General features: G+C 52.9%; 46 protein-coding genes (1 of these 46 cut by a window edge). 17 read left to right on the top strand and 29 right to left on the bottom strand.

The genetic code is table 11. From position 1 onward, the window contains the following. Positions 1–2,849: the 5' portion of an NACHT domain-containing protein gene (locus J2I47_RS07565; RefSeq protein WP_207363969.1), read on the bottom strand. The gene continues 724 nt to the left of window position 1, outside the view; only the first 2,849 of its 3,573 coding nucleotides appear in the window; its start codon is at positions 2,847–2,849; its stop codon lies beyond the left edge, outside the window. 160 nt (positions 2,850–3,009) lie between these two features. On the opposite strand from J2I47_RS07565, the gene arr reads away from it, so the two are divergent. The 5 genes from arr (at position 3,010) to J2I47_RS07540 (ending at position 8,526) form a co-directional block, all read left to right on the top strand. Beyond that, on the top strand, positions 3,010–3,438 hold the full coding sequence (arr, locus tag J2I47_RS07560; protein ID WP_207363968.1) for an NAD(+)--rifampin ADP-ribosyltransferase: 429 nt from the start codon (positions 3,010–3,012) through the stop codon (positions 3,436–3,438). A 14-nt stretch (positions 3,439–3,452) separates the two neighbouring features. Next, the gene (gene nhaA, locus J2I47_RS07555; RefSeq protein WP_207363967.1) at positions 3,453–4,769 is read left to right on the top strand and encodes a Na+/H+ antiporter NhaA; all 1,317 of its coding nucleotides are present in this window, start codon (positions 3,453–3,455) and stop codon (positions 4,767–4,769) included. 85 nt (positions 4,770–4,854) lie between these two features. Then, on the top strand, positions 4,855–5,487 hold the full coding sequence (locus J2I47_RS07550; protein ID WP_207363966.1) for a DedA family protein: 633 nt from the start codon (positions 4,855–4,857) through the stop codon (positions 5,485–5,487). 70 nt (positions 5,488–5,557) lie between these two features. After that, a complete protein-coding gene (locus tag J2I47_RS07545) occupies positions 5,558–5,884 on the top strand; it encodes a DMT family transporter (protein ID WP_207363965.1) in 327 nt (108 codons plus the stop codon). Positions 5,885–6,087: 203 nt separating this feature from the next. Further along, complete coding sequence (locus J2I47_RS07540; protein ID WP_207363964.1) at positions 6,088–8,526, top strand: DUF4062 domain-containing protein; 2,439 nt, start codon at positions 6,088–6,090, stop codon at positions 8,524–8,526. Positions 8,527–9,023: 497 nt separating this feature from the next. On the opposite strand, the gene J2I47_RS07535 is transcribed toward J2I47_RS07540, so the two are convergent. The 7 genes from J2I47_RS07535 to J2I47_RS07505 form a co-directional block, all read right to left on the bottom strand. Next, positions 9,024–9,998, bottom strand: coding sequence for an NAD(P)H-quinone oxidoreductase (locus J2I47_RS07535; RefSeq protein ID WP_207363963.1), 975 nt, complete (start codon positions 9,996–9,998; stop codon positions 9,024–9,026). Positions 9,999–10,290: 292 nt separating this feature from the next. Beyond that, the gene (locus J2I47_RS07530) at positions 10,291–10,503 is read right to left on the bottom strand and encodes a hypothetical protein (protein ID WP_207363962.1); all 213 of its coding nucleotides are present in this window, start codon (positions 10,501–10,503) and stop codon (positions 10,291–10,293) included. Positions 10,504–10,570: 67 nt separating this feature from the next. Beyond that, entirely contained in the window at positions 10,571–10,873 is a 303-nt protein-coding gene (locus J2I47_RS07525) for a phosphoribosylpyrophosphate synthetase (protein WP_207363961.1), read from the bottom strand. Between the two features lie 68 nt (positions 10,874–10,941). Then, positions 10,942–12,771, bottom strand: a complete 1,830-nt coding sequence (locus J2I47_RS07520) for a hypothetical protein (protein WP_207363960.1) — start codon at positions 12,769–12,771, stop codon at positions 10,942–10,944. Between the two features lie 24 nt (positions 12,772–12,795). Next, positions 12,796–13,569, bottom strand: coding sequence for a glucose 1-dehydrogenase (locus J2I47_RS07515; RefSeq protein ID WP_207363959.1), 774 nt, complete (start codon positions 13,567–13,569; stop codon positions 12,796–12,798). Positions 13,570–13,590: 21 nt separating this feature from the next. After that, a complete protein-coding gene (locus J2I47_RS07510) occupies positions 13,591–13,953 on the bottom strand; it encodes an META domain-containing protein (protein ID WP_207363958.1) in 363 nt (120 codons plus the stop codon). 135 nt (positions 13,954–14,088) lie between these two features. Beyond that, positions 14,089–15,348 carry a serine hydrolase domain-containing protein gene (locus J2I47_RS07505; RefSeq protein ID WP_229374383.1) on the bottom strand — a complete coding sequence of 420 codons (1,260 nt, stop codon included), beginning with the start codon at positions 15,346–15,348 and terminating at the stop codon, positions 14,089–14,091. Positions 15,349–15,650: 302 nt separating this feature from the next. Here J2I47_RS07505 and J2I47_RS07500 point away from each other — a divergent pair, with 302 nt between their 5' ends. The 5 genes from J2I47_RS07500 to J2I47_RS07480 all read left to right on the top strand — a co-directional run bounded on the left by J2I47_RS07500 (position 15,651) and on the right by J2I47_RS07480 (position 19,604). Then, positions 15,651–16,184 (top strand): metal-dependent hydrolase, encoded by a 534-nt coding sequence (locus J2I47_RS07500; protein WP_207363956.1) that lies wholly within the window; start codon positions 15,651–15,653, stop codon positions 16,182–16,184. Further along, entirely contained in the window at positions 16,111–16,668 is a 558-nt protein-coding gene (locus J2I47_RS07495; protein WP_207363955.1) for a hypothetical protein, read from the top strand. The genes J2I47_RS07500 and J2I47_RS07495 overlap by 74 nt, the downstream gene beginning before the upstream one ends. 15 nt (positions 16,669–16,683) lie before the next feature. Continuing rightward, on the top strand, positions 16,684–18,243 hold the full coding sequence (locus tag J2I47_RS07490; protein ID WP_207363954.1) for a phospholipase D-like domain-containing protein: 1,560 nt from the start codon (positions 16,684–16,686) through the stop codon (positions 18,241–18,243). Positions 18,244–18,752: 509 nt separating this feature from the next. Beyond that, positions 18,753–19,058, top strand: a complete 306-nt coding sequence (locus tag J2I47_RS07485) for a hypothetical protein (protein WP_207363953.1) — start codon at positions 18,753–18,755, stop codon at positions 19,056–19,058. 33 nt (positions 19,059–19,091) lie between these two features. Next, positions 19,092–19,604 carry a hypothetical protein gene (locus J2I47_RS07480; protein WP_207363952.1) on the top strand — a complete coding sequence of 171 codons (513 nt, stop codon included), beginning with the start codon at positions 19,092–19,094 and terminating at the stop codon, positions 19,602–19,604. A gap of 40 nt (positions 19,605–19,644) precedes the next feature. Here the strand turns inward: J2I47_RS07480 and uraH are convergent, their stop codons facing one another. Then, a complete protein-coding gene (gene uraH, locus J2I47_RS07475; protein WP_207363951.1) occupies positions 19,645–20,055 on the bottom strand; it encodes a hydroxyisourate hydrolase in 411 nt (136 codons plus the stop codon). Between the two features lie 200 nt (positions 20,056–20,255). Here uraH and J2I47_RS07470 point away from each other — a divergent pair, with 200 nt between their 5' ends. Next, positions 20,256–20,654 (top strand): hypothetical protein, encoded by a 399-nt coding sequence (locus J2I47_RS07470; protein WP_207363950.1) that lies wholly within the window; start codon positions 20,256–20,258, stop codon positions 20,652–20,654. A 30-nt stretch (positions 20,655–20,684) separates the two neighbouring features. On the opposite strand, the gene J2I47_RS07465 is transcribed toward J2I47_RS07470, so the two are convergent. Continuing rightward, complete coding sequence (locus tag J2I47_RS07465) at positions 20,685–21,596, bottom strand: hypothetical protein (protein ID WP_207363949.1); 912 nt, start codon at positions 21,594–21,596, stop codon at positions 20,685–20,687. A 153-nt stretch (positions 21,597–21,749) separates the two neighbouring features. Between J2I47_RS07465 and J2I47_RS07460 the strand changes: the two genes are divergently transcribed. Then, the gene (locus tag J2I47_RS07460; protein WP_207363948.1) at positions 21,750–22,199 is read left to right on the top strand and encodes a PepSY-like domain-containing protein; all 450 of its coding nucleotides are present in this window, start codon (positions 21,750–21,752) and stop codon (positions 22,197–22,199) included. 77 nt (positions 22,200–22,276) lie between these two features. Here the strand turns inward: J2I47_RS07460 and J2I47_RS07455 are convergent, their stop codons facing one another. From J2I47_RS07455 to J2I47_RS07405, 11 genes are all read right to left on the bottom strand, one after another. After that, positions 22,277–24,559 carry a glycoside hydrolase family 20 protein gene (locus tag J2I47_RS07455; RefSeq protein ID WP_207363947.1) on the bottom strand — a complete coding sequence of 761 codons (2,283 nt, stop codon included), beginning with the start codon at positions 24,557–24,559 and terminating at the stop codon, positions 22,277–22,279. Positions 24,560–24,856: 297 nt separating this feature from the next. Then, positions 24,857–25,942, bottom strand: coding sequence for an AI-2E family transporter (locus J2I47_RS07450; RefSeq protein WP_207363946.1), 1,086 nt, complete (start codon positions 25,940–25,942; stop codon positions 24,857–24,859). 149 nt (positions 25,943–26,091) lie between these two features. After that, entirely contained in the window at positions 26,092–27,777 is a 1,686-nt protein-coding gene (locus J2I47_RS07445) for a beta-N-acetylhexosaminidase (protein ID WP_207363945.1), read from the bottom strand. 76 nt (positions 27,778–27,853) lie between these two features. Beyond that, entirely contained in the window at positions 27,854–29,794 is a 1,941-nt protein-coding gene (gene nagB / locus J2I47_RS07440) for a glucosamine-6-phosphate deaminase (RefSeq protein WP_207363944.1), read from the bottom strand. A gap of 39 nt (positions 29,795–29,833) precedes the next feature. Continuing rightward, positions 29,834–31,159 carry an MFS transporter gene (locus J2I47_RS07435; protein ID WP_207363943.1) on the bottom strand — a complete coding sequence of 442 codons (1,326 nt, stop codon included), beginning with the start codon at positions 31,157–31,159 and terminating at the stop codon, positions 29,834–29,836. Between the two features lie 15 nt (positions 31,160–31,174). Then, entirely contained in the window at positions 31,175–33,187 is a 2,013-nt protein-coding gene (locus J2I47_RS07430) for a family 20 glycosylhydrolase (protein ID WP_207363942.1), read from the bottom strand. Beyond that, the gene (locus J2I47_RS07425; RefSeq protein WP_207363941.1) at positions 33,184–34,716 is read right to left on the bottom strand and encodes a sialate O-acetylesterase; all 1,533 of its coding nucleotides are present in this window, start codon (positions 34,714–34,716) and stop codon (positions 33,184–33,186) included. The genes J2I47_RS07430 and J2I47_RS07425 overlap by 4 nt, the downstream gene beginning before the upstream one ends. A gap of 20 nt (positions 34,717–34,736) precedes the next feature. Then, positions 34,737–35,882, bottom strand: a complete 1,146-nt coding sequence (locus J2I47_RS07420; RefSeq protein ID WP_207363940.1) for a tRNA wybutosine-synthesizing protein 4 beta-propeller domain-containing protein — start codon at positions 35,880–35,882, stop codon at positions 34,737–34,739. Beyond that, positions 35,839–36,786 (bottom strand): dihydrodipicolinate synthase family protein, encoded by a 948-nt coding sequence (locus J2I47_RS07415; RefSeq protein WP_207363939.1) that lies wholly within the window; start codon positions 36,784–36,786, stop codon positions 35,839–35,841. The genes J2I47_RS07420 and J2I47_RS07415 overlap by 44 nt, the downstream gene beginning before the upstream one ends. A gap of 81 nt (positions 36,787–36,867) precedes the next feature. Next, on the bottom strand, positions 36,868–38,394 hold the full coding sequence (locus tag J2I47_RS07410) for a RagB/SusD family nutrient uptake outer membrane protein (protein ID WP_207363938.1): 1,527 nt from the start codon (positions 38,392–38,394) through the stop codon (positions 36,868–36,870). Between the two features lie 17 nt (positions 38,395–38,411). After that, positions 38,412–41,720: a SusC/RagA family TonB-linked outer membrane protein gene (locus J2I47_RS07405; RefSeq protein WP_207363937.1), complete on the bottom strand. Its 3,309-nt coding sequence runs from the start codon at positions 41,718–41,720 to the stop codon at positions 38,412–38,414. A 213-nt stretch (positions 41,721–41,933) separates the two neighbouring features. Here J2I47_RS07405 and J2I47_RS07400 point away from each other — a divergent pair, with 213 nt between their 5' ends. From J2I47_RS07400 to J2I47_RS07380, 5 genes are all read left to right on the top strand, one after another. After that, positions 41,934–42,638 (top strand): FadR/GntR family transcriptional regulator, encoded by a 705-nt coding sequence (locus tag J2I47_RS07400; protein ID WP_207363936.1) that lies wholly within the window; start codon positions 41,934–41,936, stop codon positions 42,636–42,638. 5 nt (positions 42,639–42,643) lie between these two features. Then, positions 42,644–43,840 carry a sialidase family protein gene (locus tag J2I47_RS07395; protein WP_207363935.1) on the top strand — a complete coding sequence of 399 codons (1,197 nt, stop codon included), beginning with the start codon at positions 42,644–42,646 and terminating at the stop codon, positions 43,838–43,840. Further along, positions 43,821–44,504: a GDSL-type esterase/lipase family protein gene (locus J2I47_RS07390; protein WP_207363934.1), complete on the top strand. Its 684-nt coding sequence runs from the start codon at positions 43,821–43,823 to the stop codon at positions 44,502–44,504. Before J2I47_RS07395 ends, J2I47_RS07390 begins: the two co-directional genes overlap by 20 nt. Further along, positions 44,501–45,718: a n-acyl-d-glucosamine 2-epimerase gene (locus J2I47_RS07385; RefSeq protein WP_207363933.1), complete on the top strand. Its 1,218-nt coding sequence runs from the start codon at positions 44,501–44,503 to the stop codon at positions 45,716–45,718. Before J2I47_RS07390 ends, J2I47_RS07385 begins: the two co-directional genes overlap by 4 nt. Positions 45,719–46,386: 668 nt before the next feature. After that, positions 46,387–47,148 (top strand): hypothetical protein, encoded by a 762-nt coding sequence (locus tag J2I47_RS07380; protein WP_207363932.1) that lies wholly within the window; start codon positions 46,387–46,389, stop codon positions 47,146–47,148. A 369-nt stretch (positions 47,149–47,517) separates the two neighbouring features. Here the strand turns inward: J2I47_RS07380 and J2I47_RS07375 are convergent, their stop codons facing one another. From J2I47_RS07375 to J2I47_RS07340, 8 genes are all read right to left on the bottom strand, one after another. Further along, positions 47,518–47,970 (bottom strand): hypothetical protein, encoded by a 453-nt coding sequence (locus J2I47_RS07375; protein WP_207363931.1) that lies wholly within the window; start codon positions 47,968–47,970, stop codon positions 47,518–47,520. 919 nt (positions 47,971–48,889) lie between these two features. Beyond that, the gene (locus tag J2I47_RS07370; RefSeq protein ID WP_207363930.1) at positions 48,890–49,309 is read right to left on the bottom strand and encodes a universal stress protein; all 420 of its coding nucleotides are present in this window, start codon (positions 49,307–49,309) and stop codon (positions 48,890–48,892) included. Between the two features lie 6 nt (positions 49,310–49,315). Next, entirely contained in the window at positions 49,316–49,498 is a 183-nt protein-coding gene (locus J2I47_RS07365; RefSeq protein ID WP_207363929.1) for a TSUP family transporter, read from the bottom strand. A 13-nt stretch (positions 49,499–49,511) separates the two neighbouring features. Continuing rightward, complete coding sequence (locus tag J2I47_RS07360; protein ID WP_207363928.1) at positions 49,512–50,648, bottom strand: efflux RND transporter periplasmic adaptor subunit; 1,137 nt, start codon at positions 50,646–50,648, stop codon at positions 49,512–49,514. Between the two features lie 95 nt (positions 50,649–50,743). Beyond that, complete coding sequence (locus tag J2I47_RS07355; protein ID WP_207363927.1) at positions 50,744–54,025, bottom strand: efflux RND transporter permease subunit; 3,282 nt, start codon at positions 54,023–54,025, stop codon at positions 50,744–50,746. An 11-nt stretch (positions 54,026–54,036) separates the two neighbouring features. Continuing rightward, a complete protein-coding gene (locus J2I47_RS07350; protein ID WP_229374381.1) occupies positions 54,037–55,485 on the bottom strand; it encodes a TolC family protein in 1,449 nt (482 codons plus the stop codon). A 138-nt stretch (positions 55,486–55,623) separates the two neighbouring features. Further along, positions 55,624–56,979 (bottom strand): ATP-binding protein, encoded by a 1,356-nt coding sequence (locus tag J2I47_RS07345; protein WP_207363926.1) that lies wholly within the window; start codon positions 56,977–56,979, stop codon positions 55,624–55,626. Between the two features lie 2 nt (positions 56,980–56,981). Further along, positions 56,982–57,659, bottom strand: a complete 678-nt coding sequence (locus tag J2I47_RS07340; RefSeq protein ID WP_207363925.1) for a response regulator transcription factor — start codon at positions 57,657–57,659, stop codon at positions 56,982–56,984. Between the last annotated feature and the right edge of the window lie 12 nt (positions 57,660–57,671).

Below are 57,671 nucleotides of genomic sequence, written 5' to 3'. Positions count from 1 at the left end.
AATACCAGCTCAACCTGCGCGATGAATAAGGCCTGATCGGCTAGCAGTTCGTAATCCCGTTCTTTTCGCTGTTGCCGCCTTATCTCTGGGTCAGGAGCCAGTGAAAAGTCATCACGGCCAACCGCATGGGCCGCTACTCGTAGGGTTTCAGCGAGGTCGTAGCGTTGGTTGACGTTGAGGCCATGAATCACGCATCGTACCTGCTGGTCGGTGAGCGTACCTTGTCGATACTGATTGACGCATTGGTCTAGGATAGCGTCGGTGACGACTTTACCTAAGAGCGAGTCGTGATACCAAGCGGTACGCCCTCTGAGTAATGACCAAAAAATTCGTTCCTGCGTCTGGGTCAGCTCAAAGAACAGGGCGAGGTCTTTGGCGAAATCTTCGGACCCTATCTTGGTGAACCGTTTGTATAGCCGGGCCACTTTACGGTAAACGCGTCGATCAGTCGCGTAGGCCTCAGCCAGACGGCGACCCAGTCGGGCAAAAAAATCATCATCGCCGTATGATTTGTAGCGAAACAAGCTGTCGTTATGATCTAATTCATTGGCGTGTCGGATGAGGTAGGTCAATAGCTGGAAGAGGGAGGCAGGTTCTTTGAGCTGCGTGAGCAGCCGCCGTAACGTCCAACCAACGCCCATGTACGACGTACCGTGATGTTTTCGGTATCGCTGATAGACATTGACCCCTTCCAACAGAAAATCAAGATACGCATCGGCTTGATTGGTCTGTTGGAGGTAGCTATAGATGTCGGAACGGATACGAACGGAATCCAGATTGGGCATGTCTCCCGTCATTAAGCGTGTCATGGTCGGGCTGCTCAGCCCTAAGTTGACGGCCACCTCGACGGCCAGTTCCTGTCGGTGCTCGTTATCGTTGAGCAATTCGGCTTCCACCAAATCAATGATTTCCGGTTCGAAACCAAACATGGCAGTCCGCTCGACTTTGGACATATAATACAGGCACTCATCGCTCCACGGCAAGTCGGGTTGCGCGCACTGTTCCAGTAGATACGCGATGACCTGACTATTCTCACTAATATGGGCGAAGTCAATTAAGCGTTGATCGTAATACAGGCGATGGCGCGGAATGCGATCCATTTGTTGCATCACGCGGACAAATGCTCCAAACCGTAGCTCATCCGTAAAATGCTGGTATTCAATGGTTAATAGCAGTTGCGGTTCCCGCTCGCTGACTACCGCCAATAATTGAGCGAGTTGGGGGGAGTTGGCGGGGAGTAGTTCCAGCCAGAGGCCAATGGTGTTGAACCACTTGGGTTTCAGTCGCTCGTAAGTTGGTCGAAAGGCTACTTCTTGAATCGCCCGCTCAAACGGTTGTTCCGCTAACAGCAAGGCCGAGAAATATTCCTGCACGATGGTGTGTTCAAAGCTGACCCGCTCGTCGATCAGGCGGAGCAGCGACAGCTCACGACAGTGCTGTTGGGCTTGAGAGTCAGTAACCAAGCGGCTCCAGTCAGGGAGTGAAAGCGACGTAACCCCTAACCGATTCATCACGAACGCAATGCGCTTGAGCAGCCGGTGATATGAAGCTGCCGCCTGCGTATTTCGATGATGCTGTAGATCACGAGTGATGCGTTGTTCGACCACCCTGGCCAACAACTCGACCCTAGTCTTGGGTAGGCTATTGGGGTCTAGTTGATAGAAGATGACAAATTGAATAAGACTGAAGGGGTTCGTCAACCATTGCAATAGCCCTTCATCGGCCAACAATTCCTGAAAGCCCGGAAGCTCGTCGGGCCGTAACACCTGCCGGACGTATGCCTCAATATCGGCTTGATCGAACTCGTGCAACGAATAGGCCAGAAACTCGTCAAACTGAAGCTTTTCGTTGGCGAAATTAGTGCGGCAGGACAGCACCACATGACAGGTTGGGTATTCGGCCAGCAAGGCATGTACCTGACGAATGAACCGCTCCCGCTCGCCGGCTTTGACCTCGTCGAGGCCGTCTACCAACAGCAGCAGCCGGTCTGCCGGTATCTGTTGCCAGTTCGGTTGCCAACGATCCAACCAATCTCGAAGCGGTTCATCGCCGTAATGCTTCAGCGACAGCAAGATCGGAAAAAGGATGGTACCCTGTTGTTGAGCGAAAAAGTGAGCCGCATACTGGAGTTCAGTGGATTTGCCGATACCAGCGTCGCTACGCAGGAACAAGCGAACAGGCTCAGCTCCAGCCCCTTCTAAGAGCAGGGTCGTTAGTGGTTGAGCCAGGCGTGAGGTGCCCGCAGGGTAAACGGGTTCGGGTCGTAACGCTCGCTCAACGAAGGCGGGTGGGCAGGTGTACTCCCGAAGTTGTACAGGCCTGGCAAGGCTGGAAACCTTGTCTGGTCCGCAGAACGCTTCGACCCACCAGTGGCCTCTGCAACCATCGAAGAACTCCCAAACGAGTTGGGGTTGCTGTTTTAGCCGCGCATCTAAACCAGGCTGATCCCATGAAACGAACTCAATGTCGAGTGCTCGCAATCGGTCTCGCTGCTTAGTCAGTTCCTTCTCATACGGTTCGTCAATGTGAGCTGATACGCACAAAATGAATTTCTTCGAGCACTCAGCCCAAGTTTTGGTCAAAAAGAGGTCAACTGCTTTGCGGATCTGGCTTGCCGTGAAGGCGACATGGCGTTTGCATTGAAAAGCGATATACTTCCCGTCTGTCGGATCGTAGGCATAACCATCAATTCCTTCCTGATCATGTCCTTCGCTTAGATACAGGCGGATTTCTGTCGCTTGCGGCTCTGTTGCGGCCACTAACCGCCGACATAAATGCTCAAAGAGGCCCCAGCTAAGTTCATCATAAGGTAGTTGTTGGCGAAGCGGGGTGACGGGAGGGGGAATCATAATCGTACTGGGCACTGTGGATGGGCTACTTTTCTTGGCTGTTATTAACCCCTTAAGTTAAACAACAGTCGTCTACAAGCTAGTTACTATTTTACCGCATTACCCCGACCTAGCTACGTTCTTGCCGATATTGGTAGGGCTAGATAACTGACAGACAAGCATGCAACTCAACAACCAACCGGCTCCAAGTCCTTTTGCCCAAACCTACTTTCACGGCACGAAAGCCAACCTAAAGCCGGGTAGTCTGATTGAAGCGGGCTACAACTCCAACTTCGGGCAGCGAAAAAACGCCGCGTACATCTTCCTTACGGCAACGTTGGATGCGGCAATCTGGGGGGCTGAACTGGCTTTGGGTGAAGGACCAGAACGCATTTATCTAGTCGAACCCACCGGCCCTATCGAAAATGACCCGGATCTGACTGATAGGAAATTCCCCGGCAACCCGACCCAATCGTATCGCTCTAAGCATCCCTTCCGAGTGGTGGGCGAGGTGACGAACTGGCAAAGCCATCCGAAAGAGCAGGTTGCGGCCATGAAAGAAGGACTTGACCGATTGAAAGCACAGGACATCAACTCATTGAATGACTAAGTTTGACCAACCTTATGACTATAAGCAGCACCTTCAGGCAATTAACTAAGCCGCTGATTCAACCCTTTTCCGAGTTTTTCAGACTCGAAGCGGCCAGTGGTATCGTCTTGCTGCTTAGCAGCTTGTTAGCACTGGTCTTAGCCAATACTTCGGTTGGCATCGCCCGGTATTTTCCACAGATATGGGACAGCGTTTTGGCCGTTTCCGTGGGTGGCATACAGCTTACCAAAAGCCTGTCGCACTGGGTCAACGACGGGCTAATGGTCTTGTTCTTTCTGATTGTTGGCCTGGAGATTAAGCGAGAAATTTTGGAGGGTGAGCTGGCATCCGTCAAGCAGGCTACGTTGCCCCTGGTGGCCGCATTGGGTGGGATGCTACTACCAGCGGCCCTGTTTTGGGTGATTAACCGCAACGCCTCTACGGCCAATGGGTGGGGCATTCCGATGGCCACCGACATTGCCTTTGCCCTGGCCATCGTCACGCTCTTGGGCGACCGGGTACCGTTGGCCCTCAAGGTATTCTTAACGGCCCTCGCTATTGTGGATGACTTGGGCGCGGTCCTGGTCATTGCTTTCTTTTATACGCCGGTGATCGACAGCCGCTATCTGCTCAGTGCGGGTGGGTTATGGCTGTTGCTGCTCCTGCTGAACCGGCTGGGGGTACGTGCGCTGGGCCTCTACCTAGTGCTAGGTGTCGTGCTCTGGTATCTGACGCTGAAGTCGGGCGTACATGCCACGCTGGCGGGTGTGTTGCTAGCCATCGCTGTCCCTTTCCGCACCCGCCTGACTGACTCGGATACGGTGCAAGCGCAACTGGGTGTGATGCAGCAGCGGATTCAAGACAAAACCGTAGTGCCCCGTGATCTGAGTGAGGAATTGGAGGAGCTTACCGAACAGATCAGCTCACCCGCTCAACGGCTTGAACATCGCCTGCATGAAGCCGTCGCTTTTTTGATTATTCCGCTGTTTGCCTTTTGCAATACCAGTCTGCTCATTGATTTGAGCTTGCTAGGTCAACTCACCGATCCGTTGGCAGTTGGCATCATGGTGGGGCTGTTACTGGGCAAACCCATCGGCATTGTGCTGCTGAGCTATGTAGCGGTGCGGTTAGGGTGGGCTAGCTTACCGACGGGGGTTAGCTGGCGACAACTGATTGGCGTGGGTACGTTGGCCGGAATAGGCTTTACCATGTCAATTTTTGTTACCCTTCTGGCCTTCGAGGGGCAACCTATCCTACAGAACGAAGCGAAGATCGCGATCTTGGTCTCCTCCTTGCTGGCAGGTGTGTTAGGTTACGCCTTGTTGCGTAAGAGCGCCCCCCAAACGGTCTGACGGCTGATCTGGGAACGACGGACGGAGGCTACTATGCAGTGCAGACCGGATGCTCGTCTGCCTGTTGTTTTTTGAACTCAACGCTATGAACACAGACTTGATTCTTATTATTCTGGGCCTAAACACGGCTTGGATTGAGTGGGGAGGCACGACCTTGATTGCTGCCTTAGTTTTTATCGAGACAGGCTTTCTGCTGGGGCTGATTGTGCCGGGTGGCGAAACCCTGCTGTTTACGGCGGGGTTGCTGACGGGCGTAGGTACGTTGCATGTACCGGTTTTGGCACTCATTGGTATGCTGATCGTAGCCGCAATAGCCGGGGATTTGACGGGATTCTGGATTGGCCGACGAGTGGGTAACCGGCTCCGCCACCAGCCCGATACGTTCCTCTTTAAACGACGTGATCTGGAACAGTCCGACACGTACTACCGGAAACACCCGAAGCAGGCCTTGTTGATTGGTCGCTTCCTGCCCATCATTCGTACCTTCAACCCCCTATTAGCTGCTAGCAGTGGTATGCCGTGGCCTCGTTTTTTGCTATTGACCGCTACGGGCTGCGTTGCCTACATCACCACCTTAGTGTTAGCCGGTTATTGGCTTGGGCAGCAGTTTCCACAAGTCGGTCAGTACGTAGAATACATCTTCTTGGGCGTTGTGCTACTGGTGATGGGTACGTTGGTGTATAAGCGATTTCGCCGGACCGATGCTACACGCCAATAAGCAAGTTATCTGCGTTTCGCTTAGGACTTGAAGCGATCACACACCTTACAAACACCGATTTTCCTTACGTATGAACTGGCTTTTGGTCCTTATTGCAGGTCTTTTTGAGGTGGGTTTTGCCGCCTGTCTAGGCAAGATGAAAGAGAGTAGTGGATCAGCCGCAATAGGTTGGTTGCTCGGCTTCTTTGGCTGTCTTAGTATCAGTATGTACTTGCTCTACCGGGCCACTCAAACGTTGCCTATTGGTACAGCCTACGCCGTCTGGACAGGCGTGGGGGTAGTTGGTACGGTCTTGGTTGGTATTCTGTTTTTTCGCGAACCGGCTGACTTCTGGCGTATCTTTTTTATTGTAACACTGATTGGTTCAATCATTGGTCTCAAAATGGTCTCGCATTAACGAATAGTAATTGAATTGAGCAGTAAGACATAGCAGTGTGGCGTTCTCATCATCGCGTTCTTTTCATGCTTGACAGATTCACATTTGTGTCCCAAATCTGACTTATTGATCCGTGCTGTTGATTTTTGGACAAGTTGTACCTTACGTGGTACCTTGCCTCTATAAATATATTACAAACAGTATAGGCGTTTGCCCTTCATTGCGTGGAAGATAGACATCAATTCAGACAACGAGCCGTGTTAAGCATATTTATTGCATCACCCGGTGACCTACAAGAAGAGCGAAGACAAACCCGACAAGTGGTTGATCGGCTAAATCGTCATTTAGCCCGTAATCTCGGTGTAACTATTGAGCTGATAGGTTGGGAAGATACGTTACCCGGTACCGGTCGGCCTCAAGAAATAATCAATAAAGATCTGGTTGGCTGCGACTTGCTAATTGGATTGTTATGGAAACGGTGGGGAACCCAGAGTGGTAAATATTCATCAGGTTTTGAAGAGGAGTTCGAGCTTGCTTTAGATCTTAAAGCAAAAGGTCAAATGAAGGACATATGGTTGTTTTTCAAAAATATGCCTATCGAAACTTTAGCCGATCCTGGTGAGCAAGCTAGACAAGTCCTCGAATTCAGAAAACAGGTTGAAACAAAGCGTGAGGTCTTATATCAGACATTTGAGAATGAAATGACTTGGGAGCGTCAATTAACAGATGCGTTAACTGATTATTTGAGCATTCATTTTGTACATAATGTCATCACTCCAGAATTAGGTGCTGAAACAATGGTTGTTGATGACGCGCCTGATGGAATTTTAGAAGCTGAAACCTCTGTCCAAACTGTACTAAATGGTCTTTCCACAAACACACACGAAAAGCTTTCTAAACTGAGTATCGCCCGCGCTCATTTAGCGGTTCAATCTCTTTATTACGATTCTGAACCCGGTTACAAAACGCAGCTATTCCAAAGCCACGATCTTCAATATATTTACCAAAATAGGTCTCGTATTAGCCTAAAGCTGTTTGAAAAACTGGCTGTCTTTCGTGCGCTTCTTACCGATACAGATGACACTAAAGCAGGTTGGTTCTGGCAAGCCATAGCACCCGATAAGCTTCCTGATTTGTTGGTTAACCTTATCCAAAACGATACGCTCGATGAAGTAAAACTGGTGTCCTTACAGATACTAAACTTAGTCGACTCTTCTCTCTTTGATGAACAGGCTAGAGCCTTAATCATTAATGAAGCAGCTACAATAAAGCAAGAGGTTTTTGAGTTGCTATCAGATCAATTTACGCAGGCTGATATTGATTTGTTATACTCGCTTCTCTCGATTGAAGACATACGAAAAAGAGAGGTTCAAGCAACACTAATTCGGACACTGACTAAAGCTGACCCCGATGCAGCTATAAACTTTTATTTAACCTTGACTCCGTCTGAACGTAGGTATTCAGAAGATGAATTAGATGGAGCTATTAGCAGGGCTTCTATTGAAAAAGTACAAACCCTAATCGAAGAAGGAGAAGACGCAATTCGGTTTAAAGCACTTGAGGTTCGCCGAAAGTCTTTGAAAATGGATTTTCTACTAAATCTTCTCAGAAGAAACGATTATGAGTTATCTATCCTTGCCACATTCGAACTGGTTAGCAGAGGCTACCCCATCCAGAACGATGATTTGGAAAAACTACTAATTCGGCCAGCCAAACCATCTGTAGGTACCCGTCCAAGCTATTTATATGGGTATTTCACCCCTTCCAACGTTTCTTTACCAAGTTGGCAGATGTTACATTCGTCAATAGACGAAGATGCACTTCGGTTGGCTGTTTATCAAGGAATGAGCCAAGAAGAGCTTGAAAAAGGGGTTGATTGGCAAACAAACGGAGCACTTTATTATTTAGCTTTAATAAAAAAATACTACGCAGACTATAGAGATATCTTGCGAGATGACCTAACTAGTCGTTTCGCTCGTCTACGGGGAGTAGAAGTAGAGCGACTTACCACTCTGTTTGGACCAGAAAGCGACTTTGTTAATAAAGCAAAGAAAGATACGTTCGTTTTAGGCAGCTTTATGAGAAGTGCTGTGAATCTATTAGTAGCTCATTATCAACCTGATGATCTTCCCCTAGTTCGGAATCTATTGGCAAGTCCTGATGGTGGTATTTATACAAATGAAATAAGCACTAGCCTTCTATCTTTAATCAAGCAAGATGGAACGCTGGCCGACGTGGAGTTAGTTAATCGGTTTATTACTGATTCAACTAGTGACACTCGTTGGGCTGCTGTTGATACATTATTAAAAATTGATCCAGCTCATCAAGTAGATTATATCCTCAAATTCATCACCTCAGAACACACTGATTTGAGACGAAACGTATTAGCATTCGCTTTGAACCACTCAATTAATTTGCCACGTGAAGCAGTCGTCAACCTGTTGTATAACAGTGAAGATTCCGTTCGACAAAGTGCCCTATACTACGTATCCCAACGGTATACACCTCAAGAACAAGAGCAAATCCTCGATCAATATCCTCAGTCGCCGGGATTCAATTTTTACTACTATAATGTAATTACCTGGCTGGACCGTTTGCTGTATGCACCACAGCCCATTAAACAGTACTACTCTCAAGCACTGAAGCATAGGGTTGTCGCTTAGTCAAGTGGGTACGCTCGCATTATGTGAGGCACTGGGGTAACATGGAGCCTGAGCCACAACTCCCAATCCGAAGGTGACAGATGTTCATGCAAGTAATTATCCAGAGATGGTTTTTTCACACACGTTCCCTCATCTGTTTGATTCTGTCGGTATGTTTTGATCTGGATGATGATGCGACCAAGTGAAGTTAACTCACAATCACGCTGTTCTAAAATCATGGCTTTTGTGGTGAAAAGGTTGTAGGATCAATACTTACCAAGATCCGAACGATGAGCAATTTTGGCAACGAATGCATTTATAATCAACCAGTTAAGCTTTGCCTTATCCATAACTCACGTTAATCTTAGTTCACTGACACCGTTTAACAGGAATTAGACTCTTATCCTTAAAGTACTCAATTTATGAAATCTCTTTCCCTTACATTAACCTTATTGGTCGCGCTGATTTTTATGAATCCGAACTTTTGTTGGATATTATTAAATTCCTATAGTAGTAACCTATTCCATTGTTAAAAGAATCTTTCCAATATGATCACTGCTTTCCATTAACCGGTGCGCATCGGCAGCTTCTGCTAGCGGAAATGTTTTAAAAATTATCGGATAAATTTTTTTGGAATCGAACATGGGCCAAATGTTTTTTTCTACTTCCTGTGCGATCTGGGTTTTCACTTCAGCAGGTTGGGGTTTTAGGAAACTTCCTGTGATGGTGAGGCTCTTGCCCATGACCGTTAAGATGTTAATAGTAGACTCAACATTTTGCATTCCATTAATAAAAATGAGACGTCCATTCTTATTGAATATAGCGAGATTCTTTAGGGTGTAATCACCACCGATCATATCGAGAATTACGTCGATTTTTTTGTTTTTCCACACTTCTTCGAAAGCCTGATCTTTGTAGTTGATGACATGATCAACACTCATCTTTCTTGAGAATTCGGCCTTTTCTGCTGATCCCACAGTCGTATAGGTTTCACAACCCCAAGCTTTTGCCATTTGCAGTCCCATTGTTCCGATGCCGCTGGTTCCGCCATGAATGAGCAATTTTTCGCCGGGTTGCAGTTTACCCAGTATAAAAACATTAAACCAAACTGTAAAAACGGTTTCCACAATGCCGGCTGCATCTTCCAGACTCATTCCATCCGGGATGCGAAGACAGTGCGAACTATCCACCGCAACATACTCTGCATAACCGCCGTCGGGGATGAGGGAACAAACCTTGTCGCCGACTTTTTTTTCTTCGACCTCCAAACCAATTTCTTCGATGACGCCTGAAACTTCCAGCCCGGGAATTAAAGTTTGTAACGAACCTTTACCATAAGTTTCAATATTTTCACGGGTAATCACATCGCTGCGATTGATGCCTGCCGCTACTACTTTGATAAGAACCTGGTTTTTCTGTAGAATGGGTTTTGGCGTTTCCTGAAGTTCTAATACTTCCGGCCCGCCGGACCTGGTGATATGTATTGCTTTCATTTTATATTTTGTTCGTTAATATCCGATGAAAAATAAAAGAGGTTGGAGCAAGCGCAATCGTCGTTTTTTTAAAGTTAAGAAATAAACAAAGTAATGAGGCGTAAGATTACAAATTTCATCGGACAGCTATTGTCAGGTCAACTGACAATCAGGGCAAACGCCTTCGACTTCTACTACCACAATGTAATTACTTGGTTGGACCGCTTACTGTATGCACCACAGCCCATTAGGCAATATTACACCCAGGCATTGAAGCGAAGGGTTATTGTTTAGTCAACTAGGTACGCTCGCTTTACATGTTGTAAGCGTCGGGAGTAACATGGAGCTTGAGCCATAACTTCCAGTCCGAAGCCGACAGGTGTTCATGCAGGTAGTTATCCAAAGCTGGTTCTTTGACACACGCTTCCTTGCCTATGTGAGTCTGTCGGTACGTCTTGATCTGGATAATGATGCGACCGAGAGAAGTTAACTCACAATCCCGCTGATTTAAAATCATGGCTTTCATGGTCAAGAGGTTACAGGTTCGATACGTACTAAGGTCCGAACGCTGAGCAACTTTCGCAACGAAAGTCTTATCTAACTGTGAGCTTTTGTAGCATCTCGTCGGTTACGGCCTCGCTGGAGATGCCGTATCCGTTTACCAGCAACCCTTTTAACCCATAACGCTCCGAAGAGATGGCATATAGAATAGCCATATCCGCCGGGTCGCTTGGCCCTTCAAAGCGGTAAAAGCTATCCACCGCAAAATCATCCGCCAACAGTTTGTACTGACCGTGGCGGCATTCAAGGCATTGTTGCAATAGATTGAAATCGTCTACGTAGCCTTGCTTACGTAGGTCGTTCATCGTGCCGGATAGTGTGATCGAAGAATCCATAGAGGTACGGGGCTATTTAGAGTGAATTTTGCTACTTATTAGTTTGACGAACAGTAAGTTAATCGCCTTTAAAAGGTTAGGTCAATCTCTACGGTAGCCATGCTGCTGTTGTTTCGATTTGGCGTAAACTGGCGTGAGTACGTAAAACTTAACGGCCTCAAAATCATGTAGGGGATGCTCAACCACTTCGACATGTTCTTGCGGGCTGAAAGCAGTAAGGGAAACAACTCCACCCGGGCCGTTGGGCTAAAAACCGCTTGCAGCTTGCCATCGTACCAGATGCCGCCACCTTCCACGTACACGTTCAGGCCCATGTAGCGGTCGTTGGTAACCCAGATATCCGCTTTATGGTAAACGCCTACCTGCCACTGCGTCAACCGCTCAGACACCGTGAGCTTCTCATCCGGCGCGTTCCTGACCAAACGATAGCCGCGCGCTAACGAAGTTGTCATACCGAACCAGCGATCAACGCTTCCCCGCTTGCGGTAATAATCTCGGTACGTGTAGGTGAACGGGCTAAAAAAGTACCGTGCACCGAGCATCACATAAGGATTGGTATCAGCTTGCCTGGTAGGGCTGAGGGCACCCACATATACCTTAGCGGAATTAGCAACCCGCCGAATGATGTGCTGCCGAAAATACGGCAATTGATTCAATTGCTTCAGACTATCCGGCAAGACGTACCGACTCAGGTCCGAGCCAAACGGAACGGGTATGAGCGTCAACGCTGCGAAGCGGGTCACGTAAAACTGCTCGATCTGCCGGGCTTCGTCGGATTCACGCCCATGAAAGGTGGCCAGGTCAGGGGGGAGCGACTGTAGCAGCGTAACCTGCCCATCCGCTTTCGATTGGGCAAAGGCGGTCCATACCTCATATACCGACTGTGTAACGGCCCGAATCACGTGGTCATACTTAAGCGTGATCGTCGGGTCAGTGATGCGGGAATAAGCTTGGTCTTCCCGCCAGTTTTGGTCGGATGCGTTCAGGTGGTCATCGCCGTGGGCTGTCCACGTTTCTCCCGCCAGATTCATCACCTTTAGGCCCGTTCGGTTAAAGAAATCGTGCATAGCCTTATTGTTCGTGGCACTGCTGATGAAGGAACGCCGAACCATCAAGTGCCCCGCAGCGCAGGCGTCCTCAATAAAATGATCGGCATAGGCATTGAACAGCAACGCGTAATAGAACAGGCTACGGGCTTCCGCTACGTTGTTGAGCCGCGCCGATGCCCCGGCCTGCTGAGCCAGATGAATGGCCAGAGCGTGCAGGGTAACATACGCTTCGAGTGCATTCGATTTGTTGAGGTGCGCAAACACGCGTTCCACTTCAGACGGGTGCTGAAGGGACTCAACCAGCGATTTTTTGACCCCACTCAGGTGATACGTTAAGCCACGACCGTAGGCGTAGAAATGCAAAAAATGGATAATGGCGAAGAACCCATACGTGTGATCGAGCTGGAAGAGTTGCTTGTTCGGGGCATTGGTATAAAAGCGGTTGCCGTACTCGTTTTGAAGCTGAACGGCCCGGTTTGTAGCGGAGTATCTGTACCGCAGCCCGTCTTGAAGCTGCAACGGATTCTCTGAGTGATCGCCCGACAGTGCATTCAGTTCACCGTAGCTGATTTGGTTTGGTGAGTGAGACAGGTCCGGGAAGTACCAGTTTCCCGACTTGGAGTCGAAGGCCATTTGGCCGTATTGAGTCAGCCAGCTACTCAACGTAAGCGAGTCTGCTACGCCGTTAGCGATGGCCCGACGGAACGCCGCGGTGAACGCCGCATTGCCGATGTCTTTATGCTCCTGGTAATTATAGGCGTGTAATGCTTCGCCGTTCAACAGCACCGCGAACCAAGCCAACGCCCAACGGTAGCGCAACTGACCAGTTAATGGGGTGCCTGACCGCATGAGCTTTGGAGGTTGATGGGTACGTTAATCCAGCGTTTGCTCGCCCCCGCCATTGACAAACAGCACCTGCCCGCTGACCCAAGCCGAAACCGGAGCGGCGAAGTAAAGCACAGCTCCGGCGATGTCGTTGGCTTCACCCAGTCGGGCTAAGGGCGTGTGGGCTAGCATCCGCTTCTCAATGTCCGGGGTCAACACGGTTTCCAGCGCGTGGGTACGAATGGCACCCGGCCCGATGGCATTAATACGGATGTCAGGGCCATAATCAAAGGCAAGGTTGCGGGTCATATGATTGATGGCCGCCTTAGACGACGCGTAGGCACTGATAGCCGGGCTTGTGTTGACGGAAGCCATCGACGACATGTTGATGATGCTACCGTACTCCGCCGCCTTCATGTGGGGAGCCACCAACTGGCATAACCGCCACATACTGAAGACGTTCATCTCGAAGACGCGAGCAAACTGCGCCACGTCAATCTGAGAGGGGCTTTCCTTACCGGCACCACCACCACCTACATTGTTGACCAGGATATGAAGCTGACCAAACTCAGCTAACGTCTTCTCAACAAGCTCAACCAGGGCTTCGTCTTTTGTTACGTCGCAACGCAAGGCAATTGCTTTTTTCCCGCCCTGGTTGATTTCGTCGGCCACAGCCTGTGCATCGTCCAGTTTATAGTCGGAGACAACCACTTTGGCTCCAAATGCCGCCAGCATGAGGCAGCTTGCCTTACCAATCCCATTGCCACCGCCCGTAATAATGGCCGTCTTGCCGGTTAGGTCAAATAGTTTCGACGCATCCATACGCTATATCCCTGGTTTAGATTAAAAATAGACCGCCTTAAACATGGCCAGCGGGGCGCGGCGGCCAACGTTGAGTTGCAACGTGTCGCCGTTGATCGTGTAATTATTGGCCAGATTGAATACCTCCAAGACCTCCTGCTCGTTGACCGCTACGTCAGGGCAGGCTTTCATCGTGGTGGCTAAGCCCAGGAAACGGATGCGATTGCCCGTTGCGAGCTGGTATTTACCGCTAAACTGGTTGCAGCCTGAAAAGCCCGTTACCAAGCTGTCGGCGGTTTTCAGGATGAAATGAATTTCCCGATCCTGGTTTTTGGCCATCGTAACCTCTTTGCCTTCCAACCGGATCATCTTCCAGTACTTTTCGGTGATCGTGTTACTGTCCATCGTCGGTGTGGTTTGGCCAGTCTGGTTCGTTGCGCCATCTCTTTTAGCTTTCACCTTGCTAGAATGACAACCCAACATGGTACATGCAATCAGAAGAGGGATTATGCTTTTGGAATTTATCATAACGTGGTCACTCTATTTGTTACTCGTCTTCATTAAGTAGTTGGCCACCGCTTCGTAGGCGGGTAGTGAATACGGATCGTTAGCACCGTTGGCCGCTACAGGGTGCGAAGCCAGCCGCACAATGACCATCTCGGCCACGGGGTCGATGTAGATAGTCTGCCCGTGAACGCCTCGCGCGGCAAACGCTCCGTGTGCATTATGGGTGATCCACCACATATTCCGGTAAGACCATCCCTTGAGGTCAGGGTAACCCGATTTGGCAAAGTCCTCCCGGCTACCGCCCTTTTGAATGTCGTCAATAGCCGCAGCCGGAATTAGTTGTTGACCTTGGTAGTTACCCCGATTACGAATCAACTCGCCAAAACGGGCCAGATCGCGCAGCCCGGCGTTGAAGCCGCCCCCGGCAAAGGGCGTACCCAGCGCATCGACCTGACAATAGCCCGCTTGTTCCATACCGAGCTTGCTCCAGATTCGGTCCGATAACAAATCGACTACTGACTTGCCCGACGTGCGGGCCACCAGCCAGCCCAATGCGTCGGCGTTGACGGTTTTGTACCCGAAAGCCTCGCCATGTTTCCCTTGCTTCTTTACCGTTTGCAAATAGGCGTAGTAGCCGACAGGTTCTTTATAGCCGTCCGGCTTAAATGGGTTGCCAGCCGAAGAGAATTGCCACACTTCAGCCTTCGGATCTGCGTAGTCTTCGCTGAACTTCAGAGCTGTGGTCATGTCCATCACCTGCCGAACGGTGGCGTCGCCGAAGGCCGAGTTCTTTAATTCTGGCAAATAGTCAGTAACACGCTTGGTCTCATCCAACTTACCTTCAGCAACCAGCATGGCGGCCAACGTACCCGTCAGGGATTTAGTCACCGACATCACCGCGTGCTGTCGAGTGGAGGTTAGTGCCCCGAAATACCGTTCATATACCACCCGCCCCCGGTGCAGGATCAGCATACCGTCGGTGTAGTTTTTCTCTAGCGAGGCGGCCCAGCTCATCGGTTTGCTGACGTTCAAAGGCTGGAACGTTACCTTGTCGATGGCGGGGTCAAGGGCGGTTTGCAAGGTGGAGGGTGCTCCCAGTCCCGGCGATACGTCAACGGTGGGTAGAAATTCGCGCATATGCACGACGCTGTAGCGCAGGGCCGGAAACTGGATAAACGAACCGTCGGCTACGCTGAGCACTTTGTCTTTGGGGGGCGGAAAACCCTGCATCCAGCCCATCTTTACTGGATCACTCGCTTGAGCGGACAGGTAGTTGTCAGTTGTTTGTGCCATCGTATGAGTAGGCAATAGGCTTACGCCTAACACGGCCAAGCTGATAACGCTGGTCGGTAGCTTTTGGAGGTTGGTCATCGCTTTAGGAGCTAATCTGGCTAACCGATAGGATTTAAAAACTAAACTCTTTTCATATGGAAAAGTTAGAACTTGCAGGAAATCAGCAACATCTGTTGATGCTTACTAATGTTGTTGCTTCGTAAAAGCGGTTTGGTTTTAGCATTATGAGTCTGTTTCATCCTAGACAAATTGCTCTTAATTAATTCACCGCATCGAGTCTAATCCGGCAACACCTTTATACGATGGACTCATTGACGCACGCCACCTTGGGTGCTTGCCTGGGTAGCCTGATGCTGGGCAAACCGCTGGGCAAGCAAGCACTGCTATGGGGAGCCGTCGCCCAAAACCTGCCCGACATTGACGGTGTGGCCAATCTGTGGCTCCCTACGGCAGAAGGGCTGCTGGCTCACCGGGGGCTGACGCATTCGCTACCGCTTGGCCTGGTAGCCGCTACGGGTTTGGCATCGCTTGCCCGTCGTTGGTTTCGTGGGACCGGCGTTCCCTATTGGCAGTGGCTTCTCTTCTTGGGGGTACAGATCGGCGTTCACGACCTGCTCGATACGACCAATGCGTATGGGACCGGGTTACTGGAACCCTTTTGTCACAAGCGATTCTCCATGCATCTGTTGTACGTGATTGACCCCCTGTTCACGCTCCCTCTACTAATTAGTACGTTGGTTATGGTGGTACGTAGTCGCCGGTATGTTCAGGGTCGAACGTGGGCCATCGGGGGGGGTAGGCTGTGCTGTCTTATATGTGGCGGGGGCTTTTGTTAGCAAGGTCATTGCCAGTCAGGGTATTCAGCGATCTTTGGTAGCCGCCCGCATTGCCGAAACGCAAGCGTTCTGTACCCCCACGCCCTTCAATAGCCTGCTATGGTACGTTGTAGCTAAAGATGGATTGGGGTACCACGTGGGGTATCGGTCCGTTTTTGAAAAGCCGCATCAACGCACGGAGTTTACCTTCTTTTCACAACGGAAGTCGCTATTGACAAGAGGTATTCCATCGGCAGAGGTAGATCGGCTGGTTCAGTTTGCGGATGGTTATTATGTCGTCGAGCCTACTGGGCACGGACTAGCCATCGACGTGCTCCGGTTTGGGCAGGTAGGGGGCTGGCAACAGCCCCGTGCCCCGTTTGTCTTCCGCTACCAGTTGAATGACGAAACAGCTAACCGCTTAGTTGTGCAGCGGGGGCGTTTCGAGGGTTGGACCCGCCCAACCACCATCGCGTACATCAAACGTATTGTTAACCAACCATAAACCCAATAACCAGCCATGCGGTACTTGTCTGAACTCAATTGGCTGTTGATTGGCGAGAGTCTGTACGTCCTGCTGATTATTGCCGTTTGCCTGCGTATCGTGTACGACACGCGTACCACAACCAAGACGCTGGCGTATGTGCTGCTCACCATTTTTCTACCCGTGGTGGGTATGCTTGTTTACTTCACCGTGGGCACAAACTTTCGGCTAAAAAGTCTGTATAGCAAAAAGCTCACCGACGATGCAGCCTTGTCGGCCCGGATCAGAGAGCAGGTCATTACAAACAGTCGCGAACAGATGGAGCAGGCCACTACCGACGTGCAGCGAAACCGCAAGCTGGCCCGGTTGATGGTGCGGGATTCAATGAGTCCGCTGGTAGGCAACAATCGGGTAACGCTATTGCTCAATGGTGAAGTCAAGTTTCCCGACTTACTACAGTCACTGCGTGAGGCCCGCCACCATATTCATATCGAATATTACATCTATGATGACGACCAAATTGGCAATACCATCAAAGATATCCTGATTCAGAAAGCGCAGGAGGGGGTACAGGTACGTTTCATCTACGACGATTTTGGCAGTTGGTTCATTAGCCGAAAGCTGGTGCCGCAACTGCGGGCCGCCGGGGTACAGGCTTATCCGTTTTACAAGTTGACCCTACCTACGTTTGCCCAGCGACTCAATTACCGCAACCACCGCAAGATCGTTGTGATCGACGGATGCACGGCCTACGTAGGGGGTATCAACGTATCGGATCGCTACATCAACCGGCCTAATCAGCACGGTATCCGCGTGGATTCTCCGGAAGGGGGCAGCGGACCAATTGGTTCGCGGGGTAAAACGCCGACCGACAAAGACAACCAGATGTTTTGGCGGGACACGCATCTGCGGATTGACGGAGCCGGCACCTACTACCTTCAACACCTGTTTTTGTGCGACTGGAACTTCTGCGCCAATGAGTCTCTGTCACTCGACGCCTCTTTTTTTTGCACCAACCCTGCCGACCTCAACGACGAGTCTTCGCCGGGTGCTAAGGTGCAGATTGGGGCGAGTGGTCCCGATTCACGCATTCCGGGTCTACTGTTCGCTTTCTTGCAGGCGATCAACTCTGCTGAGCAAGAGATTCTCCTAACTACGCCTTATTTCATTCCAGGCGATAGTCTGCTAGATGCGCTCATCGTAGCGGCGCTGAGTGGGGTGCGGGTAAAGCTACTGGTGCCTGACAAGTCTGACTCCCGATTGGTCAACGCTGCCGCCAGCTCTTACTATGGGGAGTTAATGAGTGTGGGCGTGGAGATCTACCAATACCAGAAAGGGTTTGTGCACGCTAAAACGATGGTTGTCGATGGCTCGCTGGCAATCGTTGGCACGGCCAATCTAGATTACCGGAGTTTCGATCTCAATTTTGAGGTGGCCGCGTTTGTGTACGACTCCGGTGTGGCTAACGAGCTTGGGCGGGCCTTCGCAGATGACTTGACCCAAGCTAAACGCATCGACTACGGACAGTGGCAACAAGGATCGCCGGTTCGACGCTTGGCGCGAAAGATGGCTCGTATGGTGGCACCGTTACTTTAACTACAGAAAAACTAAATAGTATCAAGGTAGTTACCGTTTCTAGGATTATGTAAAATATTGATTACGCGTCTCGAATGCTAGTTGTTGGCAGTCACCTTTCTCAAGCTCACGTTATGAAACTCAATAAACTACGTTGGATTTGGTGCTGCTTTGGCCTGACAGCCACACTAGTAATGGCCCTACCAGCCTAACTGATGGCTCAGGTAACGTATCCCAATAGTGGCCGATAAGCAGGCTTTGCCTCCCCCGACCCGCTGTGGCGGGTTGATGTATCGGGAGGCTACCAATTTGGAGGAGCAATTAACGTTAACGGCGGGCGGCTACGCATTACCGATGGTTTTAGCTGGTCAGGAGCAGTTTCCTATGAGTGGACAGATCATAATCGATTTACCCTCACTTACGTAACACAAGCCACCGAACTGCGGTCGAACGCCTACAACTCTTTCGACGGCACTACCGGCGACCGTCGGCTGACGGACATGCGGGTACAATATATCTTGCTTGGCAGTTTGCAAGAATTTTCAATACCTGGACCAGTACAACCCTTCGCGGGTGGGCAGGCCGGTATCGTCATTTTTGACCCGCAAAATCCGCGTTTCCGTGATGAGACCAAATTCGCTGTCAGCCTGACGGGTGGTGTGCGGGGAGCCATCGCGGGACCCATAGGCTGGAAGGCGCAGGCGACGCTACTGATGCCAATCTTGTGGGTTGGTGGAGGGCTATTCTGTAGTACGGGCGGATGCAACATTGGCATTACCAGTCGCACAGTTATTCCCCAGCTAAATGCCAATGCCGGATTGACTGTCAGTTTTTAAGCAGGAGAAAATACGCCTCTACAAGCAGAAACAATGGATGCAGCAAAGCAAAAAGAGATTATCAAAGGCTCCCTCATTAGCGGAGTAATTAGCGGGATTATCAATGGTGTATCTCAGTACTTTTCGCTGAAAGACAAAGCCTATATCGCCATTACAGTTGATTCGATAACCAATAATGAAAATACGGTTTTAGGGGCGGCAGTCGGGCTGGCTATCTCTTTAGCCATAATATCCACGGTAATAACTTACGTTAGGATCAAGGATATTAAAGTCAAGTTTTTCCCCACAGGCTTCTGGTCGGTCATTAAACACGGCTTTTTCTCGTTCGGCGTGATCACCTCGTTGGCTGTCTTGTGGCAACGCTACATGGGCACTGTAGAAGTGCCATTATTTACCGCGCTGATTATCATTGGTGTGATAGCAGGAATTGTTGCTGGAACGGTGAATTACCTAACCCTGAGAGCTTGTACTATTTATGAAGCAGCGGAAAAACAACCCGATTTCGCTTCGGAGGGGCAGCATGGCGATGCGGCTGGCCATGATTGAGGCGGACCGTATCCAAATCGACCTGTTTCAAAGTTTTAGCTTAATTGCCCCGGTACGTTGAATAGCCGTAGGCCGACAGTGTAATCGGTACGTGGTAGTGACTGGTACCCTTCAGCCGAAAGACGACTTCGACGAACGGATAAAAGCTTTCTACTTTACTCTTTTTAAAGTAAGGTTCGACTAGGTACGTTAGCCGGTAGATACCGGGGTTAGCGGCATTGGCTGGCAGGAAGTCAGTAATGCGCCCGTTTTTGTCCGTTACTTTTTGATCGACTAACGACCACGTCTGCGTCTGCTCATTCATTTTTTCCAGCTTGATGGAAACGCCACTCGCAGGTTCACCTTTGGCTACATCCAAGATGTGGCTCGATAGCTGATAGTCAGTCTTTTGGGCATAGGAGAATGTGTAGGCTGCAATAGTGAACAGCAATGCGTTTAGCAACGTTTTCATAGGTTGAGTCTGGTTGACGTTTGTGATGACCGGATAGGCCGAAAGCGATACGGCTTCTTGTATACCGTCTCTTAGCTAACACGTCCTCTTCAACGATGTTACAGACTGCTGAATATATATTGATGAAGTTAAGTTGATGGTTCGAGTAGCCCATTTGCCTTTTCGTTTGTTTACCCTATAGTTACCATATTCAACTAGTTATGAACACGATAAAAAATGCGCTCGCCGTAATCGGCTTGGCGGCTTACTTCAGTGCCTGTGCCCCGTCGATGAATTTTAAGCCCTCATCGATTACCCCGGCAGCGACGGGTAAGGTTCAAATAAAGCGCGACAAGAATGATAACCATGTTGTTCATGTTAACGTGCGCAATTTGGCACCGGCTGATCGGCTCTCGACGCCTCAGCAGGCATATATCGTTTGGGCTGATATGGGGCGCAACGACATCCGGAAGTTAGGGCAGATCACGCCCCGCAATAAACTGTTGGAAGCCTCACTAACGGCCACAACAGTCTCAAACCCAGACCGAATATTTATTACAGCAGAGAGCACACCCCAGGTCCAATACCCCAGCAGCATGGAGGTGCTGACAACTCGCTGATCGGCATCCATGGCCATCAGCAGCATGGTATTATCGTGTTGTCGGTGGATTTGCATCAAGGGTCGTTGCCAACTCACTGATTGATTTTTGAATCTGTTTGACGTAGGCTTCTGCCTGGTCCAGCATAGCCGCTCTGGTAGCAAGCTGATCCGCCGTGTAACGACCTCCTTCACTAAAATAGAGGGGATTGGCTCGGTCCGATTCCTTCCATTGGTTTACCAGTTCATCCCGTAAGGTGGCCACGTCAGCTCCTGGGCGGTCGTGCATAAATCGCCAGACTGTTGGGGCAATCAAATCGGTATCGTTTTGATCCAGCCACAGCGAAGCCAGGGCATTGCGCTTGTGCTCATACCATTTCCCTTTGGGCTGTAATAAGTTGGGTAAGCTGAGACCCACGCCGGCAACGCCGCCTACTACCCCGATTACGTCCAACGACGACGTACCTCGGTTGCGCGACAGAATAACACCCGAAACGACCGACGTGAGCGCGCTGACCACAATGGAGGCCACGGTGAAGCGATGTTCGCGTCGGCCTTGCCGCTCACGCACCGCATCGCCAACCCGTTCTGCCTGTTCTTCTTCGTTATCCAGTTCGGCGGCGGTAGCCGATACCTGGAGCTGAGTGACCCATAGCCGATGCCGCATACGGTCGTGCAACAACTGGTATTGCCGGTACTGATCGGGGGTCTGTTGTGCGAGTTGGTGAAGCATCAGCCACTCGCGCGCTATACCCTCTAAATCCGCCGCCCGTAGCACCTGCCGACCGCTGGGTGAAAAAAAGGTGGCATAGACTGCCGAGTCAGAAGCAGGAGTTGACCGTCGCGCTAAGGTGTCGGTTACCAACCAAAGGTTGAGCCAGCAAAATAGAATGACCCGCAGCCCAACGAAGCCAAAGAATGCTGTAGTTGAACATGCCCTTGTGGTGCTTGTGAATCGAATCATGGGTGTAGGAACGGACGTACTTGGTTGATGACCAGCTTTCCCCGGAGAAACATAAAGCAGTGCGACAGGTTTACGGGTAAGTAGGTAACTTTCTGAATGGCCGCATCCACTAAGCTGTTTTAGTCAACTCAAACCCATTAAACTCAACTCGTCATGAAAATGTACCAGTCTGCGATGCTAAGTTGCTTCTTTCTCGTGAGCGGCTATTCGGTAACCGCTCAGAAACTCAAGGCTAACCAGGTGCCTGCGCCAGTTCAGCAGGCGTTTAAAGGAAAATTTGCTAGGGCCACGGACATTGACTGGAAAAAGGAGGGCAATCAGTACAAAGCTTCTTTCGATATGGGCGACGTTGACCACGACGTTTTCTATAACGCAGCCGGTAAGCTGGTGTCTCACAGCTATGAGATCAAGGTAGCCGAACTTCCGGCAGCGGTTCAAGCAGCAGCCAAAACGAACTTCCCCAAACATAAGCTGGATGACCCAGAGCGGGTTGAAACCAACGGAACGGTCACCTACAAAGTAGAGTTGGACGGTCGCCCGGATATGAAAGCTGTGTTCGCTGCCGATGGTAAGTTGATATCAAAGAAGGAAGACATTGATTAAGCGCGAAAACAAACGCGTATAGGCATTTGCCAATAATCAATTAAACACTGGTGGTGACTGATAACCCGGCTACTGGCTTAATGCACCCGGATTTCATCAACGAACATGTAGCCCTTGTTTTTACGGGCAAACACACGCACATAGCGTGCCGACTGCCCACCCAGCGGCACCGCCAAGTCCTGAATAACTAACGTCGCCTGGGACTCCGGCACTGTGTTGTCCACTCGCACCGGGGGTAAAAATGTCTTGCCGTCCGTAGAGAGCGACACATCTACGTAGCGGGGCATATACACGCCCGGCCCCGTAAGCTGCATTAGCCCCACTGTTACGTCGTTCAGTGGCTGCACCTGTCCTAGATCAATCGTTACGTCCATATCGATGCCCTCGAAGCCCAGCCACTGTTTATCGCTATAGGTGAACGATCCACGATTACCATCAACGAGCGTGGCGTCGCCCTGAGCGGGATAGCTGTTGGTGTACCTTATGGCGTAGGTAATGGGCTTACCCAAGGCTTTATGAAAGTCAACCGCTTGGGTCACGACCGGGCCAATTCGGGTCGAGTCGCGAAAGTGAGCCGCCTGAATGGTTGTTGATTCGCTCACGCTGAACGACTCGACGTACTCTGCAGACTGCGTAGTGGGCGGGCTGCCGTCGAGGGTGTAGCGAAGCTGCGGCTGGTAGGTCTCCGTTCCAAACTCAACCCGTGCCGTTCGCCCATTGGGTTGGAAAAGAATCGTGAGCTGTGGGGTCAGGCCGGGCCGGTAATAATTGACCGCATGGCGTTGTAGCAGCCGGTAATGGTCCTGGAGCCGCCGTTGAAAATCGGGCCACGACCGCGCCGATGAATCTGACCAAGCTATTTCAGCAAGAGCCAGCAACCGGGGAAATACCATGTATTCGGCCTGCTCAGTAGTGGATACGTACTCAGCCCAAAGGTTCGCCTGAACGCCTAGAATGCGCCGGGTCTGGGCTGCGGTTAGCTCGCGGGGAATGGGTTCGTAACCATATACGCGCTCGATGGGCAGAAATCCGCCGATGGCTTCGGGCTGCGTAGTCGGGTTAGCCTGGTAGCTATCGAAGTACACGTAATTGCCCGGCGTCATGATGACGTCATGCCCCCTACGAGCGGCAGCGATCCCCCCACTTTCACCCCGCCAGCTCATCACCGTTGCGCCCTCGGCGAGCGGTGCCTCCGGCGTATCGCCCTGCAATATTTCGTCCCACCCCACCATTCGCCGCCCGTGCTTTTCCAGAAACTGACCCACCCGACGCACTGCGTAGCTCTGGAGCGCGTGTTCGTCGGTTAAGTGGTGTTCACGGATACGGGCTTGGCATTTAGGGCATGTTTTCCAAGATGCTGTACTGGCTTCGTCACCCCCGATGTGGATATATCTGGAAGGGAAGATCGCCATCACTTCCTTTAATACGTCTTCCAGAAACGTGAACGTACTATCGTTACCGAGACAAAACTCGCTGCTGACGTGGGGCTTGTCCGAACATGATAGCTGTGGGTAAACGGCCAACACTTCTTCCGAGTGGCCCGGCATCTCGATTTCCGGGATGACCGTAATGCCTCGGCGGGCGGCGTAGGCCACGATGTCGCGGGCCTGCTCCTGCGTGTAATAGCCCCCGTAGGCGTTAGCGTCACCCTCCCGGCTGTATTGGCGCGGGCTAGCCCACCACTCTTTCCAAGTCCGGTGCGTGCGCCATGCGGCCTGCCGGACCAGTTTGGGGTATTTTTTGATATCAAGGCGCCAACCGGGACCGTCGGTCAGGTGCCAGTGGAACGTATTGAGTTTATAGAGAGCCATCAAATCAAGGTATTTTTTGATAAAGACGACCGGGAAGAAATGACGGCTCACGTCCAAATGCATACCCCGGTAGCCGAAACGGGGCCGGTCTACGATAGCCAAGGCGGGTAACTGCCGGTTGTTGGGTTGAAGGGCCGCTAGTTGTATCAGTGTCTGAACGCCCCGGAGTGCCCCCAACGTGGTAGCCGCCTGAAGATGAATCTCCGTCGGACTAATGCGCAATCGGTACGTTTCCCGACCTGTATCAGCAGGAGCGGGTTTGGTAAGCTGTTGGAAGATCACTCGACCAGTCACTGAACGGGACGTGCGGGTGGTCAGTACGTGGATGGGCAACGCCCGGCCAAACGTTTGCTCGGCCCACAACCTGGCCACGTCTTGAAACGCGGGCGAACTGCTTAGTTGAAGCGAAGGCGTCAGGGTAAACAGGCCGGGCCGGGCGGTTAGGGTAGTTGGCTGTGGAATTAGCGACCGTACAGTTTGTCCCCAGCCAAAAACCGGATAAAGCAGCACGGTTATAAGTGTCAGCCGAAGCGGCCAGTAGCTTTTCATTGTGGGTGAGTGGAGAAACCAGATGTCGTTTAAAAAAGGCTTCGGCTAGCACCGCCATTGGTTGAGCCGTGTTGCAGTTTATGACCTTCGTAGCTGGATTTTCAGGTCAACCGATGCCTTCAACCCCGCGCTTTTCACAGTAAGTTCAGCGGTACCGGGGCGAACCGCAGCCCCCGCTTATGACCTACCGTGGTGCCACCCGTAACATGCTGTCAGCGTTACCCATTCCGATGTTCGGGGTGAAGGTTTGTTTAATCGACGAAGAAAGAAACTGTGTAATCCGCCAGACGGACGTTCTCACACGTCTCGCTTCAGCACGACGTCTACCTGCTCAGCAACGTTTTCTGATGACGTGGACGCTAGATAGAACTCTTCGTAGTAAGCCTTGATGAACGCGGTAAGCGGAGTGGCAATCAATGCACCGACTAGTCCAAAGGCACTGACCATAGCCAGCATGACTAGCAAGGAAGAGACCGGATGCAAATTCATGGTAGAAGCACGGACGTGGGGCGTGATAAAATCACCGGCAAGTTCATTCAGTGCGAGAAAGAAGACCAACACCCACAACGCCGTTACGGGGTCTATGGACAAGGCGACCAACGTGGGTGGGATGGCCATGATGTACAGCCCCAGCTTGGGTACCATTTCGGCAAAGAGGGCCAAACCGGCCCACACCCACACACCCGGTATACCCATGTAAGATAAGAAAGCAAAGGTGGCAACGGCTTCTATGGAGCCCACAACGACATTCGACCACATCCAGCCGACAACCATTTTTGACGCTCGTGCCAGCGCACGTCCGGCTTTGGGGCGGTTCTTCGGCGAGAAGAATAACAGGTACGTCTCAATCAGCGGGGCGGGGCTGATCAGCATGTAAACGACTACGCTGAAGAACATAATCAGGAAGAAAAGGCCGCTGACGATGGACAGAGAAAAATTGCCTAACCGGGTAACAATGTTCACCACAGAGGGCAGTTCATTTTGCAGGCTCTTGCCTGTCAACAGCTTCTTTTGTAGCGAAGGATAGTCTGCCAGCAAGCCGGAAAGCTCCGTTTTCAGATTCTGATAGTAGAGCGGCACATTGGTAACCAGTTGGGTTAGCTGTTCAAGCATTCTGGGAATCACCAGCCACCCAATCAACACCAGGAAGATGAGCAACGCCGCGAAAACCAGCAACGCGGCTACTGTGCGCGGTACTTTCTTAGAAACCAGCCACATCGTAGGGGCATTTAGAATCAGCGTGAGTACAACGGCGAAAAAGAAGAAGAAAACAATGTTGATAACCTCGTAGGTAAACCAAAGGCCCATCAAGACGAGGGCAGCGATGAGTATCAGTCGCACCGCGTTGCTATATCTGCTCTCGGATAAATCAGTCGTAGCCATTTGGTTCGTTGAGTTAGGGGTAACAATCATTTCATATAAACGATTGAAACGCCATTTAGGGTAGGCCTTAAAATCGGTAAGCACGCTCGGCCAGAATGGTCGAGGTCACGCTTACCGATTCCAGGTAGGTTACGTACCAGAGTATTCCTCTACTTTTTGTCAGCCGTTGCTGTGGGCATCTGGTACGTAAACTTGCCATTGATGGGTGCACCGAAGTAGTTGACGTTCATATAGTCAAGCCGCTTCTTATGTACGTCGAGCCGTTTCTTAAAATCCTCAACATCTTTACGGTTCTTAGATGTCCAACCTACTTCAGCTAAGGCAATGGCCCGCGGCCAGACCATGTATTCGGCATATTCAGGCGAGATGATGTATTCACTCCAGAGGTTCCCCTGTACACCTAGAATGTGCTTAGCTTGCTCCGCTTTTAGCGAGTCGGAAGTAGGCTCGTAACCATACGATTTTTCCAGCGTCGTAAAGCCACCGATAGCGATGGGCTGCGTTTTAGGATCGGCCTGGTAGTGGTCGAGGTAGCAAAAACCACCCGGTGTCATGATAGCGTCGTGTCCCTGCCGGGCGGCGGCAACACCCCCTTCGGTACCGCGCCAACTCATCACCGTTGCGTTAGGCGAGAGTCCCCCTTCCAGAATCTCGTCCCAGCCGATCATCCTGCGACCTTTCGAGGTGATAAACTTGTCCATGTGCCGGATAAAATAGCTTTGCAGCTCATGCTCGTCTTTCAGCCCTTCCTTGCGCATCAGTTCCTGGCAAAACCGGCTCTCACGCCACTGCGTCTTGGGGCATTCGTCCCCACCGATGTGGATGTATTGGCTCGGAAACAGGGTCATCACCTCGGTTAGTACGTCCTCCAGGACGCGGAAGGTCTCTTTACGGGGAAACATCACGTCCTCGAAGACCCCCCATTTCGTACCGACCGGTACGATCTTGTCGGGGTTGCTGCCCAGCTCCGGGTACGCTGCCAGCAAGGCCATTGCGTGGCCCGGCATTTCAATTTCGGGGATGACCGTCACGAAGCGTTCCTGCGCGTACCGAACCACGTCTCGGATCTGCTCCTGCGTATAGAAGCCACCGTAAGGCGTTTTGTCGTATTTGTTGTCGCCGTAGCGGCCAATCATTGTCTGTTTACGTACGGAACCCAACTCTGTCAGTTTGGGATGCTTTTTAATCTCGATCCGCCAACCCTGATCGTCGGTCAGGTGCCAGTGAAACACATTCTGTTTGTGGAGGGCTATCAGATCAATGTACTTTTTAATAAACTCGATGGGGAAGAAATGGCGGCTCACATCTAAGTGTAACCCCCGGTAGCTGTAGCGGGGTTGGTCGTCGATCTGGCAGCACGGCACGGTCCAACGTACACTGGTGATTGGTTTTGGACTAAATACCTCGACCGGCATCAGTTGCAGCAGTGACTGCATCCCGTAGAAGAACCCTTCCGGCTGACTGGCCGTAACCAGAATGCGGTCCGGGCTAACCGCGAGGGTATACCCCTCTTTAGCTAGACTACCATTCCTGTCCATCGCGAAGTGAATGCCCTGTCGCTTGGGGGTCGAACTCACCGTTACCGTCGGACGCTGCCCGGTGGCCTTGGCCAATTGGTCGGCTAATTGCCCCGCTACTAATCGCAGCCCGGCATCCCCCTTTTCAATGGTAATACTTGCCTTTTTTGGCAACGTGAACGTACCGGTTCGCTCCTCCAATTTTGCGGGCCGGGGCATAATGGCATAGCGGGCCGTTTGGGCAAAAAGGCCAGTCGATGCCAATAGGCAGCAGATGACTAAAAAGACCCTGGAGAAATTTATTCGTTGGTAAATCATACGCGTTGGTTTTGTTGGAGCTTGGTAAAGAATGAGTTAGCTATCGGTACTCGATAAGCTGTTACTGAGCGACCATTCACTGTGGTTGATAGCGTACGAAGGCCTCAATGGCGGCATATTGAGCCATGCCCAACTGACTGTACCGCTTCGCGGTGTGGTGATTACGATCTTCGGCTCGTTGCCAGAATTCACGGGCATCGTCACCTTGAAAAACAACCCCGTCCTTTTGCGACTGGTGTTTGAAGATGCCCTGCCGTTTCTGAAGAACCTGATCCGGCGACATGGGCACCGCCATATCAATTTCGTAGATGTCCCACTCCGCCCACGCGCCCCGGTACAGCCAAACCCAGCAGTCTGCCATGAACGGCTCATCGCGAAGGCGATCTATAGCGGCCAATACACCGTCTAAACATACTTTGTGCGTTCCGTGCGGGTCGGCCAGATCACCGGCGGCATAAATTTGGTGTGGCCTGATGGTTTGAATTAGATCGGCTATAATCTGGATATCGCCGTCTCCGATGGGGTTCTTCTCGACCCGACCGGTCTCATAGAACGGCATTTCCAGGAAGTGCGCCCGGTCGGCGGGTACGCCTACGTACCGACAGGTGTTTCGGGCTTCACCCCGGCGAATCAATCCCTTTACCCGTCGGATTTCGGGGGTGTCAATTTCCGTTGGTTTTCGCTCGGTTAAAAAGCGATTCGCTTGTTCGACCAGCCGACTAACCTCCGTTCGGTTCGTGCCAAACGCGTCAGTAAAATCAGCGGCAAACTCCATAAAGCGCAGGGCTTCGTCGTCGGCCACGGCAATGTTACCGGAGGTTTGGTAGGCCACGTGTACCTCGTGGCCCTGATCAACGAGTCGCTGGAACGTACCGCCCATCGAAATAATATCGTCGTCGGGGTGCGGGCTAAAGATCAGGACACGCTTCTGAGCCGGAGTAGCCCGCTCCGGTCGGTTGGTGTCGTCGGCGTTCGGCTTCCCACCCGGCCAGCCCGTGATGGTATGCTGTAGGGCGTTGAACACCGAGATATTAATGTCGTAGGCTTTACCATACTGAGCCAGCAACTCGCTCAAGCCGTGTTCGTTATAGTCACTATTGGTGAGTTGCAGAATGGGCTTTCCCACTTGTAGAGCTAAATGCGTCACCGCCTTCTGGATCAACTTCGGTGTCCATTGAATGCTGTCTACGAGCCAGGGGGCTTTGCGGATGGTCAGTTCAGACGCGCAGGCTTCATCGACGACAAATGTGGCATTGGGATGATTCTGAAGATACGAAGCGGGCAGCGATTCGGTGACCAATCCTTCTACGGCTCGTTGTACAATAGCGGCTTTATGTTCGCCCCAGGCCAACAGCACCACGCGTCGGGCTTCTAGGATGGTTTGTACGCCCATCGTTATGGCCCGCCGGGGTACGTGTACCAGCCCGTTGAAATCGGCTGACGCGTCGGCGCGGGTCAGACCGTCGAGGGTAATCAGGCGCGTTCTCGATTGCAAGGGAGATCCTGGCTCGTTGAACCCGATGTGGCCGTTACGACCGATACCCAGTAGCTGAAAATCGAGTCCGCCTTGCTGTGCAATCGCCGATTCGTAGGCGTGGCAATAGGCCCTGACGTTTTCAATAGCCAGCGTTCCATCCGGTATATGGACGTTTTCGGGTTTGATATCCACCTGGCTGAACAGATGCTCGTGCATAAAGCGGTGGTAGCTCTGCCGAGCGTCCGGTTCAATCCAGTAGTATTCGTCGAGGTTAAATGTAACGACGTTGCTGAAGCTAAGCCCGTTCTGCCGATGCATCCTGACCAATTCAGCGTATACTTTTTTAGGGGTGGAGCCAGTGGCCAAACCCAGCACCGCCAGATCGCCGGTGGCTTGCTTCAGGCGAATCAACTCCGCTAGTTCGCGGGCTACTGCCGCCGATGCCTGGTTGGCATCGGAGAAAATTTGCACAGGTACGCGTTCAAACGAGGTGAAAGACGGAGCGATGTCAAGTTGAGCAAGTAATAACGAGTTGAACATGATACTGAAATGAGGAGGCGTATGCCAGTGTGAGTTTAACTAAGAGGCGTTGGGGCGAATGGGCTGGTCGGTGGTCCGCTCCGAGTGAGTCACGGTGAAGTCGATGGCGGTCGGTTTGAGCAGGGTCAGTTGAACAATGAGTACCAGCACGACAATGCCCGCCAGCAGCGCGAAATCCTGTCCCAGATGCCCGGCATCCTGCGATTTGCCCAGCCAGTTTGTGACAAAGGCACCGGCGAATACACCTGTCATGTTCATGATCCCGTAGGCGGTAGCCCGGCTTTGGGGTGCCACAAACTGGCACAGAATCGGCATGTTGTTCGCGTCGAACATGCCGTAGCCAACGCCGAAACAAAGAGCGGCTCCGACCAATGGAACCAACGAATGACCAAAGCCCATCAGCACCAGTGCTGGAATCGTCAGAGACAAGCCGATGGCACTGGTGTAGATTCGTCCCCGAACGTTGTGCTGCACCCACCGGTCCGACAAAATGCCGCCGACTAACACGCCTATAAAGGAGGCGAATGCAATGGCGATGGTCGCCAACGGTCCCGCCTGCGCCATGTCGATGCCCAGGTTCGTAGACACCAACGTCGGTAGCCAATTCTTGGTAGCCCAACCCGGTAAACTCGGGATGGCATAGTAGAGCAGGATTACCCAAAACGATACGTTTGTCAGCAATACACGAAGGCCCGCCAGCACCGTCGTCTGGTTTGGCTGACTGGCTTTATCCGGTGTTGATGAAGACGTTACAGGACGTTCGTGGCCCGTTCTTAGAAAAACGGCCAGGATTAGGGCGTAGACCAGCCCAACCAGCCCGAATCCCTGAAAGGCCGATGTCCACGAATAAGATTTGGCAATAGTGGCTCCGAACCCGCCCAGGGCCTGACCCATATAGAGGCCGGTCATATGCAGGCCTACTGCCAGCGACCGGGTTTTGGATGAATGTACATCGGCGATAAGTGACAGGCCTGCCGGAATGTAGAGAGCTTCGCTAATGCCCATGATGCCCCGAAGCCAGCACAGTTGACCAAACGTAGTCGCGTAGCCCATCGCCAGCGTAACACCCGACCAGATGGCCAGACTACCGACAATAATCCATTTGCGGGAATACCGATCTGCAATCAGACCTGACAGGGGACTCGTGAAGCCATAAATCCAGAGAAAAATGGCCATCAGATAGCCGAAATTAGTAGCTGATTCCAACTCCTGAATATCGCCTTGCATGGCGGGCCTCATAGTCGCCAGCATTTGCCGGTCCAGGTAGTTCAGCAAAGCCACAACCCATAGCAAGCCCACAATCACCCAAGCAGATCGGGTGTTGACGGGGTTCGTGGTTGATTCGGTAACGGCGTTGGTTTGCATAAATAAGACGTCGGGTTAGCGGATCGGCTTGACTGGTTTTATTCTACGATCCGGCGCGAAAATTAGGTCATCGGCAGTTTCCCAATGCCACCCATGCCGACGCACGAACACACACGTAAACAACCACTTGACCAATCGGTATTCTGGTGTGCTGAACGCGCCGACGGGCAGCTTGACCAGCACTTTGTTCCAGCCTTTTCGGAGCAGAACGGGCATGGGCTGCCGGACTTCGTAGGATTCATTCCGGTAGGGTTGTTCCAGGCTGGTGGGTCGAAAACCGGGTTGCTGCCAGTCGGGCGGTGTTACCTGCACGTCGTTCAGCCAGAGGGCACTGCCTTTATAATCCCAGGCTCCGGCTGGGGGCGATGCATCCTTCTCGGAGCGGCCATAGTTATGAAAATCAGCCCACATCCCTACGTGCTGTTGCTTGGGCGAATACACATACGTATAGGCATAGGCCGTGTGGTTCGGTTGCGGATCACGCAAGTACGCCCGCACGACCGACGGCCCCCACGTATGCCGCAGGTAGACGGTCGCGCCGGTAGCCGGAATGGTCGGGTAGTCCAGCTTGCCTTCTTCGGGCGGAAACTGAACCGCCAGATTACCGCCGTTCGGAAACGGAGCCAGAATGCGCCAATGAAGGCGGCTCTGCCGAACATAAGGAAAATGGCGTTCGCTAAAGTGCTGCCGTTTATGAATCAGTAAACGCGCTTCAAATTCGGCAAAAGCTGACTGGTTGGTCAGTACGACTCCCGCGTCGGTTTCGGGTTGCCCGCCCCCGCGCCAGGTACGTTCGGCCAGAGTGAGCAGTACCGGATACAGGCCGTTGAGTTGTTCAAGCTGCGCCACGTCAGCCGGTCGGCGGTCGTTCCAGATGCAGGCAATCGCGCCCAGGTGCCTGGGTGTTGCTTCGGGTACGTCGCAGACGTTGCGCTGAAACAAACTGATCAGATCGGCTTGGGTAGCAAAGTGATTTAGATAAAGGTTACGCGACTCGATGACCCGCATCGATGGCAGCGGCTTTTTCGCGCTCATCCAGAGTTGGCGTATGGCCAGCGTGTCCATCGCTCCGCCTGGATACCAGCCAATGGCCTGTTTGCCGCATTCGCGCACGACGGCCACCATCGTCGGCACAAACGTGGAATCGCGAAAACCAACCTCATCGGTGCCAATGTGGATGTACGGGACATCGAACAGGGCGCAAACTTCCCGAAGTAGCCGCTTCACCACCTGTTTGCCCTCCTCTGACTGCATATCAAATCCAGTCGCACGTCGGAATGCTGCGCTGTGCCCCGGCATGTCCAGTTCGGGAATGACCTGAATATGTCGCTGTCGGCAGAAGGTCAACAGTTCCCGAACCTGCTGCTTGGTATAAAATCGACCGGGGTCACGTTCCATCGTGCGGGCATCGGTAAGCTGGGGCAGGCTGTCACTGGCCAACCGCCAGGCAAGGTCTTCGGTTAGGTGCCAGTGGAACGTATTGAGTTTGTAGCGCGACAACACATCGAGATGCTGACGGAGCGTGTCGAGCGGAATGAAACTTCGGCCTGTGTCGTGCATCAGGCCCCGAACAGGGAAGGCCGGATAATCCATGATGCGGCAACCCGCCAGCGAGTGAACTTCCCCGGTCAGCACCAATTGCTGAAGGGTTCGGTAAGCCCAGAAAAGTCCTTGTTCAGTCGCCGCCGTCAGTACGATTCGCCGGTTGGAGACAGTCAGAGAGTACCCCTCCGGCTTGTTACTAAACGCACCGATTGGTTCGAGCCGAAGCTCTGCTATTGCCTCGCTGTCTGGTGTATCGAGCTGCTTCCGCACCGCTCGTGCGCCATGCTGGTTTAGAAAAGCCGTGACTGAGTCGGTTACGGCAACCCCCTGATTATCACGGGCCCATACCCGAACGGCCCTCCGTAAGGAAAAGGCTTCCCCCGTCCACGTTACCTGCCGGGGAGCCGGGAGTAAGGCGGGCCGTGCTGCCAAAACCGGAGTCAGCGCGAGCAGCCATAAACTGATGGTGAAGGCCGTTCTCATGGTAAGGGCAGTTGAAAGGTGGTCAAGGGCAAACCTGCGCTATTGACCACGTTGGCTGTGCTGAAGGGCTGCCAGCCGTAGTACAGATACCGCCCCGTGCGTGGCCCCGTCAGCACGATCTGCTTGCCATCGAGCCGGGCGGATAGGTCGGTTTGTGGACCCGTAGCGTCGCCCGCCGCAAAACCGCGAACAGCCTGACCGTCGGCGGTTTGGAGACCAGTACCGGTGTCTTTAAACCGAAGTACCCACTCCCCCGCCCGCCGACGTACCCGAAGAGGTAAAGGTGCGGCCAGTAAGGGTTGCCGGTACGTCTGGCGGAGAATGACGCGGGCCAGTCGTTCACCTACAGTTTTTTTGTCGGTCGGATGCACGTCAGTTCGGTGGCCCACGTCGCTCGTAACGGCCATGCCTACATAGGGTAGTTGGGCAGTCAGCCGCCGTTGTCCGTCGCGAAATAGCGGCCAGTATTCAGAGCGGTATCCTTTCTCGGTGCTGATCGACGACAACTGGCAAACGTAGAACGGCAGATCCGGTTGTTTCCAGGCCTGACGCCACCCCGCTACCAGCCGGGGAAACAGGTGCTCGTGCTGCCGGGCGCGGGCCAGGCTAAGCGCGTTACTCTCGCCCTGATACCATAAAACGCCTTTGATGGGCAGCCGCGTCATGGGGGCGATGGCCGCTTGGTATAAAAAGCCGGGCTGGTAGGGATGATTAAACCCCAACGGTCCACGCGGTACGGGATACCCGGCCTGAATAAGCGAATCTAAATTTTCGTGACCACGCTGCACACACCAGGGTTCGAGAGCCGGATTGGCCCACCAGTCGCGACCAAAAACGGCGCGGAGCAGCGTGTCGGGCGTGTCAAGTTCTGGCTGCATCCACGCTTCCGCCGGACAGCCGCCGACTGCCACGTGCAAAAGACCAATTGGTACGCCTGTCGTTTGCTGCACCTGTCGGCCTGCGTAATAGCACACCGCCGAGAAGGGCCGCACCGATGCGGAATCGGCCATCTGCCACTTTCCTGGTTTATAATATCGGTCGGGAACAAGGTGAGCGGCATCACTGGCTTTGAAAGGTTCGTTGTAGCGGAAAGCACCAGGTACCCGGTTGTAGAGTCGAAGCAGGGAGTTAGACGCTACGGAAAGCGTTTGGGCAGCGTGTCGATCCCCTGCCACCGGAAACGCCATATTTGATTGACCCGCGCACAGGTATACGTCGCCCACAAGTAAGTTAGTTAGCTCAATAGTGACGGAGTCAGACCGGAGCGTCAGTTGTAACGGCGTTGTTGAAGCAGGGCGAGCCGACAGTTGAACTTGCCACATGGAATCTGGAGCAACGGTCATCAGACGTTCTTCCCTTTTCAGCCGCACGTGTACGATACTGCCGGGCTTGCCCCAGCCCCAGACCGTGATTGGTCGGCCGCGCTGAATAACCATGCCCGACTGCCAAAACTCAGCCAGTCGAATCTGTGCTTCCGTTAGTGACGGAAGAACCCAGGCGATCAGTCCTATAATTAGCGTTCTTCGCATTGGTTCAACCAATTAATTTTTCAAAAAGCAACGCGCCGACAGGCAGGCGTTCGGACGCCCGGTGATACTTCGCCACTCGGTAGCATGAAGCCACCCGGCGCGGCTACTAATGGTGTCGTGACAGGTACAGCAAACGGTAACTCACCCCGTTTCAACCAACGTCGGGCTTGCGGTCGGTACGCCCAGACAGCCCTTGAAAAACCGGGGTGATCGCGCTGAAGGGCGTTTCGACGTACTGTCAGACTGTCGCGTATCGAACCGGTGGGCTGTTGGGCAATTTGGTTGTTGAGCTGCTCGATTTGGGCCAGTCGTTCACCCGTGTCGCCTCCCAACACCCAAACGGCCCCGTCGGGTGTGGCCACTGCTCCGTGCGCCGAAAGCGGTGTGGGCAGATCTGGAAGTTGCTTCCAAAGGCCATCCCTTATTTGGTAGGCATGCGCATCGGCATAAACCGTCGTTCTCCCAGCCGCCGTTTGCCGCCCGCCCAGTACGTAGAGCTGTCCGCCAGCCGCTACTAAGGCCGTGAACGCTCGTGCGGGCCCCGGCAGATCAGCGTGTTTAAGCCAGCCTGAAGCGGGGTGTAGCAGACTCAGCGCGTACAGACTCCGCTCGGTGCCCCGGTCTGATTCGCCCCCAACTACGTAAAGCGTATCGCCAGCAACCGTTGCTGCTCCATTCGCTACGGCTACGGGCAAGGCGGGTAGCGAATCGGTACGTAACCGCCCTGCTGCTCCATCCCAAATGAGCGTAAACACGTCGGCGTATCGACGGGATGCGTCGTTACCCCCTACGCAGATCACCTGATTCTGCCAGACTGCTGAAGCCCCATAGCCTACTGGTCTGCTAAGGGGTTGAACAGTCTGCCAGTCGTAGCTACGGCCTTGTTTGACCAGCGCGTACACCGTCGAATGCCAGACTTTCGTGCCGCCCTGCCAGGGGTAGCCATTGGGAAAATTAGCTCCACCTGCCACCAGTAGCACCCCGTGGCTGATGCCCGCAAAAGCCCCCGCTACACCCGGATTCGGTTTGTCTTGTTGCATCGGTAGTGGGGGCAAGTCAGTGCTGCGCAGCCGCGTCTGTGCCACCGCGACGGCCTGTCCGGCCCATAGCAGCAGGCACAGCTTACAGACCAACCGATTCCGCCTGAGTGATCGGTTGAGACGCATATTGATCGAACTGGATGGTCGACAAATCGTGAAGAAAGTCCTCGTACCGTTCGTCTGTCATGTTCTGCACCGGCAGGCGGAACGTACCGCAGTCTAAGCCAACGGCCCGCATGAACGCCTTGCCCGTAGCAATGCCGCCATACTTGCCCAGCAACCGAACGATAGCGATGGACTGATCTTGCATCTGTTGCGCCCGGCTTATATCGCCTTTATCGAAGGCTTCCATTAATTCGTGGTACACCGGAGCCGCGTAGTTGAACGTACTGCCTACGGCTCCCCGTGCGCCCATTGCCATTGCCGCCAGAAAGATTTCGTCCCAACCCCACAGCAGGTCATACTTGCCCCCGTCGAAGAGCAGGCACTGCCGGTACTCCATCAGGTCGTTGTGCGTGTATTTGATGCCTCGGAAATTGGGCAACCGGCCATCAATGGCTTCCAGAAACTGAAGCATTGATATCGTCACACCAGTCAGAGCCGGGATGTGGTAGAAGTACAATCCCACTTCGGGTGCCGCCTCGCCGACCTGCACGCAAAAGTCAGCCAGTACCTGCGCACTGGTTGGCTTGAAGTAAAACGGAGCCAGTACGGCCACGGCATCGAACCCAGACTGAGCCGCTTCGCGGGTTAGTTCGCGGCTTTCAGTCAGCGACGTACCCCCGACGAGCATGATTTTTTGCAAGTCTGGCTCGGTCGTCTCACCCCAAGCACGGAGCAAGGCCAGTTTTTCAGTAAAAGAAAGCGAAACGCCCTCGCCCGTTGATCCGCCGATGAAGGCGCCCTTCACCCCGTTGTGCACCAAAAAACGGGCGTAGTCAGGAATCAGGTCGAGGTTTAGATCACTGTTGGGGTGCATGGGCGTAAACGGAGCCGCCACTAACCCGTTAATTTTAGGTATGTGTGTCATTGTTGCTGTGTTAGTGTAAAGGGTACCCCCGGTAATTCACCGGAGGCACGACCAGACTACCAACATATGAGGAAAATTAACTCAATAACCAGGGGTTTGCGTCAGCTTAGGATCGCTGTTGAGCATCGTAACAGAAATAGGAAGTAGTAGCTTGTATGCTTGTGTGGCAGGTAGATAAGCCGAATTGACATTGCGAAAAACGTAAGCGTCACCCGCCCGGCGCAAGGCCCACCAGCGTTTGCCTTCGCCGATAAACTCCCGCAGGTATTCTTCTAGAATGGCATCCATATTCGCCTGCTCATTCCCGCTGACATAACGTACGTAGCCTGTTCCATAAGCCCTGGCACGAATCGCGTTGATGTCCGCTGAAGGATCATTGCCCAATTTCGTGTTCGCTTCGGCCAACAACAACAGCACATCCGCGTAGCGATAGAGCGGAAAATCGTTATCGTAAAGCTGCACGCCCGCATCGACCCGCCCGATGAACTTGGTCAGTAGCACACCTGCTACCGGGTTGCCGCTTGTGTTACGGTACATAATGCGAAACGAATTTCGGATTCGTTGATCGGCAGGAGCACCCGTCAGCCGGGCGAGCAATGCCGGCGATATGCCTACCCGGCTGGCTCCGGCTACGAGCGGATACGCCGCGTTAACCGGCGTGCCGGGTCCCGGTACGGCATCGAGCAGTAACGTACCCGCCTGCGTCGTATTGACCAGGAAACTGGTATAGGCCGACTGCACTACTTCGTTTTTCTCGAAGTTTAATGCCACAATGATCTCGCGGTTATTGGCTTTTTTCGTTGGGTCGAAAACATCGGCGTAGTTGGCTTGCAGACCAAGTGTAGGCAGTGCCTTTACCTCTTCCAGCGCGGTCTTAGCCGTGGTGAAGTCGGTGCTGCCGCCCCCTAGATGCGTACCTGACCAAATGTAAACATCCCCTTTCAGGGTCAGCGTCGCGGCCCGGTTCCAATACACCCGCTTGGTGGTAAACGTATTGATACCGCCAAACAGCGTCAGTGATTGCTCCAGATCACTTTTGATTTGCTTCATCACCTCTTCGGGCGTCGAGCGGGCCTTGTAAAGCTGAGTTAATTCACCTACCGCCGTCACGGGTTCAGCCGTAATGGGCACCCCGCCCCAGGTACGTAGCATTGTATAGTAGACATACGACCGCAAGCCGTACATCTCCGCTAAGTACCGGTTCCGGCTAGCCTCCTCTAAGGGAGAATTTGGGAACAACTTAATGACCGTGTTGATGCGGTCAATCAGGGTGTAGAAGCCCGCCCAGTTGGTTGCCGGTACGTTGTTGCGACTGATATTATGCGACCAGTACTGCTTTAGGGTGGCATCTTCCGACTCTGTGTATAGCCCGTCGGCCCACAGGTCGGAGCGCATCTCGCCGAGCGTAACGAAGGTGGCCTGATAAGTACGTAGGGAGGCATACACCCCGTTGTAGAGCGTCAGGGCCGCGTTGGCATCTGTCAGGGCCAGTTGCTGATTGAGCGAGGTCTGCGGGGTCACTTCGTCCAATTGCTGTTGGCAGGAAAACAGGCCCGTTCCTAAACTAAACAGGCTGGTCAGGGCAAAATAGGATAGTATCCGTTTCATAGTCAGTCTGCGGTTAATTAAAGGCCAATCGTGGCACCTAACGTGATGGTTCTGGGGAGGGGGAATCGGCCCACATCGTTACCGCCCACTTCGGGGAAGGTGCCGTTGTAGCCTGTGAAATACACCAGGTTTGAGCCGGTCAGAAAGACCCGCAGGCTCTTGATCCGGTTACGGACAAGCCGTTCCATGAGTTGGGTAGGTGCGTCGTAGCTGATGGTTACCTCGCGCATGGCCAAATAATCGCCTTTCTGCCAGTAGTTAGCAGGTGGTGTGCTGTTCCCGCCCGCATCCGTAAAGTAATTGCGCCCATAGTTGGCCCAGTAGTACCGAGGCAACGTAGCGGATGGGTTGTCGGGTGTCCAGGTTTGGGTTACGTCCGCCGGGCCGTTTTGTGACCCCTGCACCTGCGACATGCCACGCAGGTACATCTGGTTGGCGATAACAAATCCAAGCGAATAATCGAATTGGCCGTACAGGGTGAAGCCCTTCCAGCTCACGCTCGACGAGAAACCACCCTGAATGGTGGGCGTAGTACGACCCACAAACACGTTGTCCCGAAAATCAAGGGTGTCGTTCTGATCGGCGTCGCGCCAGCGAGCATCGCCCAGCAGTTTGATGCGTTTGTTGATGTAGGGCAGGTACGTATTGACGAAGTTTGCCCGTGCGTCGAGGTCAGCTTGCGACTTGTAGACACCATCAAAAGCTGGTGCCCAGATCTCGTCTAAACCCACGCGCTTCCCTTCCTGCAAACCTGCCACCCAGACCAAGCGGCCTTGCGCGGGGTCATAAACTTGAATGGAGCCTTGCCGGTTGAGATCCAATCCGTTGTTGGGCAGCTTTACGGCGTAGTTACGAACATGAAACAGGTTGGCATTGACATTCCAGGCTAAGCCACCTGGCTTAGACGGCCTGATGATGTTCGTGCGAATATCCAACTCGATCCCCCGGTTCTGTAGCTGCCCTACGTTAGTGACGTAGGTGCTGTAGCCTGTCCAGGCCGGGATGTTCAGCGTACTAATTTTGTCGTAAACATTGCGGATAAAGTAGTCGGCAATGATGGTCACCCGGTTGTTGAGCAGCCCCAGGTCCAGACCAAAGTTGAGCGTATTGGCTCTCTCCCAGCGCAGGTCCGTGTTGGTAATTGCGCCAGCGGCAAAACCCGGTTGTCCGTTATAGATGCCCACGCTGCCGTACTGAGGAATCGTAGCGTAATCACCGATGAGCGGTAATCCGTTGCTGCCAAGGGGGTTGATGCTGCCGTTTTCGCCCCAGCTTATGCGGGGCTTGATCGTGTTGATGTACCGACTCACCCCCAATTTGGCGTAGAAGTCTTCGAAGTGAAGGTTCCAGCCCAACGACACGCCAGGAAAAAAGCCATACCGATTTGTTATCAACTTAGACGTACCGTCGTAGCGGGCGTTGACCGTCAGCAGGTACCGGTTGTCGAAGGTGTAGTTTACCCGGCCAATTATAGAGGCTAAACGTTGCCAGCTTGAAAAAGAAGAGGTTGGTACCCCCACCGCCGCCGTCGAGGCCGACAGCCATGGAATGAAGTCGGTGGCCCCAAGGTTAGCTGTTGCGCCGTAGTTATAGCGCCGGAACTCGTAAAACTCACCCCCGGCCAGCACCGTCAAATTGTGCTTGCCCACCTCTTTAGCGTATTGGAGGAACCCGTTGTACTGGTACTGACTTTCCCTTTGGTTGGCAAACGACGCGTTGCGGGTATTAATCAGTGCCCCGCCCGTACCATTGATGTAGGCTTTGGTGAAGCTCTCGCCAGTGGTGTATCGGTAGTAGCCCGATGCGGACGCCAGTGCTTTCAAACCGGGCATGATCGTGTATTCTACGTTCAAACCACCTGTGTAGCGTTGCTCTAAAGTCTGGTTGAAAAACTTGTCCTGGAAGTAGGCCGGGTTGCCTAACGTACTACCGTCCACACCGGGCAAGATCGCCCCTGTTACGTCGTGCGTCAGCCGGACGGTCGGCGCAATGCCTGTGAAGCGTTGAATCACGCCCCCCGTCAGTCCGCCATCTCCGTCGGCAGTGAGGTACGAGGGTGATGTCTTGGCGTCGTAGCCCGATAGATTCAGGTTGACCACCAAATTCTTTCCGACGTTTAGGCCCCCATTGAAGTTCATATTGATGCGGCTCAACGACGAACCGATCAGGATGCCATTGTCTTTGATGCCCCCTAAACCCAGCGCGAAATTGCCCTGATCGTTGCCACCTGCCACGTTTAAGTAGTGTTCCTTAAGCGTACTCTGTTGGAGAATCAGGTCTTCCAGTTCTCGCTGGGAGGTGGACCGAAAGACGATGCTGTCGAGTTGAGTGGGGTTAAACGGGTTACGGTCGATCAACAGGCGGTACTGTGGATCACTGAGCAACCGACGGTTGGCATTGGTAACCAACTGCGTTGAATATTTGCCATCGGGGGCTGTCCAGCCGGAGTTGAGGCCCCAGCCCCACGCACCCGTCAACTGGTTGCGGGCATTATTCATCTCGGCGACGTTATTGTCGGCCTGAGCCGCCTCGTAGCGACTGGCCAATCCGCGTCGGTTCCACCGGATGTAGTCTTCGGCACTCATGTAAGGCAACGGGTTGCGGCGAATGTTGTTTTGGGCCGTTTTGTAACTGTATGTTACTGAGGTACGTCCCTTTTTGCCTTTGCGCGTAGTGACCAGGATTACGCCGTTGGATGCCCGCGCTCCATAAATGGCCGTCGAAGCGGCGTCCTTCAGGAGGTCGATGCTTTCCACATCTTCCATGTTAATACCAAACAGGGAGGGAACAATCACGCCATCGAGCACCACCAAAGGCGAACCAGATCCATTAAAGTCGGTTCCACCCCGAAAGACAATGCTAGGTGTTGCGCCTGGCTGACCCGTTGTTTGTTGCACACGAATACCCGGCGCGGTGCCTTGCAAAGCCGTACCGACGTTTGTGCGTGGTACTGATTTAAATACGGACTGGTCGATGCTGGCCACCGATCCGGTAAGCGTTCGGCGACTCTGCTGTCCGTAGCCCACTACGACGACCTCGTCTAAGCTGCGTTCGCCCTCAACCAGCCGAACGTCAAGCTGCGTCTGATTGCCTACCGGTACCTCCAGCGTGGTCATGCCGATCATCGAAAAGACCAGCACATTCGCCGACTCAGCGTTGATGCTAAACTTGCCATCGGGATCGGTGACAGTGCCGCGGGTGGGGTCCGAGACTCCGGTGCCTTTGATGGTTACGTTAACGCCCGGCAGCGTTTCGCCTGTGCGGGAATCCCGAACAACGCCCTGCCGGGGAGATACCTGGGCGTAGGTACTTAGTGACAGCAGCATACCAAGGATAAGTATGATCTGTTGTCGCCCGTAATGACAAAGTAGAGGTGTCGTATTCATAAACAGGCCTGTTTTTGGTATTAAGTATGACTTGACAAAGTTATTATGTTATACTTTATACTTGTATGCAGTCAGCAAAAATAAATTTTCCCAGTAAACCTTTGCTTTAACGGTGATACACATATATTTGCATACTATTAAATCATACATAATATGAATTACGACCTTATACATGAGAATCTTGTCGGACAGGAATCAGGCTCATTGGTCGATAAAGCGGAAACGGACCTTCTCCACTTTTTTCGGGAGCAGCAGTTCAAGACTGGTGATGTGATTCCCAAAGAGGTTGAACTAGCTGTTCAGTTGGGGGTTAGTCGTACGGTCATCCGGGAGGCCCTGCTGCGGCTCCGCATGCGGGGGATGATCGATACCAAGAAGAAGCGCGGCACGGTCATCACTAACCCCGATCTGCTGGGCATCTTAGAAAAGACGCTCTATCCCGGTATTCTTGATGACGAGACACTCCGCGACATTTTTGAACTGCGTATGGTGATGGAGATTGGCATGGGCGACCTGCTATTTGAGCGGATTCAACAGGCCGATATCGATGAACTGTACGCTATCGTCGCCAACGAACCCAACAATGCCGAAGCCACCCTGTTCGACCCGGAGCAGGAGGTACGTTTCCACGGCAAGCTGTACGATATCGCGGGAAACAACACCCTGCGCCGGTTTCAGCGAATGCTACTGCCTACGTTTCAGTACGTTCATGAGAGCGGCATACTCAAGAAACCGATCCAGCATAAGAAGTTCGTCTCGCACCGGGGGCTGGTCGATGTGTTACAGCACGGTAACCCTGAGACGTTTCGCAACGCCATGCGAAATCACTTTGAGAACCACTTTCAACGTTTATTCTAAACTTAATGAACCGTTTCTTGCTCGTTTTGCTCAGCCTGGGTGTGGGATGTCGCCCGCTACCGGCTCAGCCCGGAGGTGCTTCCGTTTCGCCTGGTTCGTCGCCTGTGGTTGAGAACGTCGTTTTTAAAAATGGAGAAGACGGCTATCTCTGCTATCGTATCCCGGCGATTGTCAAGTCACCCAAAGGGGAGCTGCTGGCATTTGCCGAAGGGCGAAAAACCGATTGCGGTGATTATGGCGACGTAGACATCGTGTCACGAGCAAGCCGGGATAACGGCCAGACCTGGGGACCAGTGCGGGTAGTCGCTGATTACGGAGAGGCCCAGGCCGGCAACCCGGCACCCGTTTTTGACCTGACTGATCCGGCTTACCCAAAAGGTCGGCTGTTCATGATCTACAATACGGGCACCGCTTCGGAGGGCGACGTGCGTAATGGAAAAGCGATCCGTGAAGTTTGGTACAAAGCCAGCACGGATGGTGGCCAAAGTTGGTCGGATGCCGTTAACATTACCACCCAGGTATCGCGCCCTAACAAGCCGAGCGTAAACCCGCAGTATGCCTTCAAGGAAGACTGGCGATCTTACGCCAATACACCGGGACACGCGTTACAAATCCAGAACGGACGCTACCGGGGTCGCCTGTTTGTCGCCGCTAATCATTCTGAGGGAACACCGCAGGGCCAGTTTCGGGACTATTACGCGCACGGGTTCTATTCGGATGATCACGGACGTACCTGGAAATTGACACCCTCCGTGGCTTATCCGGGCGGCAACGAGAGCACCGCCGCCGAAACTTCTACAGGGAGCCTATTGATGAACATTCGTAACCAGTCGGGCGATGTGAAAGCAAGGTTACTGGCCTCCACGCCCGATGCCGGTCAAACCTGGTCTGGTGTTCGAGTCGCTCACGAACTACCCGACCCGGTTTGTCAGGGTAGTATGCTGAACCACCGATTACCAAACGGGCGAACGGTGCTGCTCTTTTCCAACTTGAACAGCCAGTCTAAACGCGAAAAACTGACGGTGCGCGTGAGTACAGACGACGGGCAAACTTGGTCGCTAGGCCAGGAGATCTACCCCGGTTCAGCGGCCTATTCTGATTTAATCGTACAGGCCAACGGACAAATCGGTCTGCTCTACGAGAAAGACAACTATACACAAATTACGTACGCTCGTTTCCGCTATGACTGGCTGGCACCTTAGCATTGGGGCACTACTGAGCCTAATTGCGCCGGAAGCTCTTGCCCAAACACCGGCTTACGATACGACGTTTCGCACGACGTATTATGAACAGAAAAGCTCACTGTACGCCTTGTTGCCCAACACGAAGAGGGAGATTATTTTTTTAGGAAATAGCATTACAGACACGGCTGAGTGGGCTGAACTGCTTGGAAACAAGCGGGCGAAAAACCGGGGTATTTCGGGCGATACGTCGTTCGGCGTACTGGCCCGGCTCGATGAAGTCACGGCCTCACAGCCCGCCAAAATCTTTTTGATGATTGGCATAAACGATCTGTCGCGGGATATTCCTGACAGCCTGATTATCCGAAACTATAGGCGAATCGTTCGGCAAATCAGGGAAGCATCACCCCGCACAACGATCTATCTGCAAAGTATACTGCCTACAAATAGTTCCTTCCCACAATTTGCGCGGCATCAGGGTAAAGCCAATCACATTCACATTCTTAATAATGCATTGAGAATCATTGCCGCTCAAACGGGTCAGCGCTACGTTGACCTTCATCCCTACTTAGCTGGCCCGGATGGTCAATTAGACCCCCGCTATACCAACGACGGCCTGCATCTCAACGGGGCTGGGTACGTCCAGTGGGTCCGGGTTCTTCACGAAAATCACTGTCTTAAATGACTCCTCAACACTACGCCCGGCAGTACCGCAATGCCCTATTGAACGACGTGACTCCGTTTTGGCAACGGCATTCGGTAGACCACGAACACGGCGGTTTTTTTACCTGCTTAGACCGGCAGGGCCACGTGTATGACACGGACAAATTTGTTTGGTTGCAAGCCCGGCAGGTCTGGACGTTTGCCATGCTGTACAACCGCTTAGGCCAAGAAAGTGGAGAGGCCACTTCGCAGGGACGGCGAGCGGACTGGCTGGCAATGGCGCAGTATGGAGCCGACTTTTTAGAAAAGTACGGTCGTGCTGAGGACGGCAATTGGTATTTTTCCCTGACCCGCGAAGGGCGTCCCTTGGTGCAGCCGTACAACATTTTCTCCGATTGTTTTGCAACAATGGCGTTCGGCCAATTGTCAATAGCGACGGGCCGCGATGCCTACGCGCACATTGCCAAAATGACGTTTGAGGGGATTTTGGCCCGGCAGGAGAACCCCAAAGGCCAATGGAGCAAAGCCGTGGCTGGTACGCGCCCACTAAAGAATTTTGCCCTACCAATGATTCTGTGCAACCTCGCGCTGGAGATCGAGCACTTGCTGGACCGCGATCAGGTTGACCAGACGATTGAAACGTGTATTCATGAAGTCATGGACGTATTTTACGATGCAGACCTTGGCCTAATCCGCGAAAACGTAACGCCGGATGGTCAGGTGTCCGATTCGTTTGAGGGGCGGTTGCTCAATCCTGGCCATGCCATCGAAGCCATGTGGTTTATCATGGATTTGGCCGCTCGACGGGATGATCGTGCACTCATGGAACGGGCCGTGAAGATTACGCTCGATACGCTCAACTATGCCTGGGACAAAGAATATGGGGGTATCCTATATTTCATGGATGCCGATGGTCACCCGCCCCAGCAGTTGGAATGGGACCAAAAACTTTGGTGGGTGCACGTAGAGACGCTGATAAGCTTACTCAAAGGCTACCATCTGACTGGCAATCAGCAATGCTGGGACTGGTTCGTGCGCCTGCACGACTACACGTGGTCGCACTTTCCCGATCCCACGCATGGCGAATGGTACGGTTATTTGAACCGCCGGGGCGAGGTGCTGCTGCCGTTGAAAGGCGGTAAATGGAAAGGCTGTTACCACGTACCGCGCGGCTTATACCAATGCTGGCAAGTTTTGGAGAGACTTTCCGCAAACAAGCAGCTTCACACGGTATAGGCTACTTCAGGCCAAGCAAGGAAAGAAGTGCAGAAAGCTGTTAATTCGCCCATCCTAATCAGAAAGCAAGCGGACTGTTGAACTGGACTAATAAGCTCGCTTTCCTCCGACGAGCTGGTCCTGCTTTGAAAAAACATAGTGGGGACAAAAGATGAAATTATTTTTTAGACTTTGGTTTGAATTGTAGCTGCACATTCGTTGCAAAAGCCAGTTGAAATAAATACTTGATATTTCGATTCAGTGAATTACTAGCACTGTAGTGAGAGATAAGTCTCAGTTCTATGTAGTTTTTTGTGATTCCGCGAATTTGCACACTTTAATAAGTTGGGCCAAAGCAAGAGATAACGTACTGTAGATTAGCATGTTGAAGGATTTTTTCTTGGGTGCCAACGTACCGGCGACAAGCCCTACCTACGCGGGGCAGGACGTACTTAGTCGCCATTTTTACCCACAGCCGACAGATCCAACTTACTTGCGACAGAGCGCACTTGCGGCGGCTCCTACCTCCGTCCGACAGCACGTACCTATGGCGCACCCTATCCCCGCTCCACAACCCTAACATCAGCCTGCATCATTCAGCAACACCGGCCATAAAAAATGTCATAACTTCCAACCTCTTGGTTCACTTTTAGGTCTACAACTGAGCTAACTCAACCGCTACATCGTTCATGAAAAAGACACTGTTTACCTTGCATTTATTCGTACCAACTACACTGTTGTGTCTTTTCGCCTGTCAATCCAAAGATCCGTGCGGTGTAGAACCCGATAAGGCGTACCAATTTCCTTCCATTCCTGCTAACTCGTCTATGACGATAGCTGAAAGGGAGGCTTACGTGAACTTACCAGCCAACATAAGCCAGTGTTTGACCACCCGGAGCCTGATCGAAACTTGCCTAGCCTATCCAAACATCTCATTGATTGATGCTGGGGTTAACCCTCAAAGTGGCTACCGACTAGTAAGCACCAAATTTCGAGGATTAAACGATTTGTCGAACCGAGAAGATAGGTCTGTTCACCTATTGGACAAGTATCGCTCTGTCGTTGTATCAGGTTATCCCACTACGGCTGGATTGGCCGCAATCGGTAACTACACGGCTAAAATCTATTACTTGGAGGTGATTATTAGTCAAGAAATAAACCTAAAATCATTCAATCTTGAGCAAAAGATCAGCTTAGTTGAGCAGGCACGCGCCGTGTATGAACAGAAAAGAACGGATGCTAATTACGGTTTGTATCGAATTGCGTCCTCGGATACGCTGCTGTCACGACTGATGAAAGCAGATCGCTATCAACCATTCTTGGCGGTATATAAGCCTAACGAACCAGACTGGGATGTAGTGGCCTTTTACTGGCCCGCTACGCCCTTAACCGTGCAAGCGATTTATGAGTTATCAACGGGTTACCTCACCTTTTTAAAACGTCAACGCTGAAAAATCTACAACCCTTCTTCAGCTCCTAGTTACTTGTGTTAGTACGTCAGGTGTGAGTGCCGTGTAACCGGCGACAATAATCACTTTCGAGTAGCCGAGTCGGAGTACCCAACGCGGCTAAGGGTGGAAAGGTTAGCTAACACCGTGCGTCACTTATACAGGGGGCTGTGCGCTCCATCAACTCTTAGTATTGTTATTGATGCGTGGATTAGTCTATAAAGAAAATGGACCTCCTTTTACGAAGCAAAGCCGTAAGGCCTTTAGGGTAGGCCCGCAGTTGAGCTAAATACACCAGCACCGCATCCACGAGATGCGTCAGGTTGCCAAAGACTTGGTTGGGTACGTGCTCAATCTTGTTATAACTCATTTTTAGCGAATCATGCTGTTATGAATGTATCCCTTCCAAGTTCCGCTTTGTATCTGAAAATAATCGCCGACACTTTTTTTTAGCGTAATTATCTCATCTCCCATCAGTAGATGAATATAGCGAGCCTCGTATTTGGGGTGATTCAGTATGGGAGTAAACTTGTAGACTTGGGCCGTTCTGGGATTTGTCTTCTGTATTTCCTGTCGCTTTTCATTCAGCTTTATTTGCTCAATTTTATCCTTATACATAGCTAAATCATTACGCACCATATTAGTAATAATTTCCAAACTATGTACGATTGCTTGGTACGTCTGCTCTGAACCATAATCTGTCTTATCGGCGCGCAACGTTTCCAAAAAATGATATAAATCATCAGCTCTCGACTTATATAAGCCAGCATCTACAATCGCTAGCTTACCTAATAGTTTGTTAATGGTTACAAGTTCTTCCTGCAAGAGCCGGGTGTGTTTGATAGGGTGTTTCTGGTTGTAGCGGTTCCACCAGATTGTAGGCTAAGGTAGGGTTTATGGGCAGAGTGGCCCCATAGATGTAAGATTGCGCTCGGCTACCATATCCATAAACCCACAATAACACAAACAAAATGAGCTTTTTTATGCCCGCCCGGCCTAATCGGTTGATGGGGCTGTTACTCATAGATGACATAGTGAAAGCAGGTAACACTCTTTGAAGTGAAGCCACAATCATATCCATCATGGCTGTCTAAAGGCTGTGGCAAAGCAGCACTGCCTCTCATTTTTGGGCGGTTCGACAATGACAATACACGTAGGCATTGGTTAAACCGTAAGACCCCTTGCTATCCGTGCGAAGCAGGTCCCGGTTCCGCATTTGCGCCAGCAGCCGTTGCATACAAGCATCCTCTTTCAGAGCAATACGTGCGGTTCGACGATCCAGATTGTGTATTGTTCCCGTAAGAGTCAAACTAAAATAATAGTTATCCCACGTGGCATCTCCAGCCCAGATTTCGTTCCGATAAATAGTGACGGCCCCGCGCTGAAGTACCTCGTACCAATCGTCCCGGTAGAGCCGATACAGGTGGTTTTGGTTGGTTTGATAACCCCAAACCGAATCAGCCGGTAGGGTCTGTTTGTGACCGGCCCTATCGTTAACTAGTACCTGGTGAAGGTGGGCCTTCTGACGAATCTGGCGCAGTTGGTAGGTAGGCTCAATGGAAGCTAACTCATCGGGCGTATGCATTACCTGTATGGTTTCGGGGCTGCATCCCAATAGCACCAAAAAGAAAAGAGGACCACTTATAACGGCCCATCGGGAACGGCCACAGAACAACGGTATACGTTTCATGGGTTGAGTACCTTTAAGCGCAACTAGTGAAAATCGAGGTCCCTACAGAAGCAATCAGCAGGGCACCAATATCAGCGGGCAGGGCAACGTATCGATTAAGTGCCCGGCCATTCGACTCATCAGCTTTTGCGCTTCGTTTTCATGTCGGTGCGCCCCTATCACCACGTAGCGGGGTTGCTGCTGCTGGCAGATACGGCCCAGCGTCTGAACCGGATCACCAGGCAGCACCATCATCTGACAGTCTATGTCGCCTGCTTCGTTTTGTATTTTTAGCAGGGTGTGTTCGGCCCGCTCGTACATCGACTGCCTGATTTCCTGCGTGGTGTACAAGCCTTCGCCAATGACACCGGCATCATCTACGACGCAGTATAGACAAACGACAGCTTCTAGTTCGCGGGCCAGTGCGAAACCCTGACGGGCAATCTGAGGAGCATGAGTGCTATCGTCAACGGCGATAATAATTTTCGTTCTCATAACCCGTCAAGGTTTGTGGCTGGGCGGAATCAGCAGGGCCAGCGACGTACCCTGCGCCCGGTACTGACTGAATCCCAGCAGCACCAGCGTGGGCACCAGAATTACGCTCCCACCGATGCCAACCAGACCGCTGATGTAGCCTGCGAGGGCACCCAGCAGCAAGAGGATGAAAATCGTCGATACACTCATACTGTCAGGGGGTTTAGCGAACCACCACGGCGTTAGGGGCTGGTGCAACAGGCGATGTTCGAATCGCTATGTCGTTACGAATGTCATCCGAAGCCTTGGCTACGACCGGTTCGCCGGATTTCAGCCCGCCGATAACTTCCAGGAGGTCGTCGGTTTCGTTGCCGATCTGCACGGGTACGTAGTGCGTTTTACCCCCGCGCACGGCGATCACATACGTACCTTCCATTGAGGTGACGACCGCCGTGCTGGGTACGTAAAGGCTCTTCTCCCGACGTTGGACCGGAAAGCCAACCTGAGTGAACATACCAGGCATCAACTTCAGACCCGGATTGTTTACCTCAATCTCGATCAGTTCGGCCCGAACCGCCCGCTCGACGTTGTAAGAAATGCGGTTGATGCGTCCCCGGAACGTCTCACCTGGATAGGCATTGACCGAGAACGTAACGGGCGTGTGCTGCCGCAGTTGACCGGCGTAGACTTCGGGCACGGTAACCTGCAACCGCAGCCGTTCCACTTCTTTCAACTTCAGAACGGGTTGCGGGTCTTTCTGCGACGGCCCGACAAAGGCACCGGGGCTGAGCAAACGCTCCGTAATAATGCCATTGAAGGGGGCGGTGAGCACTAAGTACTGCTTCATCTGCCGGGCGGAAGTTACCACCTGGCTTTTGCCTATATAGGCCGCACTGTCGCCCATGAGTTGCCCTTTGGCGACGTCCAGTTCCTGGGGAGCTACGGCACCGGGCGTTTTGGCCGTTTGCACCAGCCGTCGGTATGTAAGTTTGCTCACCTCCAGCCGCCCACGGGCCGCTTGTTGGTCGGCTATAGCACGGTTTAGGTCGGCATCGAGTTCGGGGGCTTCCATCACAGCCAGCACCTGCCCGCGCCGGACGCGGTCGCCCACGTCTACCCTCAACGTTTTGATGAAGCCGTTTACTTTGGCGAACAACGCGACATCATACCGCGCCAGAAATTCGCCTGGCAGTTGCAGGGCCTTGCTCCGTTGCTCGGCCACGACCGGCACCGTTTCGTAAGCGACCTGACTGACCGTTTCAGTTGTCGTTTCGGTCGGCTTCTTCGACTCCGACGAACAGGCCGGTAGCAACACCGCACTACCTCCGAAGAGCACCAAATAAATGATTCGCAGTTTCATATCGTTGTGGTTGGTGCCCTGCCCAACTCCCGTTGGCACTACGGTCAGGAACCGGTTTGTTCGTAGTGCCCAGGAGCCGGGCGTTGGGGAGGTGGCTAATTCGGGTTAGTGACGAGTAGTTGTTTTTTGAGCGGATCTACGCCATCGTAGTACTCACTGTCGGGATCTTCGGGATTGAGCGAGGGCGACTTAATGGACGTTTTGGCCTGTACCGTAGCGAAAATCACCGGCAGGATTAGCAGGGCGGCTATGGCCGAGAAAAACAACCCGCCGATCACGGCCCGGCCCAGCGGAGCCGATTGATCGCCGGCTTCGCCCACGCCCAGTGCCATCGGCACCATCCCGACGATCATCGCGATGGTCGTCATCAGGATGGGGCGCAGCCGCATACCGCCCGCCGTGAGCGCAGCCTTACCCGCGTCGTCGTATTGTAGCCGTAGTTGTTCCGCGTTGGTGATGAGCAGAATAGCATTGGCAACTGACACCCCTACTGACATAATGATCCCCATGTAGGATTGCAGGTTGAGCGTACTACCGGTGAGCACCAGCATTCCTAAAGCTCCAGCCAACACGGCAGGTACGGTCGAGAGTACCACGAAAGCCACCTTGAACGATTGGAAGTTGGCCGTTAGCACCAGCAGCATGACCACGACGGCTAGCCCAAGGCCCGTTTGCAGACTGCTCAACGTTTCCGTCAGCAGTTGGGCCATGCCCAGCAACTCAACGGTAGTGCCTTTGGGCGGAGTACCCAGTTCATCAATCACCTGCTGTACATCGCGGGAGGCCGTACCGAGATCCGACCGGTACATGTTTGCCGAGACCGTCACTAACCGGCGTGGCCCGGAGCGGTCAAACTCGCCCGGCACGGTGGTTCGCTGGATGGTCGCAACGTCGCCGAGTGTGGGGCGCAGTTGCCCCCGGACCAGCGGAATGGCTTCCATATCTTCGGGCGAAGTCATCTCGGATTCGGGCAGTTGCACCTGCACCTGGTAGGCGTACCCGCTCTTCTGGTCGAGCCAAAGGTTCTTTGCCGTGAAGCGGCTCGACGATGTAGCAGCCACCAAACTTTTCGCTACGTCATCGGCGGTCAGGCCGAACTGCCCGGCCCGTACCCGGTCAATTTGGATGTCGAGCGTAGGGTAGTTCAGCGGCTGTTTAATGCGAATGTCACGCAGGTAGGGGATCGACCGTAGGCCGTTCATCAGCCGTTTGGCGTACTGCTGACCGTCTTGCAAGCTTTTGCCGCCTATCTGCACTTCGATGGGCGTAGCCGCTCCCTGACTCATAATTTTGTCGGTCAGTTCGATGGGTTCATATGAGATGCTCACACCCGGTAACTGATCGTGAACTGCCCGGCGTAGCGCGTCCCGAAATTCATCCATATCCCCCTTGAAGGTTTCGCTCAAGGCTACCTGGAGCGTGGCTTCGTGCGGTCCCGCGTTAAACACGTACAGGTTGTTGGTGCCGTAAGTAGAGGGGGTCATACCCACAAAGGCAGAGCTAATTTCAACCGCACCGCTGTTGCCAGCATCTTTGCCCGCCAAGTGGTTGATGATGGCAAGCACTTGCCGAACGTTCGTCTCGGTTCGTTCGATACGCAGGCCCTGGGGCCCGATGATCCTGACCTGAAACTGCCGGGCGTTGCTCTTGGGCAACATGTCCTGCCCGATGCGCGTAAAGAGCAGCCCGGCTATACCAAACGTAACCAGTACGTAGGCTCCAATGACCAGTGCCCGATACGGCACGAGCTTTTCCAGCGTGTTGACATAGTAGGCTCTGATCCGGTCGAAACCAGTCAGCTTCTGGGGTTGCGCCAGCTTGTGGTTTTCCTGTTGCACCTGGACGAACTCCTCTTGATCCAGATACTGCACGGCAGGGGCGTTTTGCACGGCGGGCGCATGTGTTTTCAGCCACCAGTTACTCAGCACCGGCACCAGTGTCAGGGCTAGCAGAAACGCCACGATCATGGCAAAGCCAATGCTCAGCGAGAGGGGCAGGAACATGGCCTTGGGGATGCCCGTCATCAAAAAAGATGGAGCAAACACGGCCAGAATACAGATCAGGATCAAAAACTCCGGGAAAGCAATTTCCAAACAGGCGTCGTAGATGGCGCGGGCCTTCGTCTTGCCCATTTCTAAGTGCTGGTGGATGTTCTCAATCGTTACCGTCGCCATGTCTACCAGAATGCCGATGGCTAGTGCCAGGCCCGACAGCGTCATGATGTTGATGGTTTGGCCAGCCGCATTCAGCAACATCACGGCAGCCAAGACGGCCACCGGGATCGTCAGCACCACAATCAGCGAGGAACGCCAGTCGCGCAGGAACAGCAGCACGACCAGGCCCGTCAGTACTGCTCCCGTAATGCCTTCGCTCATCAGGCCCTCTACGGCGTTGGAGACGGACACCGATTGGTCAAATTCATAGCTGAGCCGAACGTCGTCGGGCAGCAGGCTCTGCATTTCGGCCAGTTTACCTTTGAGGGCCGTTACGACCGACATCGTAGAGGCATCGCCGGTTTTCGTCACGGGAATATATACGGCCCGCTTACCATTGACGAGCGCGTAGCCCACCGTTTGGTCGGCGGCATCGGATACGGTCGCCACGTCGCCGAGCAAGATGGTTGGGCCACTGCCCAATTTGAGCGGAATCTGGGCGAATTCACTCACTTTCCCAATCGTGGCGTTGGAGGGGGTCAGGTACGTGTAGTCCTTGATACGCACCACCCCGGCGGGCGAGATCTGATTCTGCTTCACTACCGACTGCACAATCTGATCGGGCGTGAGCGCGTAGGACTGCATTTTCTGCGGGTTCACCTTAATCACAATCGTGCGCTCGTTGCCCCCAAAGGGCGACGGCGATGACGCACCGGGAATCTTGGCCAGCAGGGGACGAACGCGCGTAGCCGCCAAATCCTGAATTTCGGTAAGTGGACGGTTTTTGGACGCGAAGACGAGCTGCCCCACCGGTAACGTACTGGCATCGAAGCGAATAACGGTGGGCGGTTGCGAGCCGGGCGGCAAGTAGCTCATCACCCGACTCACCTGGTTCGCTACCTCACCGGCGGCCTGAGCCATGTTAGTGTTTTCGTAGAAGGAACACTTCACAATGGTTAGCCCCTGCACGTTTTTCACGTCCACGCTTTTCATACCCGACACGTAAAGCAACTGGTTCTGGTAGCGCGTAGCCATGAACCCTTCCATCTGAGCGGGCATCATGCCGCCGTAAGACTGGGCGATGTAAATCGTCGGGGCGTTGAGCTTCGGAAAAATGTCAACCGGAATGCTCCTGACGGCCATAATCGAAAAGACCAGCAGGCCCAGTACGACCACTACGACGGTGACGGGTTTAGATAAGGCGGAAGCAATGAGCTTGTTCATCAGAGAAGAGGTTATCGGGTGGTCGGTGCTGTAAAACCTGACAAATCGCCTTGGGCAGCCGCTTTGAGCAGCAAGGCCCGCCATACGTTGTTGACCGTAACGAGCTGGTCGATCTCAGCCCGGTTGAGCAACGTAAAGACCTGCGTGTACTCGAAGATGTTGAATAGCCCCGCCGTATAGCGAGCCTGCGCCTGCCCGAAAGCGGCCTGGGCGGCTTGTAACTGCACGGGTGCCTGCCGGGCCGCTTCGTAGGCGTTTTGGAGTTGGAGCTCTGACGTTTGTAGCTGCGCCCGGAGCCGGAGTGCTTCTTCGTCGTAGCGTTGCTGATCGGCTACGGCGCGTAACTCCTGCGCTTTGGTTTCCTGCCGGGTGCGGAGTACGTCGCTAAACCGCCACAACGTACTGACGCCCACGAAGTAGTTGGCCACTCGGAAGGGCAACCCGGCACCCGGCGACGAATTATAGATAAAACTGCCCTCCGGCGTAGTGACATCGCTAACTCCCGACCCTCGCGCCCAGAACGATGTATTGAGCGAAATTGTCGGTAGGTACGTTCGGCGAATGGCTTCCGCTTGCGCCTGGCTTACGTCAATCTGCCGCCGAAAAAAAGCCAGCGTCGGATGATTAATGAGTTGGTCCGTCGAGCCGACAAGGGTTGGTGGCAGCCCCCCCTGATAGGTCGCGGTATCGAGCTGGAATTGAGCGTCGGGCTGCCCCAGCCACTGCCCCAGTTGTACGCGTTGCTGTTCGGCCATTCGGCGGCTTTCCAGCAGCAGCAACCGGGCCTTGGCCACTTCGGCGTCGGCCAGGACACTATCCACGCCGGGACGGCGACCGGAACGGGTATTGGCCCGCATCACCGTCTGTAGGGCACTAACGCGGTTGAGATTAGCGGCTTGAACGTTAACGGTCTGGTCAATAACGAGGGCGGTCAAGTAAGCGTCAATAACCCGCACCTGATGCACAAATAACTCCTGCTGGTAATCGGCGTTGGCCCGCCCAATGGCCGACTTTGCCACGGCCAGGTCGGCTTTGTTACGACCAAACGTAACGGCTCGCCAATTAATGTTGAGCGACCCTAAACTAGTCCAGACGGCGTTGGCAGTGGGGCCACCGGGTTTGATGCCACTTGAAACGGAATTGGTTGTGCCTTCATTGGAAAAGGCCGCCCCCCTGACATTATTTGAGGTGCCATAGAGTGCCTGTGCGCCCAGCGATGCCGAGGGCAAGAAACTGGCTCGGCGACCTGCTAAGTCGGCCTCGGTAGCCTGCCGTTCGGCCAGCTTACCCCGGATGGACGGGTAGTTGCGCACCGCCAGATCGAGAGCCTGTGCGAGCGTCAGCGGTCTTCCCGGCGTACCGGCATTTGGCATGACCTGCCCGTAAGTCGGCCCCGCCAGCCCACTTATAGTCAGCCCTATCGTGATGCCGAACCGGTATAAAACAGATGCCCTATTCATGTCCTTCATTTGCCAGAAGGTTCGTTGCACCGTGCAGCGAACGGGTCAAACGTCGGACTATGAGATTAGGGCTACATTGGTGGTATATTAGAAGTTTCTAATGTGACCCAACTCATCGGCAGGGTAGCTTTACTTGGACTATAGTGGTAGTGAGACCATAACAGTCGTGCCTTTGCCTTCAATGGACTCAACCTGTACACGGCCACCGTGTAAGTGAATAATCCGATGCACCAACGCTAAACCAACGCCGTTTCCTTTATGGGTTTGGCGGGCGTTGTCGGCGCGATAAAGCGACACAAATAGGTGAGGTATAGCATCGGCGGGTATGCCTATGCCTTCATCTTGAACGACGTACTCAACGCTCGTTGACTGCGTTCGTAAACGAACCTGAACGGGATGATTAGTAGGTGAGTATTTGCAGGCGTTATCGAGCAGATTAGTTAGGACCACCGTTAGCAGGTCAGCATGGGCGCGGAGCGGACGGTCATCTTCCTCGTCGGGCAGGTCGATGGTGACGGGCTGTTGTGGGTATTTGCGGTTAATCGTCTGTACCGCATCCAGCAGGGGTTCAGTCGGCCACACGGGTTCAAAGGTTAATGTGGCCGCTTGCTTTTCAACGCTTAGTTCGGCCAGCAGTAGTAGGTTATTTGCCAGGCTAATCAGTGATTGAACCTCTTCGATAGCCGATTGTAGCGTAGCTCGCAACCGGTCGGGTCGCTGATCGTAGGAAAGCGATACCTGCAACGTACCGAGCAGATTGGTTAGTGGGGTACGTAGCTCGTGCGATGCGTTAGTAACAAAGGCTTGGTTTTGTTGAACGGTACGTTCCAGCCGCCCCAGCAACTGATTGAACTGAATGCTTAACTTGGCCAGTTCGTCCTGCCCGTTGCCGGTGGGCAACCGCTCGGTTAGGCGGTCGGTGGAAAGCTGCTGAATCTCATTAATCAGATGTTGTACCGGCTTCAGTGCCCGCCCCGAAAACAGCCAGGCCAGCGCAATGACCAGTCCCAGCCCCGGCAGGTTCACTAACATCAGGTTGTTTCTGAGGGCACGTAGCCGCTCCCTACCAAAGGTATCTTCCGCCGTGACTATCACCACAAATCGGTCAGTGCCACGCTCAAAAAAGACCCCCACGCCTAACCGGTTCCCCGCCGAGAACTCGACCTGTCGGTTCTGGCGAATCTCGCTTAAAAAATGAGCCGTAACGGGATAATAGGCGTATCGCCCGCTCGAATACACCAGCGTATTGGTCTCATCGTAAATGGCTTCATGTTGCTGTTCCTGGGTCAAGAGTAGAATAGCGTCGGTCTCTTCCAGCCGCCGGTTTTTGCGGGCGTACACCTCGGCAGTAGTTTCGGCTTTGCGTTGCAGTCTGCTATAAAACATAGTGTGCTGACTCTGCTCGTCGAAAAAATAGACCACCGTTGAGACCAATATCAATAGGGCCAGCATCAGGCCGGCAAAGTACAAAGTCAGGCGGGTACGGATTGACATGATTACTTCGGTTCTTTCATCACGTACCCCATGCCCACAACCGTATGAATAAGCTTCGTACCAAAGCCTTTATCAATCTTTCGGCGCAGGTAGTTGATGTATACATCAATGATGTTGGTATTGGTGTCAAAGTTCAACTCCCAGACCTTCTCAGCGATATCTACCCGCGACACGACGTGTCCCTTGTTGAGCATCAAATACTCAAGCAGGGCATATTCGCGAGCGGTCAACTCCAGGGGTTGCCCGTCCCGATAAACCTGCTTGGTCGCTACGTTCAGTTCGAGGTCGGCTACGCGTAAGATGCGGTGCGTTCCGACTTCCCGATATCGTTTGTAGAGAGCCTGTACGCGCAGCAGTAGTTCGTCAAATTCAAATGGCTTAACCAAATAATCATCGGCCCCGGCTCCGAAACCCTCCTTCTTGTGCGCAATGCCACCAAGGGCCGTCAACATTAGTACCGGTACGTTCGGTTTGTCCGTCCGCAACCGCTGGCATACCTGAAAGCCATTCAGTAAGGGCAGGTTGACATCAAGGATAACAACGTCATATTCATCGTTGAGAGCCATCGACAAGCCCAGTTGTCCATCGAACGCTACATCTACACGGTAGCCTTCTTCCGATAAGCCTCGGTGTATAAACGAGCTTAATTTGACCTCGTCCTCGATCACTAGTATCTTCATTGGATGCAATTA

Source organism: Fibrella rubiginis, assembly GCF_017353185.1.
Lineage (GTDB): Bacteria > Bacteroidota > Bacteroidia > Cytophagales > Spirosomataceae > Fibrella > Fibrella rubiginis.
The sequence above is the reverse complement of the archived record's forward strand: the minus strand, read 5'-3'. Positions and strand labels throughout refer to the sequence as shown.

What these genes read in the sequence shown, in the direction of transcription:
- arr (WP_207363968.1), top strand. Translation starts at nt 3,010, where the DNA reads ATGCAACTCAACAACCAACCGGCTCCAAGTCCTTTTGCCCAAACCTAC.
- nhaA (WP_207363967.1), top strand. Translation starts at nt 3,453, where the DNA reads ATGACTATAAGCAGCACCTTCAGGCAATTAACTAAGCCGCTGATTCAA.
- J2I47_RS07550 (WP_207363966.1), top strand. Translation starts at nt 4,855, where the DNA reads ATGAACACAGACTTGATTCTTATTATTCTGGGCCTAAACACGGCTTGG.
- J2I47_RS07545 (WP_207363965.1), top strand. Translation starts at nt 5,558, where the DNA reads ATGAACTGGCTTTTGGTCCTTATTGCAGGTCTTTTTGAGGTGGGTTTT.
- J2I47_RS07535 (WP_207363963.1), bottom strand. Translation starts at nt 9,998, where the DNA reads ATGAAAGCAATACATATCACCAGGTCCGGCGGGCCGGAAGTATTAGAA.
- J2I47_RS07530 (WP_207363962.1), bottom strand. Translation starts at nt 10,503, where the DNA reads ATGAAAGCCATGATTTTAAATCAGCGGGATTGTGAGTTAACTTCTCTC.
- J2I47_RS07525 (WP_207363961.1), bottom strand. Translation starts at nt 10,873, where the DNA reads ATGGATTCTTCGATCACACTATCCGGCACGATGAACGACCTACGTAAG.
- J2I47_RS07520 (WP_207363960.1), bottom strand. Translation starts at nt 12,771, where the DNA reads ATGCGGTCAGGCACCCCATTAACTGGTCAGTTGCGCTACCGTTGGGCG.
- J2I47_RS07515 (WP_207363959.1), bottom strand. Translation starts at nt 13,569, where the DNA reads ATGGATGCGTCGAAACTATTTGACCTAACCGGCAAGACGGCCATTATT.
- J2I47_RS07510 (WP_207363958.1), bottom strand. Translation starts at nt 13,953, where the DNA reads ATGGACAGTAACACGATCACCGAAAAGTACTGGAAGATGATCCGGTTG.
- J2I47_RS07505 (WP_229374383.1), bottom strand. Translation starts at nt 15,348, where the DNA reads ATGGCACAAACAACTGACAACTACCTGTCCGCTCAAGCGAGTGATCCA.
- J2I47_RS07500 (WP_207363956.1), top strand. Translation starts at nt 15,651, where the DNA reads ATGGACTCATTGACGCACGCCACCTTGGGTGCTTGCCTGGGTAGCCTG.
- J2I47_RS07495 (WP_207363955.1), top strand. Translation starts at nt 16,111, where the DNA reads ATGTTCAGGGTCGAACGTGGGCCATCGGGGGGGGTAGGCTGTGCTGTC.
- J2I47_RS07490 (WP_207363954.1), top strand. Translation starts at nt 16,684, where the DNA reads ATGCGGTACTTGTCTGAACTCAATTGGCTGTTGATTGGCGAGAGTCTG.
- J2I47_RS07480 (WP_207363952.1), top strand. Translation starts at nt 19,092, where the DNA reads ATGGATGCAGCAAAGCAAAAAGAGATTATCAAAGGCTCCCTCATTAGC.
- uraH (WP_207363951.1), bottom strand. Translation starts at nt 20,055, where the DNA reads ATGAAAACGTTGCTAAACGCATTGCTGTTCACTATTGCAGCCTACACA.
- J2I47_RS07470 (WP_207363950.1), top strand. Translation starts at nt 20,256, where the DNA reads ATGAACACGATAAAAAATGCGCTCGCCGTAATCGGCTTGGCGGCTTAC.
- J2I47_RS07465 (WP_207363949.1), bottom strand. Translation starts at nt 21,596, where the DNA reads ATGATTCGATTCACAAGCACCACAAGGGCATGTTCAACTACAGCATTC.
- J2I47_RS07460 (WP_207363948.1), top strand. Translation starts at nt 21,750, where the DNA reads ATGAAAATGTACCAGTCTGCGATGCTAAGTTGCTTCTTTCTCGTGAGC.
- J2I47_RS07455 (WP_207363947.1), bottom strand. Translation starts at nt 24,559, where the DNA reads ATGAAAAGCTACTGGCCGCTTCGGCTGACACTTATAACCGTGCTGCTT.
- J2I47_RS07450 (WP_207363946.1), bottom strand. Translation starts at nt 25,942, where the DNA reads ATGGCTACGACTGATTTATCCGAGAGCAGATATAGCAACGCGGTGCGA.
- J2I47_RS07445 (WP_207363945.1), bottom strand. Translation starts at nt 27,777, where the DNA reads ATGATTTACCAACGAATAAATTTCTCCAGGGTCTTTTTAGTCATCTGC.
- nagB (WP_207363944.1), bottom strand. Translation starts at nt 29,794, where the DNA reads ATGTTCAACTCGTTATTACTTGCTCAACTTGACATCGCTCCGTCTTTC.
- J2I47_RS07435 (WP_207363943.1), bottom strand. Translation starts at nt 31,159, where the DNA reads ATGCAAACCAACGCCGTTACCGAATCAACCACGAACCCCGTCAACACC.
- J2I47_RS07430 (WP_207363942.1), bottom strand. Translation starts at nt 33,187, where the DNA reads ATGAGAACGGCCTTCACCATCAGTTTATGGCTGCTCGCGCTGACTCCG.
- J2I47_RS07425 (WP_207363941.1), bottom strand. Translation starts at nt 34,716, where the DNA reads ATGCGAAGAACGCTAATTATAGGACTGATCGCCTGGGTTCTTCCGTCA.
- J2I47_RS07420 (WP_207363940.1), bottom strand. Translation starts at nt 35,882, where the DNA reads ATGCGTCTCAACCGATCACTCAGGCGGAATCGGTTGGTCTGTAAGCTG.
- J2I47_RS07415 (WP_207363939.1), bottom strand. Translation starts at nt 36,786, where the DNA reads ATGACACACATACCTAAAATTAACGGGTTAGTGGCGGCTCCGTTTACG.
- J2I47_RS07410 (WP_207363938.1), bottom strand. Translation starts at nt 38,394, where the DNA reads ATGAAACGGATACTATCCTATTTTGCCCTGACCAGCCTGTTTAGTTTA.
- J2I47_RS07405 (WP_207363937.1), bottom strand. Translation starts at nt 41,720, where the DNA reads ATGCTGCTGTCACTAAGTACCTACGCCCAGGTATCTCCCCGGCAGGGC.
- J2I47_RS07400 (WP_207363936.1), top strand. Translation starts at nt 41,934, where the DNA reads ATGAATTACGACCTTATACATGAGAATCTTGTCGGACAGGAATCAGGC.
- J2I47_RS07395 (WP_207363935.1), top strand. Translation starts at nt 42,644, where the DNA reads ATGAACCGTTTCTTGCTCGTTTTGCTCAGCCTGGGTGTGGGATGTCGC.
- J2I47_RS07390 (WP_207363934.1), top strand. Translation starts at nt 43,821, where the DNA reads ATGACTGGCTGGCACCTTAGCATTGGGGCACTACTGAGCCTAATTGCG.
- J2I47_RS07385 (WP_207363933.1), top strand. Translation starts at nt 44,501, where the DNA reads ATGACTCCTCAACACTACGCCCGGCAGTACCGCAATGCCCTATTGAAC.
- J2I47_RS07380 (WP_207363932.1), top strand. Translation starts at nt 46,387, where the DNA reads ATGAAAAAGACACTGTTTACCTTGCATTTATTCGTACCAACTACACTG.
- J2I47_RS07370 (WP_207363930.1), bottom strand. Translation starts at nt 49,309, where the DNA reads ATGAGAACGAAAATTATTATCGCCGTTGACGATAGCACTCATGCTCCT.
- J2I47_RS07365 (WP_207363929.1), bottom strand. Translation starts at nt 49,498, where the DNA reads ATGAGTGTATCGACGATTTTCATCCTCTTGCTGCTGGGTGCCCTCGCA.
- J2I47_RS07360 (WP_207363928.1), bottom strand. Translation starts at nt 50,648, where the DNA reads ATGAAACTGCGAATCATTTATTTGGTGCTCTTCGGAGGTAGTGCGGTG.
- J2I47_RS07355 (WP_207363927.1), bottom strand. Translation starts at nt 54,025, where the DNA reads ATGAACAAGCTCATTGCTTCCGCCTTATCTAAACCCGTCACCGTCGTA.
- J2I47_RS07350 (WP_229374381.1), bottom strand. Translation starts at nt 55,485, where the DNA reads ATGAATAGGGCATCTGTTTTATACCGGTTCGGCATCACGATAGGGCTG.
- J2I47_RS07345 (WP_207363926.1), bottom strand. Translation starts at nt 56,979, where the DNA reads ATGTCAATCCGTACCCGCCTGACTTTGTACTTTGCCGGCCTGATGCTG.
- J2I47_RS07340 (WP_207363925.1), bottom strand. Translation starts at nt 57,659, where the DNA reads ATGAAGATACTAGTGATCGAGGACGAGGTCAAATTAAGCTCGTTTATA.